This is a genomic window from Croceicoccus hydrothermalis (assembly GCF_022378335.1).
In the GTDB taxonomy this organism is placed as follows: domain Bacteria; phylum Pseudomonadota; class Alphaproteobacteria; order Sphingomonadales; family Sphingomonadaceae; genus Croceicoccus; species Croceicoccus hydrothermalis.
In genome coordinates this window covers 57,672-114,534 of record NZ_JAIQCI010000006.1, presented here as the reverse complement: position 1 = coordinate 114,534, position 56,863 = coordinate 57,672, and the positions used below count along the sequence as shown (strand labels likewise).

Below are 56,863 nucleotides of genomic sequence, written 5' to 3'. Positions count from 1 at the left end.
ATACGCTTCACCAATTCGCACTGGGTCGTGCGGCCCGCGCAGATCGCCGAAGAGCTGAAGGTCGACGACCACGTCATCATTAACGATTTCGAGGCGGTCGGCCATGCCGTCGCCGCGGCGCACGAGGACCATTTCATCCATCTCGCCGGGCCGGAGATTCCGTTGCCGCGCACCGGTGTCACCACGGTGGCCGGGCCGGGCACCGGGCTCGGCGTGGCGCAATTGTTTCAGGGCGCGCGCGAAGAGGACAGCTATCGCGTGCAGCCGACCGAGGGCGGGCATATCGGCTTTGCGCCCGAGGACCGCATCGACGAACGCATCCTGTCCCACGTGCGCGAGGTGCTTCCCCGCGTGTCGGTCGAACGCATGTGTTCGGGCCCCGCGATCGTCCCGCTCGCCGAGGCGATCGCCGCGATCGAGGGATTGCCGATGCCGTCGGGCGACGATCGCGAATTGTGGCTCTCCGCCATGACCGATGCGGATCCCGTCGCGATCGAGGCGTGTCAGCGTTTCTGCATGATCCTGGGCAGCGTGGCGGGCGATCTCGCGCTCGCGCATGGTGCCAACGCGGTGGTGATCGCCGGCGGGCTGGGGCTCAGGCTCAAGGACAAGCTCCTCGACAGCCGGTTCGACGAACGTTTCGTGGCGAAGGGGCGGTTCCGCGCGCTCATGGAAACGATTCCGGTCAAGCTGATCACCCATCCGCAGCCGGGCCTTTTCGGTGCCGCCGCCGCCTTTGCGCAGGCGTACGACTAGGCCCGCAAGGGGTTCAGCGTTTCGCCGGTGTCACCCGGCGTATGTCGACAATTTCCACAGGATCGGCGAACATCTCCCCCTTCATCCATCCTTCCCCGGCCTCGGGATCGAGCGGGCGGGAAAAAATCGCGCGTACCACCTCCATGCCGTCGACCACCCGGCCAAACGCGGCGAACCCTGCGCGCAGGGATGGGTCGTCCGACGCGGGATCGGCATCCATGCTGGACAGCGGGGCAAGCAGAATCGTGAAATCGCCGGTCGCCGTGCCGGGATCGAAGCGCGCCATCGAAATGGTGCCGGTGTCGTGGGTGAGGCCGGTTTCGCTCGTCGGTTCATGCGCGATCGGGTCGAGGATCCGCTCCGGATCGTTGCGCGTCCCGCCCTGTATCAGGCCATTGGGCTGCTCCCCCCAATCGAGCCGCATCGCCCGGTAGAAAACGGTCCCGTCGAAGCGATCCTCATCCACATAGCGTAGGAAATTGCCGGTGGTGACCGGCGCGCGCGCGGTTTCCAGCGTGACGGTGATGTTGCCCATCGTCGTTTCGATGACGACATCCTGCGTTGCGGGCGCGGCCGTATCCTGCGCGGATGCGGACATCGGCGACACCATGGCAAGAGCGAGCGGACCGGCAAGGGCGAATCGTTTGAACATGTCGCGATCATGCCAAATCGCTTCGACGAACGACATACCGGGATCGACGAACGTCATTTCGTGCGCTCAGCCAGCATTTACAGATGTAATCGAATCGCTTACACCTGTAGTCGTATAGCGTGGAGCAAATGATGAGCAGCCCCCAGACCGAACGCATCAGCGAGGCCGAACATGCGGTGATGGAGGTATTGTGGACCAACGCGCCGCTCACCGCCGCGCAGGTGGCCGACCGCATCGGCGAATCGCGCGGGTGGAGCCTCGCCACGGTAAAGACGCTGCTCTCCAGACTCAGCCAGAAAGGCGCGGTCGAAACGGCACCGGACGGGCGCCGGTTTCTCTATTCCCCCGTCGTGGAACGCGCCGACTATGTGGGCACCGAATCGCGGCGGCTCGTCGACCGGTTGTTCGGCGGGCGTGCGTCGTCGCTTTTCGCCCATCTGGCGCAGGCCGAAGCGCTGGATGAAAAGGATCTGTCCGAGATCGAGGCTCTCTTGCAGGAGTTGCGCAAATGACCGGGTTTCTGTTCGATACATGGCTCGCCACGGGCGTGTTGATCGCCGTGGTGCTGTTGATCCGCCGGCCGATGGCGCATCTGTTCGGTGCGCGGCTCGCCTATGCGCTCTGGCTGCTTCCGGCCTTGCGTTTCTTGATGCCGCCGATCGTGCTGCCGGCGTGGCTGGCCCCGGAACGCCAAGTGCCGCTCTTCGCGCAAAAGGCGCCGCCGGTGCATCCATCGATCGTCGATGCCGATACAGGGACCGCATCCTTTGCCGATGCGGCGGTGCAGAGCGGGACGGGCGGCGATATTCTCGGCCTGGTTGCAATGGCCGTCTGGCTCGGCGGGGCAGTTGTGTTTTGCGTGTGGCGCATGCGCAATTATCGCGCGATGCGGGCGCGCCTGCTGGGCGGCGCGGTTCCGGTGGGCGAGGTCGGCGATATCCGCATGGTCGAAAGCCGCGAGGTCGCTGCGCCGCTTGCCTTCGGCATACGTGACAAGGTGATCGCCATGCCTGTGAATTTCATGTCGCAACCAAGCCGCGAGGCCCGCGATTTCGCCATCGCGCATGAAATCGCGCACCACCGCCGCGGCGATCTGCTGGCCAATATACTGGCGCAGCCGGTGCCGGCGCTGCACTGGTTCAATCCGGTCGCGTGGCTGGGCTGGCGCGCGATGCGCCGGGATCAGGAGGCGGCCTGCGACGCGCATGTCATGGCGGGCAAGAGCCGTCCCGAGCGCGCGCGCTATGGCGAGGTGATCGTGCTTTTCGCGCGGGAGCAGCACATGGCGCTCGCCGCACCGATGGCAGGGTTCCGCGAGATCGGCCCGGCGCTCGGTGAAAAGGCGATCGTCCACCGTCTGCGCAGCCTCACGCAGGAGGAAGGCAGCACCCGCCGCCGCCGTGCAGGCCGCATGGCGATCGCGGGCGCGGTGCTGGTCGCTCTGCCCCTGTCTGCGACGATCAGCTTCGCAGAAGGGGAACAGGCCGAATATCCCGCGCCCGCCGCGCCGCCGCTTCCCGCCGCCCCGCCGTCACCCGTGCCGCCCGCGGCGCCGCCGATGCCCGCCAATTTCGTGCAGGAGCCGACAGGTGAGGACATGCCCGACACATGGGACGGGGCCGACCGCCTCGCGCACGAAGCGCGTATCGAGGCCGAAGCGTCGAGAACCGAAGCCGAGGCCGAGGCGTTCGAATCCGAAATGGAAGCGTTCGAAGCCGAGATCGAGCAGCTTGGCCCCATGATCGCAAAAAGCGTGCGCGCCGCGATGAAGGTCGTACCCGACATCGACCACACCGTGTCGAGCGACGGCGATGGCAAGCGTCATGTCACCCGGCTTTTCGGGGTTGATGATGAAGGCCGGCGGCAGGTCGTGCAGACGCAGGTCGTCGATGAACGGGCGATCGAACGCGAGGCCTATGCCAGTGCGATCTCCGCCGTGCGGGCCGCCCGTCGCTCCATCGCGGCGAGCCGTTCGATCCCCGCCGACGTCCGCACGGACACGCTGCGCGAGCTCGATCAGGAATTACACGACATGGAGGAAGAGTTCCGGTCCGCCGATAGGGGCGACTGAAACCCTTTCGCCGGGCCGGAAGTGGGGGAGCGAAGCGGGATGCCGGGTTACGGCGTCTCGCTCACCGCCACCTGTTCCGCGGTGCCGCCATTTGGCGAGGGTTTCATTTCCGCGGTCCGCCGCGCGACCGGATCGAACACGTCGCCTTCGCGGGCCGGGCGCGCGGGCCATTCGCATTCGCGCGCCTCGCCCATGCCTTTCAGGAAACCGCGCCGAATGAGCGCAGCGCCCACGATCCGCTCGAAACGGCGGCGTTCCTCGTTCGCGCCCGTCACTTCGCGAAGGATACCGCGAAAGGGGATAAGCCCGCCCACGAGCGACTTCGCGACATTGCCCGCCATGTTCGTGCCTTTTTGCATGTCGCTCTTTTCAACCGCGGGCTGGTCGATATCGACGCCGAGATAAAGGTTGAGATCGGTCACCGCGCGGGCGATCTGCGCGCAATCGTGCAACCCGCCCGTCGCATAGGGGGCGGCGGCCACATCGATCAGCAGCGGCGGAATATCGTCCCGGTGCAGGTTGAGATCGCGAAGAGGCTGCGTCGCGAGATCCTCCGCCTCGAAATCGGGATCGCGCATGTCCTCCTGCGCCATGGCCGGGGCACAGAAAGCGGCCGCAACAACAATCAGCGGCGCAAATCGGCAAAGGTGTCGCATTGATCCTCGTCTCCAGTCTGAAGCCCACGTTGCAGCCATTCCATACGCTGTGCGCTTGAACCGTGGGTGAAGCTTTCGGGCGATACGCGCCGCCCGGCATTGCGCATCAGCGTATCGTCGCCGATGGCGCTGGCGGCGCGCAGGCCTTCCTGAATATCGCCGGGTTCGATGAGGTCGCGGTTCTTCGCGGCCCACACCCCGGCGTAGCAATCGGCCTGCAGCTCCATGCGCACCTGTAGCGGGTTCGCGCCCGCGGGGTTCGACGATTGCGCGCTGCGCACCTGATCGGCGAGACCGGTCAGGTTCTGAACGTGGTGGCCGTATTCGTGCGCCATGACATAGGCGCGCGCGAAATCGCCGCCGGCGCCCATCTGCCGCTCCATCTGATCATAGAAGCTGGTATCGATATATATGCCTTCGTCCGCAGGGCAGTAGAACGGCCCCATCGCCGATTGCGCGCTGCCGCAACCCGAACGCCCCTGTCCGTCATAGAAGTTGAGCGTCGGCCGCTGAAACGGGATATTCGCCTCGGCAAACAGGGGCGCCCATGTCTCGTCGAGCGAGGACAGCGCGGCGCAGCTTTCGCGGCTGTACGGCCCGACGGAGCAGCTTTCCTCCACGGTCTGGCCGCTTTGCACCTGTCCTTGTGTGCCGCCCGTGGGCGCGGACTGGCTGACCTGGTCGATGGTGCCGAGCGTGGTCATCGGGTCGATCCCGAAGAACACCGCCCCGATCAGCGCGACGACGATTGCCCCGCATCCCAGTTTCTTGCCCCCGCCGATACCGCCGCCGGAACCGCGCTGGTCCCGCACGCGTATATTACGGGAGAAATCGTTCAGCCTCATGTTACCTCGTTTGCGCAGGTGCCGATCGTGCCGAATCGGCCCGGTCATGCTGCCCCCTTCATGCCAGACCGGATAATTCTTTGGAGTATAACATGTTCCTTACCGGAAAAACCGCACTCGTCACAGGATCGACCTCGGGCATCGGGCATTCCATCGCCGACGCGTTCGCGCAGGAGGGGGCGAATATTGTGATGACCGGCATCGGCGACGAGGCGGAGATCGAAAAGACGCGGGCCAAGATGGCGCAGGATCACCGGGTCGAGGTTGCGTTCGTGCCCGCCGACCTGACCGCGCGCGAAGAGACCGAGGCGTTGATCGAGGCGGCGCGGACCCGATTTGGCGCGGTCGACATACTGGTCAACAATGCCGGGATGCAGCATGTCGCCCCGATCGACGAATTCCCGCCCGAAAAATGGGACAGCATCATCGCACTGAACCTCACGGCGGCGTTCGATGCGTGCCGGCTGTGCGTGCCGATGATGAAAACGCGGGGATGGGGGCGCATCATCAATACCGCCTCCGCGCATTCGCTGGCCGCATCGCCGTATAAATCGGCGTATGTGGCGGCGAAACATGCGCTGGCCGGACTGACGAAGACGGTCGCGCTCGAACTCGCGCAGGACAATATCACGGCCAATTGCATTTCGCCCGGCTATGTCTGGACCCCGCTTGTCGAGAATCAGATCCCCGACACGATGAAGGCCCGCAAGCTCAGCCGCGAGGAGGTCATCGAAAACGTGCTCCTGTCCGGACAGCCGACCAAGAAATTCACGCAGCCCGAGGATATCGGCGCGCTTGCGGTGTTCCTGTGCCGGGATGCGGCGCAGAACATGACCGGCGGCAATATCAGCATGGACGGCGGCTGGACCGCGCAATGACGCGATGAAAAACGAGGCGAACGGGGGCAGCAGGCGGATGCGACGGGCCGCGAGATGCGCGTGGGCGGCGGCCTGCACGGCGCTGCTTTCGGCGTGTGCGACGGCGCGTGAGCGTGAGCCGGCGAGCGTGGCGGAGGCGCTGTCCTCCCATGTCGAGGTGTTGTCCTCCAACCGTTTCGCAGGGCGCGCGGCCGGCACGCAGGGCGAAGGGCTGACGCTCGATTATCTTCAGGCGCAGTGGAAGGCGATCGGCCTGAAATCGGGCACCCACGATTCGGCGAGCCCCTGGCGCGCGCCGTTCCGCATGACAGGCGCGAACGGCGAAATGGTTGCAAGCTACAATCTCATCGGGCGGATCGAGGGGACCGATCCGCAATCGGGTGCCGTTCTGCTGCTCGCCCATTGGGATCATCTGGGCGCCCATAACGCCACGTGCGGGCGGCGGTTCATCGACACGATCTGCAACGGGGCGGTCGACAATGCCACCGGGCTTGCCATGATTACCGAAATTGCGCGCAACCTTCGCGGCGGACCGCGGATGAAGCGCGATGTCTATATCCTCGCCACCGGGGCGGAGGAGAACGGCCTTCTGGGGGCGCGCGCCTTTGCCCAGGATCCGCCCGTGCCCTTGGGCAAGTTCGTCGCCGCCTTCAACATCGACAGCGAAGGGCTGGCCCCTGCGGGCGCACCGGCAGTCGTGATCGGCGAAAAAGGCGACCCGCTGGCCCGGCTGGTTCACAGCGTCGCTGACGAAGAGGCGATTGTGCTGATCGATCCCGACGCGGTGAACGCCATGTTCCTGCGCCGGCAGGATGGCTATGCCCTGATGCGGGCCGGGCTGCCCGCGGTGATGGTGAGTGCGAGTTTCGCCGATGCCCCGCGGCTCGCCCGGTACATGGACGGCAATTACCACCGCCCCGGCGACGAGTTCGAGACGGTCGAGCTGGGCGCGGCGGTCGACATGGTGCGCCTCCATACCGCACTCGTTCGGGCGGCGGCGGACCCGGCCCGCTTTCCCGGCCGGTTGCGGTCCGATGGGCGCCCCGTGCGAACAGAAAGCGCGACCACCCCCTAGCGGCGAAGGCGCGGGGCGGTTAGAGGGCGATGCACGACTCTCATTGCCGGGCGGTTTCAGGAGGGTCCGGGCGGAGGCGGTCCCTCGCGTGGGGGGCGCCGCATCATTGCCGCCCGCCCGCAACGAACCGCCCGCTCACCGAACGAAAGCATCCCTTCGCCGTGCCAAACCGCCTTTCTTCCGACATCCCCCTCGGCCTTACCTTCGACGATGTGCTGCTGCAGCCCGCCGCATCCGACATCGTGCCAAGCCTTGCCGACACGCGCACGCGGCTGACGCGGGACATCACGCTCAACATTCCGGTGTTGTCGAGCGCGATGGATACCGTGACCGAGAGTGAGATGGCCATCGTCATGGCGCAGATGGGCGGCATTGGCGTGCTGCACCGCAATCTCACGGTGGAGGAACAATGCGACGCCGTGCGGCAGGTGAAGCGGTTCGAGAGCGGCATGGTCGTCAACCCCATCACCATCGCGCCCGATGCGACGCTGGGCGAGGCGCGCTCCATCATGCAGAGCCACAGGATTTCGGGCATCCCGGTGGTCGAGCAATCGGGCCGGCTGGTCGGGATCCTGACCAATCGCGACGTGCGCTTTGCCGCGAACGACCGGCAACCGGTGCGTGAATTAATGACCGCCGACAATCTCGCCACGGTATCGGCGGATATTCAGCAGGACGAGGCGCGCCGCCTCCTCCACAGCCGCCGGATTGAGAAGCTGCTCGTGGTGGACGATGCGTATCATTGCATCGGCCTCATCACGGTCAAGGACATTGAAAAGGCCGTGACCTTCCCCGATTCGACCAAGGATTCGGCAGGTCGCCTGCGCGTCGCGGCGGCGAGCACCGTCGGCGACAAGGGGTATGAACGCAGCAGCGCGCTCGTCGATGCGGGGGTCGACGTGGTCGTCATCGATACCGCGCACGGGCATAACAAGGATGTCGCCCGCGCCGTCGAACGGGTGAAGGCATTGCAAGGCGACGTGCAGGTCATCGCCGGCAATGTCGCCACGGCGGCGGCGGCGCGCTCGCTCATCGATGCAGGGGCCGACGGAATCAAGGTCGGCATCGGTCCCGGCTCCATCTGCACCACGCGCATCGTGGCGGGCGTCGGCGTGCCGCAATTGACCGCGATCATGGATGCGGCGGAGGAAGCGGACAAGTCGAACGTGCCCGTCATCGCCGATGGCGGCCTGCGCACGAGCGGCGACGCGGCCAAGGCGCTGGCGGCGGGCGCATCCACCATCATGATCGGCTCGATGCTGGCCGGGACCGAGGAAGCACCGGGCGAAACCTTCCTGTATCAGGGCCGCGCGTACAAGGCGTATCGCGGCATGGGCAGCGTCGGCGCCATGGCCCGCGGCAGCGCGGACCGCTATTTTCAGCAGGACATCAAGGACTCCATGAAGCTCGTCCCCGAAGGGATCGAGGGGCAGGTCCCGTATAAGGGCCCGGCCAAGGATGTGGTCCATCAGCTCGTCGGCGGGGTGAAGGCCGCGATGGGTTATACCGGGTGCGGCACGATCGACGCGCTGCGTAAGGATGCGCGTTTCGTGCGCATTACCGGTGCGGGCCTGCGCGAAAGCCATGTCCACGACGTCACCATCACGCGCGAAGCGCCCAACTATCCCACGCGTTAAGGAACAGCCATGACCCCGTCCGCCCGCGTGAAAGCCGCGATCGACATTCTCGACACGGTGATCGCGGGCGCGCGCGGCAATGGCCCGCCCGCCGACCGTATCATCGCCGACTGGGCGCGCGACAATCGCTATGCCGGCTCGAAGGACAGGCGCGCGATTCGCGAGCTGGTCTATGCCGCGATCCGGGCCTGCGGCGAGGTTCCGGTGTCGGGCCGCGCCGCGATGCTGGCCTTGAGCAAGCAGCGGCCGGAATTGCGCGCAATGTTCGACGGGAGCCCGTACGGCCCGGACCAGATCGAGCCGGGCGAACCGGTCGCCAATCTCGACACCGCGCCGCGCTGGCTGCGCGAGGAGATGATGGGCAGCGGTCTCGACCGGGAGGAGCAGGATGCCCTGTCGGCAAGGGCGCCGCTCGATCTGCGCGTGAATACGTTGAAAGCGCGGCGCGATACGTTGTCCCTGCCCGAAACGGCGGAGCCCACCGCGGCGCCGCACGGGCTGCGGCTGGAAACCGGGCTTCGGGTCGAGGATTGGGACGCGTGGAAGAGCGGCGCTGTCGAGGTGCAGGACACCGGCAGCCAGATCGCCTGCCTCGCCGCGGGGGCGGGCGCGGGAATGACCGTCGTGGACCTGTGCGCGGGCGCAGGCGGCAAGACGCTCGCGCTGGCCGCGACGATGGGGAACGAGGGGCGTATCATCGCCGCCGATACCTCGCGCGCGCGGCTTCAGAAATTGCCCGAACGCGCCGAACGCGCCGGGGTGACGATCGTGGAAACCGTGCTCCTCAATCCCGGCCACGAAATGGACGCGTTGACGCAGGTGGAGGGCGAGGCCGATATCGTGTTCGTCGATGCACCGTGCAGCGGGACGGGCACCTGGCGCCGCAATCCCGAGGCGCGCTGGCGCGTGACGCCCGCCAGCCTGAAGGAGCAGGCGGCGCTGCAATCGCGGCTGCTCGATCTTGCCGCGCGGCTGGTGAAACCGGGCGGGCGCGTGGTTTATGTCGTGTGTTCGCTGCTCGATGTCGAAGGGGCGGAGCAGGGCGATGGTTTCCTGTCGCGCAACCCCGGATTCTCGGCGGACACGCCCGATCTGCCGCTTGGCCGGAGGCGGGGAACCGGGATGCGGCTGACGCCGTTGCACGATGCGACCGATGGGTTTTTCATCGCGCGCTATATCGCCGCGTGCTAGGCTTGGCCGGACATGGACCGCCCTCTCGCTTCATCGTTCGATCGCCCGCGCAGGGAGCGTGACCCGGCCTGGAAGGATTTGATGATGCGCTACACCCCGATTGCCGCCGCCCTGTCGCTCTTCGTCGCGATCAGCGCCAGCACCGGTCATGGCAAGGCGCCCGAACCGGCGGATCCGCGGGTGGCAAGCCTGCTGCGATCGGGCGATGCCGCGCTTGCGAGCGGCGACATCGCCGGCGCGACCGACCGGTTCGAGGCCGCGGCCGTTCTTGCCCCCGGCCATGCGCGCATTTTCATGGCACTTGCCGATGTCGCCCGCACGAAAGGGCTGCAGGGCAAGGCGATCCATTATTACCGGCAGGCGTTGATCCTCGATCCCGGCAATCTGTCCGCCATTGCCGGGGAAGGTGCCGCCATGGCGGAGAAGGGCGCGATCGCCAAGGCGGAGCAGAACCTGACCCGGCTCAAATCGCTGTGCGGCAACGATTGTGCCGAGGTCGGCGCGCTGGCCGCCGCGATCGAACGGGGGCCGGTCGAACCGGTTCGTTCGGCGGAGGCATCGGGCGGTGATACGATGGCCGGGATGGACGAACCGGTCGAGGTGAACTGAACGCTCGGCCCGGCGTCAGATCCGGTCGCGAAACTGCGACAGGACCGCCTCGTAAACGGGGCGTTTGAACGGAATGATCATCGCCGGAAGCGTGTCGGCATCGACCCAGCGATATTCGGCAAACTCCGCCTCGCTATGCGCGTTGAGGTCGATATCCGCATCGGTCCCTGTAAACCGGACGAGGAACCAGCGCTGACGCTGTCCGATATATTTTCCGCCCCACAGCTTGCCCTTCAACTCGTCGGGCAGGTCGTAGAACAGCTCTTCCTCGCTCTCCGCCTCGATCCGGGCCTTGTCGGATGGGATGCCGGTTTCCTCGTACATTTCGCGAAAGGCGGCATCGTGCACATCCTCTCCCGGATCGACGCCGCCCTGCGGCATCTGCCACCAGTCGCCCTCCTTGGTATCGAGCCGCTTGCCGACGAAGACGCGGCCGTTCTCGTTCACGATCATCAACCCGGCGCACGGGCGGTAAAGGGCGGGGTCGGGTTTGCTCATGCGGTTCGCTCTTTCGATTCGCGGATGTTGGCGCCATCTGGCCGCCCGGACACGCGTTTTGCAACCGGTTCGGGCCATGGTGTGAACATCGCGCGGCGCGGCGGGCAGGCAGATCGGACAAAGCGCATCGCGGCGGGGCGGAAACTTTTTCTAAATTGAACGCTTGGGTTCAGAAGACTAGTCAGGCAATGACCGCCGCCCGCAATTCGGGCACGCGCCGCCCGCCGCGCTTTTCATTCGGGCCGATACCGAGGATGACAATGGCTTCACAGATCGCAAGCACCGCCGCCCCCGACACCCCGTCGGGTCAGACAGAGGCGGTCGTCGTCCGCTTTGCCGGGGACTCTGGCGATGGCATGCAGCTGACCGGGGGGCAGTTTACGCTGTCCACCGCGCTCGCCGGTAATGATCTTGCCACGTTCCCCGATTTTCCGGCCGAAATCCGCGCGCCGCAGGGCACGCTTTTCGGCGTTTCGGCGTTTCAGATCAATTTCGGCTCTACTGCGATCGAAACCGCGGGCGACGCGCCCGACGTGCTGGTCGCGATGAACCCCGCCGCGCTCAAGGTGAATCTGGCCGCGCTGAAACCCGGCGGGCTGATCATTGCCGACACGGGCGAGTTCACGGCGCGCAATCTCGACAAGGCGAAATACGATCACAACCCGCTCGACGGGGACGAGCTGGCGAAATGGGACGTGCTGGCCTTCGACATCAGCGCGCTCACATTGGAGGCCGTGAAGCCGTTCGGGCTGGGCAACAAGGAGGCGCTGCGCTGCAAGAACATGTGGACGCTCGGCCTCGCGCTGTGGATGTTCGACCGGTCGCGCGAACCGATTCATGACTGGCTGAAGCAGAAGTTCAAGAAGGCACCCGATCTGGCCGAGGCGAATATCGCGGCGCTGGACGCGGGCCATGCCTATGGCGAGACGGCGGAAATTTCCGGCCCGCTCAAGCAATATCACGTCGCGCCGGTCGAAAGCGATCCCGGCCTCTATCGCACGATCACCGGGGCGGAGAGTATTTCGCTCGGCCTCGTGGCGGGGGCGCAGCTTGCCGAACTGCCGCTGTTTTTCGGCGGCTATCCCATCACGCCGGCGTCGGCCATCCTGCACCATCTGGCGAATCTGAAGGAATTCGGCGTCACCACGTTTCAGGCGGAGGACGAGATCGCCGCGATCTGCGCCGCCATCGGCGCAAGCTATGCAGGACAGCTCGGCATCACGAGCTCTTCGGGGCCGGGCATCGCGTTGAAGGGCGAGGCGATGGGCCTTGCCGTGATGACCGAACTCCCGCTCGTCATTGTCAATTCGCAGCGTGGCGGTCCGTCCACCGGCCTTCCCACGAAAACCGAGCAGAGCGACCTTTACCAGGCGGTCTATGGCCGTAACGGCGACGCGCCGCTCCCCGTGATCGCGGCGCGCAGCCCGGCCGACGCCTTCGAATGCGCGATCGAGGCATGCCGCCTTGCCGTGCATTACATGACGCCGGTGATGCTGCTCACCGATGGTTATATCGCCAATGCGGCCGAGCCGTGGAAAGTGCCCGATCCCACCGGTTTCGAGCATTTCCCGGCGAAGTTCCTCTCCGAGAAGAACGCGAAGGATGCCGACGGCAATGAAACGCTGCTTCCCTTCGCGCGCGATGAAAAGGGTGCGCGCCCGTGGATCAAGCCGGGCACACCCGGTCTGATGCACCGCATCGGCGGGATCGAGAAGGCGCAGGGCACCGGCCACATCGATTATTCGCCCGCCAATCATCAGGCAATGACCGACGCGCGCAAGGACAAGATCGAGGGAATCGCGGGCGACATCCCCGATCAGGACGTGTGCATGGGCAGTACCAGCGGCAAGCTCGCCGTGGTCGGCTGGGGCAGCACGTTCGGCCCCATCCATCAGGCCGTCCGCCGCGCCCGCAAGAAAGGCATCGACGTCAGCCACATTCACGTCCGCCACATCTGGCCGCTGCCGAAGAACATGGGCGAATTGCTAGCCGGGTTCGATAACGTGCTGATCCCCGAAATGAACGCCGGACAGTTCAAGACCGTGCTGCGCGATCATTTCCTGATCGATGCGCAGTCTCTGACCAAGACCAGCGGGCAGCCCTTTGCCATCGCCGAGATCGAGGCCGCGATCGCTGCCTATTTCGACGATGTCGATGGCAATGAGGGCGGGCAGGTCGACGTGAACGACACGCAGCTTCCCAGCCCCGAAAAAGCCCAATCCTGAGCCAGTCCAGCCCTAATCAGTCCAAAAGGACACGCGACATGAACGACATGACCCCCGTAACGACCACGCTCAAGGACTGGGAAACCGATCAGGAGGTGCGCTGGTGCCCCGGTTGCGGCGACTATGCGATTCTGAAGGCGGTGCAGCGCACCTTGCCGCAGCTTGGCGCCGACCCGGCCAATACGGTGTTCATTTCCGGCATCGGCTGCTCCAGCCGCTTTCCCTATTACATGGAAAGCTATGGCTTCCACACCATCCACGGGCGCGCGCCCGCGGTTGCGACGGGGGTGAAGCTCGCCAATCCCGACCTCGACGTGTGGCTGGTGACGGGCGATGGCGACGGGCTCTCCATCGGCGGCAATCACATGATGCATGTGCTGCGCCGGAACGTGAACATGCAGATCATGCTGTTCAACAATGAGATCTACGGCCTGACCAAGGGGCAATATTCGCCGACCAGCCGTCCCGGCACGACCAGCCCGTCGACGCCGGCCGGTTCGGTCGAGGCACCGGCCAGCCCGTGCGCCTTCGCCCTTGGATCGGGGGCGCGTTTCGTGGCGCGCGGTTATGACGTGTCGAAGGATCTTCCCGATGTTCTGAAGGCCGCCCATGCGCACAAAGGCGCGGCCTTTATCGAGATTTTCCAGAATTGCATCGTTTATAACAAGGATGTGTTCGACGATTTCACGCAGAAAAAGACCGCGTCCGAAACGCAGATCTGGCTGACCGACGGTGAGCCGATGCTGTTCGCGAAGGGCACGAAGGGGCTTGCGCTCGATACCGATACGCTCACGCTCAAGGTCGTGGATGTCGTCGAGGGCGATTGGCAGGGCGCAGGCGTGATGACGCACAATGCGAAGAGCAAGACGCTGGCCCACATGCTGATCGAGATGCCGTTCGGGCCGTTCCCGATGGCGCTGGGCGTGATCTACGACAATCCCGCGCCGGTTTACGAGGACATGGTCCACGCGCGCAATGCGAAGGACGCAGCCGGCAAGTCCACCGACTTCGCCGCATTGCTGCGCAAGGGGCAGACCTGGACCGTGTCGGGCACGGCGCAGGATCCGATCTGAGCGCCCGGCCGGACTAGGCGCGCGCCGTGTCCCGCCCGATCGGCAACGGGCGAAACGCGGCGGCGCACAGCACGGCCCAGCCTGTCCCGCCGAGCCATCCGGCCAGTGCATCGCTGGGCCAGTGCACGCCGAGCCCTATCCGGCTCATCGCGATGAGCGCGGCCAGAACCATCGCCGCGCCGATCAGCGCATGGCGTGCCGATGCGCGCACGACGCAAGGCGCGAAGGCCAGCGCCAGAGCGACATAGACGACCGCACCGTTGAAGCTGTGCCCGCTGGGAAAGGCGGGGCCGTCTGCCTCCGCCAGATGCGGCACGAGTTCGGGCCGGGGCCGCGCGAACGCATATTTCATCACGCTGTTCACCAGCCAGCCCGATGCCACCGTCACGAACAGCCACACCGCGATCCCCCGCCAGCGCAGGACGAACGCGGCAATACCCACTCCGATCAGCGCGAAGAAATTGCGAAGCAGCACGCCGCCCAGCGCAGTCACATCGCGCATCATTTCATGGCCCCAGCCCGGACCCCGCGCCGCCCCGTCCGCCATCCGCGGCAACCGGAGCAAAACCGTATCGAACTGTGCAGTGTGTCCGGCCAATACCGCCCAGACCACAACCGCAAACCCCGCCCACAGCAACACCGCGAAAGCGAGCATCACGGGTCGGGATGGGCGTGGCGGGGCGGGCGTTGGGGGCGCAGGTGACATCGTCATGGAACATTCGCGCAAGGCCCCCCGTTCCCGTTCCAGACATAACGACCATCAAGGAGACCTGAATGACCGCCCCGCAAATCGTCTGGCTGCGGCGCGACCTGCGTCTTTCGGATCAGCCCGCGCTGTGCGCCGCCGCGTCGCAGGGGCCGGTCATTGCGGTCTATGTGCTGGATGATGATCGGGCGGGGGATCGCGCGCTCGGCGGGGCGTCGCGATGGTGGCTTCACCACAGCCTCGACGCGATGACGCGCAGGCTCGCGCAGCATCGCTCGCGGCTGATCCTTCGGCGCGGTGACGCGGTCGAGGAACTTTGCGCCTTGGTCGAGGACACGGGGGCGGAGGCGGTCCATGCCATCCGCCATTACGAATATTGGTGGGTGAAGGCGCAGGACGCGCTGTGTGAGCGGGTCACGCTCAACCTCTATGACGGGAATTATCTGCTGCCGCCCGGCAGCGTCACGACCGGTTCGGGCGATCCGTACAAGATCTACACCCCCTTCGCAAAGGCGGCGACCCGCCAATTGCCGCAGCGCGATCCGCTCGACGTGCCGAGCCTGACGCTCCCCGACGCATGGCCCGACAGCGACGACTTGGACGACTGGAACCTCCTGCCGACACAGCCCGACTGGGCCGAAGGGTTTCGCAGCGAATGGGCCGTGGGCGAAAGCGCAGGTCAGGACCAGATCGACGAATTCTGCGAACGGGTCGCGTCCTACGAAACCGATCGCAACCTGCCGTCGGTCGACGGATCATCTCGCCTGTCGCCGCACCTCCATTGGGGCGAGATTTCGCCGACGCAGGTATGGAAGGCCCTGGAAGGGCGCAGCGGGGAAGGGCTGCACAGCTTTCGCGGCGAGTTGCTGTGGCATGACTATACGCAGAACATCATCTGCCAGTTTCCCGAATATCCCGAGAGTGGCTATCGCGAACAGTTCGAGCATTTCCCATGGCGCGATCCGGACAGCGACGAAGAGGCCGCCGCCGATCTGAAAGCGTGGCAGCAGGGGCGCACCGGATACCCCATCGTCGATGCGGGGATGCGGCAATTGTGGCATATCGGCTGGATGCACAACCGGGTGCGGATGATCGCGGCAAGCTTCCTCATCAAGCATCTGCTCATCCGCTGGACCCACGGGGAACGGTGGTACTGGGACACGTTGGTCGATGCGGATTACGCGAACAATGGCGTGAATTGGCAATGGATCGCGGGCACGGGGGTCGACAGCAACATGTTCCCGCGCATCATGGCGCCGCTCTCGCAATCGCCGAAATTCGATGCCGCCGAATATATCCGTGACTGGGTGCCCGAACTCGGCCATCTTGGCGATGACACGATTCACGATCCGGACGACGATTGCCGGCCCGACGGCTATCCCGAAAAGCGAATTGCGCACAAGGTCGCCCGGCAACGCGCGCTCGACGCCTATGGCGAAATGAAGGATCGCGCGGGATAGGGCACGGCGTGCTTTCCGCCTGTTGGCAAGCGGCGCATCCCGCGCCATAGGGAGCCGCGATGAATGCACCCGAACCACGCGGCAGGCACCTGACACAGGCGGGCCTCGACTGGCAAAATGGCACAGGCTGGCTCGCGCGGATGATATCCGGCGGGGCCGATCGGCTGGTCGAGCGTATCGACGCCGGGATTGCGACCGGCTCGATCGAGGCGCAATTGCCCGATGGCAGCCACCGCATCGTGGGCGGGCGCGCGCCGGGTTTCGCGGCGCAGATCCGGCTCCACGACTGGCGCGCCTTGTTGCGGCTCGCCACTGGCGGGTCGGTCGGGTGGTATCGCGCATGGCAACTGGGCGAATGGGACAGCCCCGATCCCGTCATGATCTTTGCGCTGTTCATCGCCAATGCCGGAACGCTCGGCTCTGTCGGGCGGGCAAAGGGGCCGTGGCGGCTGGCCAGCCGGATGCTGCACCGCTTGCGACGCAATACGAAGGCCGGGGCGCAGGTGAACATCGCGGCCCATTACGACCTCGGAAATGATTTGTACGCCGCGTGGCTCGATCCAACGATGAGCTATTCCAGCGCGATGTTTACCGACACCACGCGCGATCTGGAGCACGCGCAATTCGCCAAGGTCGATGCGCTGGCGGACCGACTCGCGTTGACGCCCGGCGACAGGGTGCTGGAAATCGGGTGCGGCTGGGGTTTTCTTGCGCGGCGGCTGGCCGATCGGCACGGGGCGGATGTCACCGCGATCAGCCTGTCGGACGAACAGCTGGCCTATGCGCGGGAGAGGGCGGAAGAGGAGGCGCTCTCCATCGATTTCCGGCGGCAGGATTACCGCGATGTCGAAGGGCAGTTCGACGCCATCGCTAGCGTCGAAATGGTCGAGGCGCTCGGCCGCGAATACTGGCCGACATACATGGATTGCATCGCCCGCAACCTGAAGCCGGGCGGGCGCGCGGCGATTCAGTATATCTCGATCCGCGACGACATTTTCGACGCCTACGCCAGCAGCGCCGATTTCATCCAGACCTATGTCTTTCCCGGCGGTCTTCTCATCCGGACAAGCGAGTTTCGCAGACTCGCCGAGGCGCGAGGCCTGTCATGGCAGGATCAGCATGATTTTGGGCGCGATTACGCCGAAACGCTCCGTATCTGGCGCGAAAATTTCGACCGCGCTGTGGAGGATGGTCTGCTCCCGCCCGGTTTCGACCGCGGATTTGTCGAGCTGTGGCGTTATTATCTCATGTATTGCGAGGGCGGTTTTCGCGGCGGCGGGATCGACGTGCATCAGGTCACGCTGATCCGACAATAGCGTCAGAGCCGCGCCGGCATGCGGCAACTCGCGACGATGGATTCGTAGGTGCCGAAATCGAGTAGATCGTGAAAGGCGCAGCCTACCGTGTTGTCGCGCCACCATATCACCTCGCATGCGAGGGGTTCGATGCCCGGCACGTAAAGCCAGCACAAGGTCCCTTCGCGCAATGGTTCAGCCGCCTTGCCGCAAAAGCCGCCGATCGAGAAATCGTGGACCACGGTTGAAAATCCGCGCCCGCCGGACGGCCTGAGTTTGGCCGGAATTGCGAGGCCGGCCGCGGTTGCATAACGGCGGTCCCGGGGCGACGCCGTCTGACGTTTTCGTTGAAGCAAGGCTTGCATCGCAACACTCCCGATGGGGATCATCGTGTTGCGAGGCAATCTCCTCTCGAAATATGAAGGTTTGCCTATCAGGCTTGATTAACGCGAAGTCTATGCCCGGTTACGAACGGCTCCGACATCAATTGCGCGACGGCTTCGCCGACCGTGTCGGGGGATTTCACCGTCTGCGGATCCTCACCTGGATAGGCGCGCGCGCGCATCGTCGTGCGGGTGGCGCCGGGGTCGACGATCGCGGTGCGGATGCACGACACCTTCGCATTTTCCTGCGCATAGCAATCGAGCAGCACGTCGAACGCGCCCTTGGTCGCGCCATACGCGCCCCAATAGGCACGCGGGTTCGCGCCCACGCTGCTGGTGATGCCGACGACGCGGCCATCCTTCGACGACTTGAGCATGGGATGGAACGCGGTCAGCAATGTCTGCGTCGCAAGGACGTTCACGGTCATCGCGCGGCTGAATTCGCGGGGGTCGATATCCTGCACCGCCGACAATTGCGGCAGGATCGCCGCATTGATGACCAGCATGTCGAGCGCGTCCCAGCGGCCCCGGATCGCGGCGGCAAGCCGCGCGACCGCATCGGGTTCGGACAGGTCCATCGGCGCGATGGTGGCGCTTCCGCCGGCGGTGTGGATCGCGTCCTCCACCTGTTCCAGCGCGGTGTCGCTGCGCGCAGTGAGCACGACATGCGCCCCTCGCGCGGCCAGCGATTGCGCGATCGCCGCACCGATCCCGCGCGACGCCCCGGTGACGAGCGCGAGCTGCCCGTCGAGATTCTTCTCGTCGCTCACGCCGCCGTCTCCTGCAGCAGGGACATCTGATCGGGGTCGGTGCGCTCTTCGAGGTCGGTGAGCTTCGTCGGATAATCGCCGGTAAAGCACGCGTCGCAATATTGCGGGCACTTGGACCTGCGCTCTTCCTCACCCACCGCGCGATAGAGACCGTCGATGGAGACGAAGGCCAGGCTGTCGGCCTGGATGAATTCGCGCATGGCCTCGACTTCCATCCGCGCGGCCAGCAATTTGGAGCGCTCTGGCGTGTCCACGCCATAGAAACAGCTGTGCATGGTCGGCGGGCTGGCGATGCGCATGTGCACCTCGGTGGCGCCGGCATCGCGCATCATCTGCACGATCTTGAGGCTGGTGGTGCCGCGCACGATGCTGTCGTCGATGAGCACGATCCGCTTGCCCTCGACCAGCGCGCGGTTGGCGTTGTGCTTGCGGCTGACGCTGCTCGACCTTGCGCCGTCGGACGGTTGAATGAAGGTCCGGCCCACGTAATGCGAGCGGATGATGCCAAGCTCGAACGGCTTGCCCGATTGCTGCGCATAGCCGATCGCCGCCGGCACGCCCGAATCCGGCACCGGGATGACGAGATCGACATCGGCGGGCGATTCGATGGCGAGCTGCTCTCCGATGGCCTTGCGCACGGAATAGACCGAGCGGCCCGCCGAAATCGAATCGGGACGGCTGAAATACACATGCTCGAAGATGCACGGGCGTGATCCGCGATTGCCGAACGGGCGGTGGCTCTTCGTCTTTCCGTCGAAATCCACCTCGATCAGCTCGCCCGGTTCCACCTCGCGTTCGAAATCGGCCCCGATGATGTCGAGCGCGACCGTCTCGCTGGCAAAGACCACCGCATCGCCGACCCGCCCCATGACGAGCGGCCGGATGCCGAGCGGATCGCGGCAGGCCATCATCCCCTTGGGCGTCATGCAGATCAGCGCATAGGCCCCTTCGACAAGGCGCAGCGCATCGACGAACCGGTCGAGCAGGGTGGGATAGCGGCTCGTCGCGACGAGATGGACGATCACCTCGGTGTCCGAAGTGGACTGAAAGATTGCGCCCTTGCGGACCAGATCGGCGCGCAGATGCATCGCGTTCGAGATATTGCCGTTATGCGCGATCGCGAAACCGCCGGTGGCGAGTTCGGCATAGAGCGGCTGAATATTGCGGAGGCCCGATCCGCCGGTGGTGGAATAGCGGACATGGCCCGCCGCCATCGACCCCGGAAGTTCGGCGATGGCGTCGCCCGCGCCGAAATTTTCGGCCACATGGCCGAGCCCGCGCCGGACATAGAATTCCGCCCCGTCATAGCTGACGATGCCGGCCGCTTCCTGCCCGCGGTGCTGCAGCGCGTGCAGGCCAAGCGCGGTCAGCGCGGTCGCGTCGCGCGCGTTGATGGCGCCAAAAACGCCGCATTCCTCGCGCAGCGTATCCCCGTCCTCGTCATGGAAGGGATGGTTCACGTGTGTCTCGATGGTCATGTTCGCGCAATGTCCCGGATCGGCCCGATGGGTGGCCGTTTCGTGCAGGGCGTGATCGCCCCCGTTCGCTGGCGCCGCTTTGCCGAGAAATGCGTTCGATTACAACCTGTGTGTTGCACCGCCCGCGCGTTTGCACCGGAACGCTTGCCACACAGGGCCGCACCGCCTACTTCACCTTGCGTTAAAGCCGCCCTGTTCATGGGGCGCCTGCACCTTCCCATAATGCACGGACCGCCACCCCTCGTGATCCTATCCCCTTTCGAATGGACGATCGCCAAACGTTACATGCTGCCCGGCAAGGGGGAGCGTTTCATCGCGCTCGTCGCGGGCATCAGCCTCGTGGCGGTCATGCTCGGCGTGGCCGCGCTCGTCATCGTGATGAGCGTGATGAACGGGTTTCGCGCCGAATTGATGGACAAGATCGTGGGCCTGAACGGCCATGCCATCGTGCAGGCCTATGGCGGCCGGCTCGACAACTGGCGCGACGTGCTGGAAGACGTGCGGGAAACGGAGGGCGTGACACGTGCCTCCCCGCTGATCGAGCAGCCGCTGCTCGCCACGTTCAACGGGCGGGTGGAGGCCGTGCTGGTCCGCGGGAACGAGCCGGACGATATCGCAAGGCTCGCCGACAAGAACGTCATGGGCGATCTGTCGCGGGTGCGGCCAGGCTCCAACACGGTGGCGATCGGCGCGCGGCTGGCGCAGACGCTCGGAATGCGGCTCGGCGATACGATCACCATCATCAATCCGCAGGGGCGCACGACGCCGTTCGGCACGGTGCCGCGCGAAATCGGCTATGAAATCGGGGCGATCTTCGAAATCGGCATATACGAGTATGACAATTCCTTCGTCGTGATGGCGATGGAGGATGCGCAGACGCTCATGCTTTCCGGCAATTCCATCGGCATGATCGAGGTGCTGACCGAAGACCCGGATACGGTCGAGCAGACGATGGCACCCATCGCGCAAAGGCTTGCCGGGCGGGCGGTGGTGTCCGACTGGAAAACGATCAACGCCTCTCTCTTCGAAGCCTTGGCGGTGGAGCGGGTGGCGATGTTCGTGGTGCTGTCGATCATCGTGCTGGTCGCGGTGTTCAACATCCTGTCCTCGCTCATCATGCTGGTCCGGGCAAAGACGCGCGACATTGCAATTTTGCGCACCATGGGCGCGACGCGGCGGTCCATATTGAAGATTTTCGTGACGGCCGGGTTCCTGATCGGGGCGATGGGCACGATGGCGGGGTTGCTTTTGGGGTTCGTCGCGCTCGAATTCCGGCAATCGGTGGTGCGCGCGATGGAATTGTTCACCGGACAGGAATTGTGGGATCCCTCGATCCGTTTCCTCACCGAACTGCCCGCGCGCACCGACCCGGCCGAGGTGACCGTCATCGTCGTGATGGCGCTCGTGCTGTCGTTCCTCGCCACGCTCTACCCCGCGTTCAAGGCGGCGAGCACCGATCCCGTTCAGGTTCTGCGCTATGAATGATACCGTATCGTCCGCGCCCGTCGTCCGGCTCCACGATCTTCGCCGCAGCTTTACGCAAGGCGGCGTCACGATCGAGGTGCTGCGCGGGGTCGAATTGTCGATCATGCCGGGCGAGATCGTCGCCCTGCTCGGCCCGTCGGGTTCGGGCAAGTCCACCATGCTTCAGGCGGTCGGCCTGCTAGAAGGCGGGTTTCGCGGCAAGATCGAGATTGCCGGCGTCGAGGCCAGCGCGCTCAATGGCGATGCGCGCACGGCGCTGCGGCGCGAACATCTCGGCTTCGTCTACCAGTTTCACCATCTGCTTCCCGATTTCGACGCGCGCGAGAATGTCGTCCTGCCGCAACTCGTCGCCGGGCGGGCGCGGGGCGAGGCGCAGGCACGCGCCGACGAATTGCTCGGTGCGCTCGGCCTGTCACAACGGCTCGACCATCGGCCCAGCCAGCTTTCCGGCGGGGAGCAGCAGCGTGTCGCCGTCGCCCGCGCGCTCGCCAACCGGCCCGAGCTGGTCCTCGCCGACGAACCGACCGGTAATCTCGACGAGGCCACGGCGGACCGCGTGCTAGAGGAATTCCTGCGCCTCGTGCGCGGGCAGGGCAGCTCCGCGCTCATCGCGACGCACAACGAGCGGCTCGCCCGGCGCATGGACCGCGTCGTCCGCCTGCACGAAGGGCGTCTTCGCGCAGGGTAGCCGCGCCAATCCGCCTTGCGAACCGGAACCGGGGTGGACTAAGGGGCGTTGATCGATGGAACCGTCTTAACAAAGGATCTTTCAGGTGAGCCATTCCCCCACTACTTTTCGCGGCGAGTCGCCCAATCTCAACGGGATCGAGTGGGACGATCATGCCGCGATCCACAATCGTCCGAACGGCAATGAAAGCAACATGCTGCGTGGTTTCAACGTGATGCGCGAAGGCACGTTCGCCGAAATGGTCCGCTTCGTCGACCATCTGCCAGAAGAAGAGCGTGAGCATCTCGTGATTCAGAAATCGGGCGACCGGGTGTTCACGCTTCCCGAAATTCTGGCGCTGGCCCGGCATGACGATTTCCCCGAGGCCGACTGACCCGCGCCTGGCGGATCGCGCCGCGGTCCGTTAACGGGTGAAAATATCGCCCGCCCCCTCGCATGGGGGCGGGCGTTTCGCTATCTATCGCGCGATGGCATACGCAGATTTCGTACCCCTTCGCGTCTTTTCCAGCTTTACCATGCTGGAAGGCGCGATCGATCCCAAGGCATTGGCAAAGCTGGCGAAGGCGCGCGGCTTTCCCGCCGTGGCCATTTGCGACCGGAACGGGCTTTACGGCGCGATTCCCTTTGCAGGGGAGTGCAAGGCCCAAGGGGTGCAGCCGGTCATCGGCACCTTCCTCGCGGTGCAGCGCCCGGGGCGGGAGCAGATCGACTGGATCGCGCTCTATGCGCAGGATGAAACCGGGTGGGACAATCTGTGCCATCTGGTTAGCGCGGCGCATCTCGACCGGCCGCTCCACTTCGATCCGCATGTCGGCATGGACATGCTGGAGGGGCGAACGGATGGCCTTTTGTGCCTGACCGGCGCGGGGGAGGGGGCGCTCGCCCGCCTTTTCGCCGAAGGGCAGGAGGACGAGGCGGCGGCCTATTGCGACCGGTTGCAGGCACTGTTCGGCGACCGGCTCTATATCGAAATCGCGCGCAGCGGCGCCCCGAACGAGGCCGAGGCCGAAGACGCGCTGATCGACCTTGCCTATGCGCGCGACTTGCCGTTGGTGGCGAGCAATCCCGCCCTGTTTGACGAGGCGCCGTTCCATCCCGCGCATGATGCGCTGCTGTGTATCGCCAACAGCACGCATATCGACGCGACCGACCGCCCGCGTGCGCCGCGCGATGCGTGGGTCAAACCGGCACCGGTCATGCAAGAATTGTTCGCCGACCTGCCCGAGGCGACCGGCAATACGTTGGTCGTGGCGCAGCGCACCGCGTTCATGCCGCCCTATCGCAAGCCGATTTTGCCCAGCCTCGCCGGCGATCAGGAGGGCGAGGCGAAGGCCCTGGCCGAGGATGCGCGGCGCGGCCTCGATAAACGGCTCGAAATCTATCCCGATCTGTCGGAGGAGGCGCGGGAGAAATATTATGCCCGGCTGAAATTCGAGGTCGAGATCATCACCGGAATGGGCTTTCCGGGATACTTCCTCATCGTGGCCGACTTCATCAAATGGGCGAAGGACAATGGCATCCCGGTCGGGCCGGGGCGCGGCTCCGGCGCGGGCAGTCTCGTCGCGTGGGCGCTGACCATTACCGACCTCGATCCGCTGCGGCTCGGCCTGCTGTTCGAACGGTTCCTCAATCCCGAACGCGTGTCGATGCCCGACTTCGACATCGATTTTTGCGAAACGCGGCGGGGCGAGGTGATCCGCTATGTGCAGAAGAAATACGGGCACGACCATGTCGCGCAGATCATCACCTTCGGCAAGATGAAGGCCCGCGCCGTGCTGCGCGATTGCGGCCGCATCCTGCAGATGAGCTACGGCCATGTCGACCGGCTGTGCAAGATGGTGCCGAACCACCCGACGGACCCCTGGACGCTGGAACGCACGCTCAACGGCGCGTCCGATTTTGCCGGCGAATATCGCCGCGACAAGGATGTGCAGCGGCTCGTCGATCTCGCCCGTCAGCTTGAAGGGTTGCCTCGCAATTCCTCCACCCACGCGGCGGGCGTGGTAATCGGGGATCGCCCGCTGAGCCAGCTCGTGCCGCTCTATCGCGATCCGCGATCCGACATGCCGGTCACCCAATTCGACATGAAGCATGTGGAATCGAGCGGGCTGGTAAAGTTCGACTTTCTCGGCCTCAAGACGCTGTCTGTGCTGCGCAAGGCGATCGACCTGCTGGCGCAGCGGGGCATCGCCATCGATCTCGACACGCTGTCGTGGGAGGATGCGGGCGTGTTCGACCTGTTGAAGCGCGGCGATACGGTCGGCGTGTTTCAGCTCGAATCCGAAGGCATGCGCCGCACGCTGTCGGCCGTGAAACCGACGAAGTTCGAGGATATCATCGCCCTCGTCTCGCTGTATCGTCCCGGCCCGATGGACAATATCCCCCTGTTCGGACAGCGCAAGAACGGGCAGGCGGAGATCGAATATCCGCATGAAAAGCTCGAAGGCATCCTTGCCGAAACCTACGGCATCTTCGTCTATCAGGAACAGGTGATGCAGGCCGCGCAGATCCTCGCCGGATATTCGCTCGGCGATGCGGACCTGCTGCGCCGCGCCATGGGCAAGAAGGTGCAGGCCGAAATGGACGCGCAGCGGCAGCGTTTCGTCGAGGGGTGCAAGCGCGTGTCGGACATCGACAAGGCGAAGGCGAATGAGCTGTTCGACTTGATCGACAAGTTCGCAGGGTACGGCTTCAACAAATCGCACGCCGCCGCCTATGCACTACTGGCGTATCAGACCGCGTGGCTGAAGGCGCATTACCCGCACGAGTTTTACGCGGCGTCGATGTGTTTCGACATGCATCAATCGGAAAAGCTTTCGATCTTCGTCGATGACATGCGGCGGGCAGGCGTTGCACTCGCCGGGCCGGACATCAACCATTCGGAGGCCGAGTTCACCGTCGAGCCGACCGAGGACGGGCATCAGGTCCGCTATGCGCTCGCCGGCATTCGCAATGTCGGGGAAAAGGCGATGGACGCGGTCGTGAACGAGCGCATTGCGCGCGGGCGGTTCGAAAACCTCGCCGACCTGTTCCGCCGCCTTCCGCCCGGCGCGATGAACCGCCGCGGGCTCGAGGGGCTGGCCGCGGCGGGCGCGCTCGATACGCTGGAGCCGAACCGGGCGAAGATCATCGCCAATGCGGACATGCTGCTGGCCGTGGCGGACGCCGCCGCGCGCGAGAAGACGAGCGGGCAGGCCGGGCTTTTCGGGGCGGAGGAAGAAGACGCGCAGGATCTGCGCATGGTCGACGCCGAACGCTGGCCCCGGACCGAACAGATGGCGAAGGAGCGCGAGAATTTCGGGTTCTACTTTGCCGCGCACCCGGTCGAACAATGGCGCGCGGTCGCCGGCGCCAATGGCGCGCGCACCCATGCCAGCCTGACCGTCGGCGATGTCGGCGGACAGGGCGCCGGCGGGCAGGGCCGCACCAATGCGGTGATGGCCGTGCTGGTCGAAAGCGTGAACAAGCGCAAGACGCGCAAGGGCCGCGATTTCGTCATGGCCGATTTCTCGGACCAGTCGGGGCAGTTTTCGGCAAGCTGTTTCGAGGAAGCCCTGGTCGACAGCTTCGTCAAATGGGCGGCGAGCGGGGAATGCGTCCTGCTCAACGTCGAACTCGACCGGCCCAGCATCGATGAACCCCCGCGCGTCACCGTGCGCGGCGCCCGACCGCTGGCCGAGGTGAAGGGCACGGCGCGCATGGTTCTGCGCCTTTCGGTATCGCGGGTGGATGCCATGGCACAGCTGGCGGCGATGCTGCCCACCGGCCCCGATGCCACCGGCGAGGTCATCGCGCGGCTGCAACTGGACGAAGGGCGCGAGGCGGTAATGAGCCTCGGCCGGCGTTTCATGCTCGATGGCGAACTGGTCGACCGGATTGCCGAGATCGATGGCATCGCGGCGACAACGCTGGAGGCGAAACGGGTGCAGGATCTGAAGCTGGTGGCGTGAATTCCGGCGTTCGCGGGCACGGGCGTCGGATCGGGCAGATCCAAGCTATATCCCGAGTGTCGTGCAATCGAGACGACCGCGAAGGCCCGCTCGAAACGCGCTTCCTCCGGTCCGGCATCCGCGCAGCCTATGAATGGTACGCGGCCCTTCGTGCAGCGCAAAGGGCGGGGAATGACGGCGCGCGTTTGCGAAAAAACAGCGAAGGGGCGCGTTCGCTTGCACGGTTGCGTGTGCAGTTTTGCCCTTCGCCCGTTCGGATTTTCGCCTATAGCGCGTCACCGGGGCGTTGCACCCCTTGCGGATCGGCAGCTGGAGACACGCATTGGCACCAAGATATGTTTTGAACCTGACCTGCGACGATCGTGCCGGTCTTGTCGCCAAGGTTGCCGGTTTCCTTGCCGCAAAGGGCGGAAACATTACCGAGGCGCAGCATTACAACGATGCCGCGACGGGGCGGTTCTTCATGCGGGTACAATTCGATCCCGGCCCGGCGACGCTGAACGCGTATCGGGACGATTTCGCGTCCGAGGCCCAATCGATGTCGGCGCGCTGGACGCTTCGCGACACGGCGGTGCGGCGCAAGGTCGTGTTGATGGTGTCGAAATTCGACCACTGCCTGGCCGATCTTCTTTACCGGCACAGAATTGGTGAGCTTTCGATGGATGTGGTCGCGATCGTGTCCAATCATCCGCGCAACGCGCTCACCCTGTCGCTGATCGGCGATATTCCTTACTACCATTTTCCGATCACGGCGGAGACCAAGCCGCGGCAGGAAGCGCAGGTCAAGCAGGTGATCGCGGATACGGGCGCCGAGCTGGTGGTGCTGGCGCGTTACATGCAGATTCTCTCGGACGATTTCGCGCGCTTTCTCTCCGGCCGGTGCATCAATATCCATCACAGCTTCCTGCCGGGATTCAAGGGCGCCAAACCCTATCATCAGGCGCATGATCGCGGCGTGAAGATGATCGGCGCGACGGCCCATTACGTGACCGCCGATCTGGACGAAGGGCCGATCATCCATCAGGATGTCGAAGCCGTCACCCATTCCGATACGCCCGACATGCTGGTGGCCAAGGGGCGCGATGTCGAACGGCGCGTACTCGCCCGCGCGGTTCGCGCCCATCTTGAGGATCGTGTCTTCCTCAATGGCTTCAGGACCGTGGTTTTTTAAACGCTTTTGCGGGCGCGGCAACGCGGCGCCTGCCCTTATCTCAAAATAACGTAATAGCAGGCCGAAAATAAAACTGCCGAAACGAGAAAGATGATAATTTCCGAATGCTTGCGCCGAAACCGACGCAACGCGCGTTTTTTGAATGATTTTTCAAGACTGCCCCCCGACAACCGTTGAATTTGGTCAACAACCTGACCGGTACGCCCCCATTTCGCGGAACTTCGCCAAAAGCCATTGGACTAATCATGCTCTGGTCAGGTAATGTCTTAACATCCCAAGATCGACGGGGTGATGTCAAACGGTGTTACAGCCGGGCGCGGTCCCGTTTTGGGACAGCGAAACCGAAAATCCGTCGTTAACCGATATTTATGAGCGAGCGTACCGGAATGTTTTCTTCGCGCAAACGGTCCGCGCCGCCGAGATCGGCGAGATCGATCGCGAATAGTGCCTGCTCGACTCGCGCGCCCGCATCGCGGAGGAGGCGCGCCGCCGCCAGCGCGGTTCCCCCGGTGGCCAACAGATCGTCCACCAGCACGACCGGTGTATCGGGGACGCATGCATCATCATGCATTTCGAGCGTATCGCTCCCGTATTCGAGCTCGTATTCGATCGACAGACGCGTACCCGGCAGCTTTCCCGGCTTGCGAAGCATGATCATGCCCCACCCCATGCGATAGGCGAGGGCGGAGGCAAAGATGAAACCGCGCGCCTCGATCCCGGCCAGCATGCACGGTTGGGTGTCGTCCAAAAGCTCCGCCATGCGGTCGATCGCGGTTTGAAACGCCGCACCGTCGAGCAGAAGCGTGCTGATATCGCGAAAGGCGATACCCGGTTTGGGATGGTCGGCGATTTCGCGGACGAGCGCGAGAAGATCGGCATTGTCGGTCATCGCGCGACGCTAGACGCTCTTGCACAATTGCAAAAGAGCGATCAAGGCGCGGCAAGCCGAAGCGTGCCCGTCCCCGCACGCCGATCGACGTGACCGCCCGACCGGAACGGCGGACGCCCTGCTCCATTGTAGAAAAGCCATGCTGCGACATTTCCCCCTACACGCTTATCTTCGTTCCTTGCCCAGGGCCGCCGCCATGATCGCGGCGGCGTCGGTCGGCGTTCCCGCGCTTGCGCAGGATATCGAGGCTCCCGACGGTGACGAGCGTCCGCCCGAAGCCGTGCCGCCCGGCGATGCGACGCCAAATGCGCAGGATCCGGATCGCGTCACCTGGTCCGTCGGGGCGACGGCGGTAGGCCAATATATTTCGCGCGGGGTGGCCTTTTCGCAAGAGCCGAGCCTGCAACCGTTCGTGTCGGCTCGGATCGCTCTGCCGGAGCTGGAGGGCGGGGCGCTCACCGGGGTGACGGCCTTCGTCGGCACCTGGAACAGCATTCAGAGCGGTGGCCCGGGTCTGGGCCAGGCGAATGACGGTCCGGTGCCGGGATGGTACGAAGCGGATATCTATTCCGGGATCGCACTGACCTTCCGGGAACGGTTCACGGTGTCGGTCGCATGGTATCGGTATATCTCGCCTGCCGATTCCTTTACCGATTACGACGATTTTGAAATGATCCTGCGGTTCGACGACACGCAATTCTGGAAAGGGCGCGTCCCTCTCGATAATTTCAGCCTGTCGCCTTCGCTACGCATGGTGCAGGAGGAGGGGCAGCCGCTGCGCGACGACGCGCTTTATGTGCAGCCTTCGCTCACGCCGAGCTTTACCGTGGGCACGGAAACGCCGGTCACCGTGTCGGTGCCGCTGATGGTCGGATTGTCGGACAGTTTTTACAGGGGTGTCGATGGCGGCAATCCCGATTTCGGCTTTTTCCGCACCGGCCTGACCCTCGCGATCAGCCCGATCGAAACGGCGTCCGCGCTGTCGTTCAATGGCGGGATCGATGTGTGGATGCTCAACGACGATGTCGCCAACGGGCTGGACGACAATGAATTCGTGGGCCGGATCGGGGCGCGTTACAGCTTTTGAAAGGCGGGCCGGGCTTTCGCCTATCGCCATTGTTGCGTGCGCGGCCTATTCATGGCGATCACATGCGATGGATCGAGCGGGACATGACACCAACCGGCGCGAAGCGGACGTGGACAATGGGGCGGCGCGGTTTCATGCAGGCGGCCTGCGCGGCGCCATGCCTCTCCGCACTGTCTCTTGTGGGGCGCGAGGGAGTGGGGCGTGATGGGGCCATGCGAATCGGTGTGAACCTGGTCGAGGATGCCGCCGCGCCCTTTGGCAACGCGGCCGCGCTCCGCAGTTTTCGCGATCTTGCAAGGGCAGGCGCATCGGTCGTCGCGCTGATCCCCTTCTTCTGGCAGCCGGGGGAGAACGATCCACGGCTCGTGCCGGGCAGCGCGCTTTCCCCCGACGGTTTGCGGCGCGGTATGGCGCAGGCGCGCGAATGCGGTCTCGATATCGTGGTAAAGCCGCATGTCTGGGTGCCGGAACGGTGGGCCGGGGCCATTTTCTTCACCGCCGAAGAGGACTGGACCGCATGGTTCGCCGCCTATGAAAATGCGCTGCTTCCCCATGCCAAGGCGGCGGCGGAGGGCGGCGCCACGACGTTTTGCATCGGTACGGAGCTGCGCCATACGACCGGTCGCCCGGAATGGGGCGGGATCATCGAACGGCTGCGCGATGCGTTTCCGGGGCGGCTGACCTATGTCGCGCATAATGCCGCGGGGGCGGCGGCGGTCGCGTTCTGGGACCGGCTCGATATGATCGCCATGACGTCCTACCCCGTTCTGGGACCGGGTTCCGACCCCGCGGCATGGCGAAAGGCAATGCGCGTGGAGTTGAGCGTGTTGCGGGGGTTGGGCGTGCGTCATGCGAAACCGGCGTGGCTGGGCGAGATCGGCTTGCGCTCGGTCGGGGGCGCCACGCTGCGCCCGTGGGAAAGCGCGGAGGAGCGCGCCGGAACCCCGAACCTCGCCGTGCAGCGTGACGTTTTGTCGGCATGGCTCGACGAAGCGCGCGCCCTTGGTATCGATACGGCGCTGATCTGGCGCTGGTTGAGCGATCCGGACGGTGGCGGGTCTGGCGACACCGATTTCACCATTCAGAACAAGCCGGCGTCCCGGCTGCTCCGCCACGGGCGCTAGAACGCGAACCATATTCCTGTGAAGAAGCCGCGTTCGCGCAGGGCGTTCGTGCCGCCGATGGTGCCCATCAAACCGGCCTGGAGCGCGATTGCGGGCGACACCTGCTGCACCGCGCCCAGTTGCACGTTGTAATAACGATATTCGTCGAAAATGCCCCGGCCCGCGCCATCGCTGATCGTGTTGAAGCTTTGCGCCATGATGAGCAGGTCGGCGCTTGGCCGGTAGCCAAGGGTCACGTCGGCGTGAAATTCGTTCGGCGGGTCGCCTTCGCGCAGGCGGTAGCTGCCCTGCGCATCGACGAAAGCGCCATGCGCACCCGCCGCGATATTGTGAAATCCGCGCAGGCGAAGATCATATTCGGTGCCGGTGTTGCCCACCTGCGCGAGCCGGTCATCGCGAGTGAAACCGGGAATGCGCAGCGCACCTTCGGCCGCAAGCCAGGCGCCGTCGTCGCCAAGCAGCCGGTAACGCGCCCCCAGATCGGTATAGCCAAGCCCGCTGTCGTCGTCCTCACCCTCGACCGAGATGTTGCGAAAGCTTGGCTTCACCACGAGCGTGAGGTCCGGCGTCACGCGATATTCGGCGAGCAGGAAAAGCTCCATCTTCTCGTAATCGGGGATGTCGATCGTGTCGCCATCGGGGCCGAACCCGCGCGTGCTGTTCGAATAGTAGAACGTGGCGATGATCTGTCCGTCCCTTTGCGCAGGCGGCGCGGCGTCGGCCCCGATATCCTGCGCAAGGGCGGGAAGGGCAGGGAACAGGGCGGCGCATGCCAGAGCGAGGATACAGGTTCGGGGGGTCATTGGCGCTCCACTAGCATGGTCTTGGTTTCGTGAATGATGCGATCGGCCGCGGGGCCAAGATCGCCCGGTTTCGCCCACGCCGTCCGGATCATCAGGGCGACGTGCTGCGACTGTATCGAATTGCCGTGATGGATGCGCCGCGCCGCGATCGCGCGTGCGGCCTGCTCCCCCCAATGGTCCAGCGCGCCGGGCGACGATGCGCCAGGCTCGATCCCCATGAACATGCCGGGGCCATAGGCGGTGAGCATGACGCCGACAGGCGCCGGTATCGAGCGCAGCAGGCCCGCGACGTCGCGCACCATGGCCTCGGCGCTATCCTGTCCATGCAATTCGACGAAGCCGGGAAAATCGACGATCCGGACCAGAGCGATAGCAGCGGGCCTGTCGCGCCGGCGGCAATCGGACACCACGAGATCGAACGCACGTTCGCGCAAAAGGTCGGTATCGGGGTCGATCAGGCTGAAACTGATCTGCCCCTGCTTGAGCGCGGCGTTCTGCAATTGCAGCTCTTCTTCGCGCAAGGCACGCCGCTCACGCTCGCGCTGCATCCGCAACAGCGTGCGTATGCGGGCCAGCAGCCGGACATCGTTGATCGGCTTGGTCAGGAAATCGTCCGCGCCTGCCATGAACGCCTGATTCAGCGTTTCGGCATCGTTTGTTGCCGTCAGCATCAGGATCGGCAGTCGGCGCGTATGGCGCGACAATCGCAAACGGGCGCATACCTCCAGCCCGTCGATATCGGGCATGCGTATATCGAGCACGACGAGCGCATAGGAAGGGGCGAAGGCCGCCGTGCCGCCATCGTCGCCGATCCCGCACATGTGCAACGCTTCGCGCCCGCCGCGTGCGATGTCGACATGGTCGAAGCCGCCTTTCATCAGCATCGCCTTCGTGATCAGCGCGCTTTCGGGGACGTCGTCGACCACGAGGATTTTCGTCTGTTCGCCTGCGCCCATTATTTCGCCTCGCCGCTTGTTTCGTAAACACGCCATCGAGGGCCGTCATATACAAGATCGTAACCGGGATGGCCGTCGTCATAAAGATCGGGAAAAATACGGCCCACCCGGTCGCTCCCGTAAACCGACCCGCTGTCGCGCACGACCAACATGTGCGCGTCGGTCTGCCCGCGCAGCGAGGCGAGCGTGAAGGGCCTGTCCTCGCTCGTCCATATTCCGTCCGGATCGCCGCGAAGTGCGATGACCGCCGGTGCCGCCTCCGCATCGAAGAGGATTCCCGCCCGCCCGCGAAGCACGCGGGCCACACCGGCGAGTTCCGGGTCGGCGACGGGAACGGGGCGATGTAGCGCCGCGGCCTTCCATCGCTCCGTCTCCGGCGAACCATCCGCGAGGATCAGCACCCCGCCACCCACCGCGCCGGCGACGAGCAGAAGCAGCTCCACCCGGCGCAACCGGTTGAGCGGCCAGCGCGCGACGCAGCATGCCGCCGCCGTGACGCCCAGGCTTGCCGCCACCGCAGGGGAGGGGAACAGGCCGAATGCAAAGGCCAGGATCATCGCGCCGAGCAGCGAGAGAAGCAGCGCCATCACGGCATAGCGCAGCGGGGCCATCCCTTTCGCCGCATAAAACATCGACACCGCCGCAGGGCACACGGCGAACAGGCCGGCCGCGCCAAGGGCGACGGCCTGCCATGGTGCCGGAACGCTGCGGCCCGACGGGTTTGCGCCCAGACCGGCGGCCTCCCGGCTGATCGCGTCAACGAAGGACAGCGGATCGAACGCGAATACCCAATTGATATAAAGAAACGAAAGCAGGGCGAAAATGACCGGGAAAAGGAGGATGAGATAGAGCGCGACCGGGGCCGCGCGCAAACGATCCGCCGGCATGACGAGCGCGAGGAAAGGCACGCTGGCGAAAACGAGGATCAGACCGTAGGGATGCGCGAACGCCATGATGCACAGCCCGACCGAGATCAGCATCAGATCATTGACCCGTTCCCCCCGCCGCAAACCGAAAGCGCCCAGCGCGGTGAGCCAGAAGCCCCAGTGCAGGACCACGAAACCGATCCCTTCGCCCGCCGCGCGCAGGAACACCGGATTGAACAGCAATGCGCCGCTCGCCGCCGCGGCCTCCCAGCGGGACAGGCCATTGATGGTAAAGGCGCGATACCAGGCCAGCGCCAGCAGCGCCGAAAGCCCCGCGCTCAACAGCGACAGGCCGGATGTTCCCCCATCGGGAAAGACATAGCCGAACATCACCGCAGCAATGTAGGGCACGGGGGGAAACGCCGTCACGATCGAAGCGAAGGACAGCGATCCCGAAAGACCGAGCAAGGCGCGGCCATGGAGATCGAGATCGCTCGCCGATACGAAACCGCGCAAATGGAACGCGAAGACCGCCGCAACGAACAGGCACACGAGCACCGACAGGACCGTGGGGAGGGTGAGGCGCGACAGGTTCATGCGGCCGACTGTCCCGCACGCGCCTTGCTCACTTCCTCGGCCGTGTGTTTCGACAGGCCATGCTCCGTCTTTTCCCAGTAGAACGGCTTTGTCACAAGCTGCCACGCGCCCTTCCATGCGGCGACGGACATCAGCACCCAGTACCAGATTACGGTCAGGCTGAAGGGAACGAGCGAAAGCCAGTTCCGCCGAAACGGGGCAAGCATCATGATGAACACGAAAAGCCCATTGCCCGCCAGCAGGTTGAACAGCGAAAGATACAGGAGCGCCGGGGGAAAGAACACGTCGAACGCGCCGATCTCGGTCACCAGCCAGACCACGAATATCGCCCAGAAAACGGGGTTGAGCAGGCCCGACAGCATCGTCCCGCCGATGAAGAACACGAAGCCCAGAATGCCCAGCGTGCCGATGGTGCGATAGAGGTGCAGCGGCCGGCGTGTATGCACCAGGAACGTCTGCATATACCCCTTGATCCAGCGGGAGCGTTGCCGGATCCAGTTGGATTGCGAGACATTCGCCTCCTCGAACGTGGTGGAGGCGGCGAGCCGGACCTCATATCCCTTCTGCGTAAGGCGAATGCCGAGATCGGCATCCTCGGTCACGTTGAAAGGATCCCACGCCCGCAATTCGCGCAGCACATCCATGCGGAAATGGTTCGACGTGCCGCCAAGCGGGATGGGGATCTTCAGCTTTTCCAGACCCGGCAGCATGAGATCGAACCACAAGGAGTAGTCGAGCGTGAACAGCCGCGTCAGCCAGTTTTCCTCCCGGTTGAAGTAGTTGAGCCGGCATTGCACGCAGGCGACATGGGCCGGCGAACGCTGAAACGTGACGACGACTTTCTTGAGCTGGTCGGGCTCGGGCTTGTCCTCCGCATCGTAGATCACGAGATATTCGCCCCGCGCGAACTTGAGTGCGTAATTGCACGCCTTGGGCTTCGTCTGCGGCTGTGAGGGGGGGACGAGCACGATCTCGAATATGCTTTCGAGACCGAGGGCGGTCGCGGCGTCGATCGTGACCTGGTCGCCTTCCTCCAGCACGATTTTAATGTCGAGCCGGCTGGTCGGATAATCGAGTTCGCGCAGCGCATTGGCGACGATCGGCAGTACATCGGGTTCGCGGAACATCGGCACGAGCACGGTATAGACCGGCAGATCCTCGTCGCGCAGCATGGCGACCGCGGCGTCGAGCTGTCGCTCGCTCGCATGCTGACGCCGCCCGCCGGACCAGACCAGCACGCTCTTGAACGCAAAATTGCCGAGATAGAACACCGTCATCATCACGTTGACGGCGATCAGCGTTGCCACCGGCGCCAGTGCGAGGCCGATCGCGATGGCCGTGATGGCGAGCCAGGCGCACATGATCTGTGCCGGGGTAAAGACCGTTTGCGCCGACATGACGGGATCGTGTTCGGCAAGGTCGTAGACCGCGGCATGGCTGAAACGCTTTGAAAAAACGTCTTGAACGGCCTGTAATATCTGCTGTTTCGAGGCGATGGCGATGCGCACGTTATCGCCCCATCCAGCGCGCGCATACAGAATGACCTCCGGCCCCGGAAGCGCGGTTACGACGGTCGTGATGCCGCCGTCCTCGCGCCAGGGAATGACGAGTGTGCGCATGTAACGGGCAACCTCCCCCTCGTCGAGGAGGTGGGGCGAGGGGGGATCGCGTTCGAGATCGACCAGCGCGACGCCGAACCGGTCGGCGAGCGCAGCGTAATAATCGTCCGCCGCGATCCAGTTCTTCGTCAGCATGACATCGACGAGGCTGGAGCCCCATCGCGCGGCGAGCTCGCTCGCCTCGTTCAGCTGTCGCGCGGTTACCAGCCCGCGTTCGGCGAGAAAATCGCCGGTCCAGCTATCAATGGAAGGGGAGCTTGCCACCCTTAATCATCCGAACGTGACGAGGACAGGACGCGCCGCAACAGATAGACGAAGCCCAGCGTGAGAAGAAGCCAGCCCAGCCCGATGATCCAGAGCCGATAGCGTTCGAAGAACTGCCACACCGAAAACTGATCCGGATAGCGAATGTCGATCAACCTCTCACGCTCGCTGTTGAAGGCGAAATCGATGCGGTTCCCGTCGAGGAACGCGACATTGCCATAGCCCAGCACCGCCGGGCCCGCAGCTTGCGCGATATCGTCAAAGCCGCTGCCCGGTCTGATCCAGAGGAGGGTCCGGCCGCCCATGTCGCCGAACTGCACCGTTGTATGCCGGGCGATCGCGGCGGAATCGAGGATCGTCTGACCCGCTGGGCTGTCGAGCCGGATCGCCCCCTGATCGAAACGGACCACCGGGTCGAACCCCTCCGGCGCGGCGGTCCCGACAAGGACGACGGGGCCATCGTCCGGCACATCGCCATAGGTCACCGCAATATCGGCGCCCGCATTGACGAGCGGGCCGAGCAGCGCCGCCACCGGGGCGAGATCGCGCGGACCGCGCAGAACCGCGGTGAACCCGGCGTTGAACGCGGAAGGAAGATCGGAAAAATCCACCGGCTCACCCGTCGGGCCGGTGACGATGCGGCTGGAGGGGAGGAGCTGTGCCGGGTAACCCTGCGGCGCGAACCTGCAATCGCCGCCGGCGGTCTGCCGGGTGACGCGCACTTCCAGCCGGTTCCGCGAGGCGGCGATGCCTTCGGGAAAGGTGACGGGAATGCGCGTCGGCTCGTCCATTGCCGCCGTCATGCTGGCGAGGAGCACTCCGTTCATCGTTACGGTGATGACCGGCGCCGTGGCGCCGCCATCGTTCGCCACCGCCACGTCGAGTTCCGCGCCCGTCATGCGCTCCCCCGCCGGGATGGCGGAGGCGGGAATCGACACGCCCCATTCCGCGCTGTCGGCGAAACTCCTGACCGTGGTATCCGCGCCGAGATCCGCGATGGTCAGCGTTTGCGCAGCCCCCGTTGCCCGGCGCGCGGCGATCGTGGCCGCGGGCGTGGCGGCCAGCGTGCGTCCCTCAGCTCGCAGGAACCGGACCGCCGCCACAGGATCGTCTCCGCCGATCTGCAATGCCGGACCGTCCGACCCATCCACGACGGCCAGCGCAGGGCCATTGCCGCGCGCGATCCGCACCGTGCCATTTGACCAGCCCGCATTGCCCGTGGCCACCGCATCAGGTCCGCCCGCCAGCCTTGCATCGGGTAGGCCGAGCAGCAGCGAAAGCGCCGCTGCCGCCTCCGCCGGGCGGGGATCGGGGGGCAGGACGATATTGACGGCGCGCGGCATCGCGGCGGCGAGCACGCCAATATCGGATAAACCGCCCCTGCCGAAACTGGCGGACAGACCGCCGGTCCCGTCGAAGGCGAGATAGGCGCCCGAAACGCGCTGATCGACGCAGCGGTCTTCGGTTATGGCGCCGGAATAAACGATCCGCGCCGCCAGAAAGCCGCCCTCTATCATGTCGGGTGTGAGCGGAATGTCGATCACGCCTTCGGAATACCCGTCGGACAGCGCGGTGACAAAGCGCGTCCGCCCGCCGATTTCGATGGCGACGGCACGGCGGCTGTCGAAGGCCGCATTGGACCGGTAGGGCAGGCGAAGCCGCATGTCGCCGACGTCCAGTCCGGCGGGGATCGGGAAATAGAGTTCGCGCGTGCCGGAAAGCCCGTCCATCTCGAACCCCTCGCCCAGGCCGAGTTCGCTCAGCGCGATGAAACGCGATACCGAACCCTCCATCTGCGAAGGGGACGATGCCGCCATCGCGCGTTGCGGCGAAGGCGCGGAAGCTTGCTCCGCCGCCCCCTGCGCAAGGACGGTCGATGTCAGAACGGCGACCGCGGACGCGGTCCAGAAATACGGGGTAATTTTCATTGCGAACCCTTGGGAGTCGCCGAGTTTACGGTCGGTAAACTGCAATCGGAACCCGAAATTTATTGCTATCGTCCATCGGACCAAATAGGTAATATTTCTCTCTTATTTGCTCCGTTCCGGTTCTAATCGAACGCGCGCTTCGATAGAAGTCCGTTTAAGACCAAAGCCGGATTTTGCACAGATGAAGGAGACGCACGCCGATGGATGACGCTGTCATGGCTGCTTTTGCCGGCGTCGCGATCGGGTTGGCGATCGTGTGCGTGTGGCTGCTGCTGAGCCGGGGGCGGGCCGCGTCGACGGGGTCTGAGGAGGCGGTGGGCGGGACCGATGCACCGCCAATCGCCGAGACGGGCGACGATCGGCACGATATGCCCGCACCAATCCCCGTTCGCGAGGAGCAGCCGGAGCATACCGGCGAAATACCGGGCCTGACCGAGGTGGAGGCGAAGGTCGCGGCGAACGCGCCGGACGATCGCGCCGCCCCCGACGTTCGCGATGTGTCGGGCGCACGCATATTGCTGGCCGAAGATTGCGACATCAGCCGCGAAGTCCTTCTCGGCATGCTACGCGATCTTGGCGTGGAGGGCGAGGCGGTTGCCGACGGGCAAGAGGCAATCGATGCGGTGGAACGCGCGCATCGCGAAGGGCGGCAATTTCGCTGTCTATTGATGGATATGGAAATGCCGGTCATGGGCGGGTTGGCCGCCGCGCGTGCGATCCGTGCCAAGGGTTTCGCCGCGCCGGACCTGCCCATCCTGGCCATCACCGCCAATGGCGAGGCGGAGGATACAGCACGCTGTCTCTCCGCCGGAATGCAGGATCATCTGACCAAGCCGTTGAGCAGCGAACGCCTGCACGATGCGCTTTGCAAGTGGGTCGATGCGCCGCTGACGACGCCGGATGAGGCGGCGCGCCGCGACGATCCGGTCACCTCGCTGGAGGCGCTTTATGCGCGGCGCAAGCAGGAACTGCTGATCGAGATCGAGGATTATCTGGCGCTCGAAATCCCGGATGCCGACAGGACCGAGAAACTGCGCGATGAAATGCACATCATGGCCGGAATCGCGGCGCATTTCGGCGATGAGGAGATCGGCGAGCGTGCGCGGCACCTTCAACACGAGCTGGGCGAGGGCGGGGGCCGCGCCGATCTCGTCAAGCTTTCACGCCGGCTGAAGCAGGGGTAGCGGTACGCCGCCCGCGTGCCCCCGCGCGCGGGTTCAGCCGTCGTCGGTGACCATGGTGACCACGCGATTGACGACATCCTCGGCCGGGCGCGGCTTGGCGATGACCGGGGCGCCGATCTCGCGCAGATATTCGCCCACCCGGTTGAGGTCGCCCGTGTGCAGCACGAAGGGTATCTTGCGATCAAGCAGCGCCGAGGCCGTTTCCGCGCAGGTGACCCCGCGGCCTAGGCTAACGTCGAGCACGGCACCCGCGATGGGCCGCTGTTCAATACAGCGTAGCGCCTCATCGTTATCGGATGCGGTCACCGCCTCGTGGCCTGCATCCTCGAACGCGAATTTCAGGTCCATGGCGATAAATGGCTCGTCCTCGAGCACAAGGAAAGTTTTCATGTAGAGGTCTGTCTATCCGTTCTGAATGGGTATGGAGATCCGAGCGAACAATCCGCCGGCCCGCCATTCGAGGTCGAGCAATCCGCGCGCATGTTCGAGCAGGACGCGCGCAATATTGAAGCCGGTCCCGCTCGCCGCCTCGGACATGTCTGGCTCCCTTTCTATGGAAGGGCCGCCCTGTTCCTCCCATTCGATTTCCAGCGCGGAATTACCGAACCGGTCGCGCACATGGCCCCAGGATACGGTGACCGTGCCCGCGCCATTCGAAAGCGCGCCATATTTCGTGGCATTCGTGGCAAGCTCGTGCAGCGTCAGGCCGATGGCCGACACCGCATTGGGTTCGGTGCGCGTACCATTGCCCGAAAAACGGATACGGTCGCCTTCGGGATCATAGGGGGCGAGCACCGAGCGTATGGCCTGTCCGATATGGATCGTGCCCATCGCCGCATCGTCCAGCGTCGGTTCGTAGGATCGGCCGAGCGCCTGCACCCGTTCGTTGATCTTGCGGGCGACGGGGCGTGCGTCCATCGACCGTCCGGTCACGTTCACGATGCCGCCGATCACCGAAAAAACATTCTTCAAACGGTGCGATATTTCGCGGGCGATGGCCTTGGCATGACGTTCCTCGGCACGGGATTCGTGAATGTCGGTGACGTCCCACTGGCTGCCGAAAAAATATTTCAGCTTCCCGTCGTCGCCGTAAATCGGCCCGAGGTGGAGCGCGTTCCAGAAAGTCGAACCGTCCTTGCGATAATTCAGCAGTTCAACGACGATCACCTTTTCTTCGGTGATGGCGTCACGGATCTTTGCGACCTGCTCCTGATCCGTACCGGGGCCTTGGAGAAAGCGGCAGTTTTCACCGACGATATCAATCTCGTCATAGCCGGTCAGACGCTGAAACGCTTCGTTGCAGAAGACGATCGGCGTATCCGGGGCGTGAGGATCGGACAGGCACACGGCCATGCGCGTTTGTGCCATAGCCTGCTCGAACAGGAGGCCCGATGCGCCGGAAAATCGATTATTGCCGCCCGGCCTGCCATCGATCGTTCGCAGGGCCTGTCGCGAGGATACCGGTTTTTCGTCCTTGATCATTCTTCTCCCCGCGATGCAGCGGCACCGTTTCCTGGCGTTTGGTCAAGGACAGATGCACGCGAGACGGACCGCATGTTTCCGGCGGACACGCCGCGTTTAGTTTCGTGAACCCCGGTTTAGGCGTTATGTTCCGTGCTGCCAAGGTCCGCATCTCTTGGCGTGGACTGAGGTCCGATGATAGGCACCCAGCAATTCGCGACGATCCGCCCGCCCCGGACGACGGGTGGAACCCGCGGCCCGGACCCAAAGCGCGGCATGGCCGTTATTCATGCATGAGGCAGACGACGCTTCGTCTGCGATGACGCAAAGGATTGAAAAATGGGCGAACTGACCGACAAGATCAAAGGCAATGCGAATGAAGCAGCCGGCAAGGTGAAGCAGCAGAGCAACGATCCCGAAACCCGCGCCGATGGCCGCGCGCAGGAAGCCGAAGGCAAGGGCCAGCAGCTCAAGGGCGAGGTCAAGGGCAAGATGGGCGACGATATCTGATCCCATCGGACCCGACGACGTAAAAAGCGCACCGTTCCCCGATGGGGCGGTGCGCTTTTTAATTATGCGGCGGCTTCATTGTGCGGCGACGCGGTTTGGCCGTGAAGGCGAAGTTACTGCCCGGAAAAATCGGGCGTCCGCTTTTCGAGGAACGCATCCACGGCCTCGTGGTGGTCGTCGGTGTCGTGGGCGATCGCCTGCATCGCCGCCGAAAGTTCCAGAATATCGGAGAGCGATTGCTGTCGCGCGCGGCGGAGCAGGCGCTTTGTCATGCGTGTCGCGCGCACCGGATTGGCCGCGATGCCGTCCGCCATATCCATCGCCTCGGGCATGAGCCGTTCGGCCGGATGCACCGCGTTCACCAGGCCGAGAGCGAGCGCCTGCGCCGCGTCATAGCCGCGCGAGGTCAGCATCATTTCCGCCGCCCGCGCATAGCCGATCGCCTGTTGCAGCGCCCACGCCCCGCCATCGCCGGGGATCAGCCCGATCTTCGTAAACGAGGCGGCAAATGTCGCATCCTCGCTCGCAATCCGAATGTCGCACAGACATGCGATGTCGCAGCCAAGTCCCACCGCCGGCCCGTTCACCGCCGCGATGAGCGGAACCTCGCAGGCCTCCATTGTGCGGGAAATTTCCTGCACCCCCCGGCGGTAGACGCGGCGCGTATCGTCCGCATTGTCGCGGGGGCCGATGCCGGTCTTCGCCTTCATCGCCGAAAGATTGCCGCCCGCACTGAAACCCCGGCCATTTCCGGTCAGGATCGCGGCTGCGACCGTGATGTCGGCGTTCACCGTGCCGATGGCGGTGACCAGATCCTCGCAATCGGAAAAATCGGCAATGGCATTCAACCGGTCGGGACGGTTCATGCGCAGGATCGCAACCGGACCCTTGCGCTCGATCGTTACGAAATCACCCATCGTTGCGCTCTCCTTTTCGCACCCGGTCATAGGGGCTCTCGGCGGCGACTGCCACCCGCGATCGGTTCGGCGCAAAAATCGCGGCATTCCAACGAGTCGGTGCTTGCAACCCATGCGGTTTTGTGATTCTGTCGCGCGATGCCCGCAAAGCGTTCCAGACCCCACGACATTCGCGTGACGCGCCCGCGTGTGCGGCGTCGCAACATGGGTCGCGTCACCGCCGCGATCGCGGTCGGCGTGCTGTGTGCGACTGCGCTCGTGGGGCCGACGGGCGTACGAGCGTGGAGCGATTCGACGCAGCTTCTGGAGCAGAGAGAGGCGGAGCTTGCGCAGCTTCGCGCCGAACGTGATCGCGTCGCGAACCGTGTGCAACTGCTCGATCCCAACAATGCCGATCCGGATCTCGTCGGCGAATTGCTGCGCCGCAATCTGAACGTGGCGCATCCCGACGAGGTCGTCATTCCCCGCGATTGAGGATGAACCCGCGTCGCATTGTAATCATGCATTGCGCGGTGCGCAGCGTCTTGCGCAATGGCGCTCCCCGTCTCTATAGGATGGTGAAACGCGGTCCGCCCTTTTGACGGACCCTTTGGCTGATCGAACCCGAGGATTTCTATCTTGTCAGACAAGCCCGCCGCGAAAGCGGACAGCGTGACCGCACCGGTCGAAGATCCCGATTTCAAGCTCGCGACGCTTCAGGATCGTTTCGAGGAAACGGGCCGGTTCGAAGCATCGGACGAGCAGCTTCTCGACCTATACAAGCAGATGCTGCTCATCCGCCGGTTCGAGGAGAAGGCCGGCCAGCTTTACGGTCTCGGCCTGATCGGCGGGTTCTGCCACCTCTATATCGGACAGGAAGCCGTCGCCGTCGGCCTGCAATCCGCATTGGCGGAGGGCAAGGACAGCGTCATCACCGGCTATCGCGATCATGGCCACATGCTCGCCTACGGCATCGATCCCAAGGTGATCATGGCGGAACTGACCGGGCGCCAGGCCGGCATCTCCAAGGGCAAGGGCGGCTCGATGCACATGTTCAGCACCGAGCACGCCTTTTACGGCGGACACGGCATCGTCGGCGCGCAGGTGCCATTGGGCGCAGGGCTCGCCTTCGCGCACAAATATCGCGAGGATGGCGGCGTCTGCCTCGCCTATTTCGGCGACGGCGCGGCCAATCAGGGGCAGGTTTACGAAACCTTCAACATGGCCAGCCTGTGGCAATTGCCGATCATCTTCGTGATCGAGAACAATCAGTATGCGATGGGCACCAGCACCGTCCGGTCCAGCGCGGAAACCGAATTTCACCGCCGCGGTGCCGCGTTCCGCATTCCCGGCATGGACGTGGACGGCATGGACGTGCTCGCCGTGCGCAGCGCCGCCGAAATCGCGCTCGAACATGTGCGTGGCGGGGGCGGGCCGGTGTTGATGGAACTCAACACCTATCGCTATCGCGGTCATTCGATGTCCGACCCGGCGAAATACCGCACCCGCGACGAGGTGAAGGACATGCGCGAAAACCACGATCCGATCGAGGCTGCGAAGGCCGAACTGATCAAGCGCGGCATGGACGAGGCCAAGTTGAAGGATCTGGAAAAAGACATTCGCGCCCAGATCAGCGAAGCCGCCGATTTCGCCGAAAGCTCGCCCGAACCCGACGCATCCGAACTTTACACCGACGTTCTGGTGGAGAAATACTGATGGCCACCGCAATCAAGATGCCCGCCCTTTCGCCGACGATGGAGGAGGGCACGCTGGCCAAATGGCTGGTCAAGGAAGGCGATCAGGTCGGACCCGGCGACATCCTCGCCGAGATCGAGACCGACAAGGCGACCATGGAATTCGAGGCCATCGACGAAGGCACGGTCGGCAAGCTGACCGTGGCCGAGGGTACCGAGGGCGTGAAGGTCGGCACGGTGATCGCCGTGCTCGACGGCGATGAAAGCGACATCGAGGACGGCGCCCCTGCCAAGAGCGAAGCGCCCAAGGACGTCGGGGGCGAGGGCAAGGACACCGGCCGCGAACCGAGCGAGGCCGAAGTGACCAAGTCCGAGGCGCAGGCCGAACCCGTCCGCGATCCCGAAGTGCCCGAGGGCACGAAAATGGTTTCGCTCTCCGTCCGCGAAGCCTTGCGCGACGCCATGGCGGAGGAAATGCGCGCCGACGACCGCGTGTTCGTCATGGGTGAGGAAGTCGCCGAATATCAGGGCGCGTACAAGGTTACCCAAGGACTGCTGGACGAGTTCGGCGCCAAGCGCGTGATCGACACGCCGATCACCGAATATGGCTTTGCCGGTGTTGGCACCGGTGCGGCGATGGGCGGCCTTCGTCCCATCGTGGAGTTCATGACGTTCAACTTCGCGATGCAGGCGATCGATCACCTCGTGAACTCGGCGGCAAAGACGAATTACATGTCGGGCGGACAGATGCGGTGCCCGGTCGTGTTCCGCGGCCCCAACGGCGCGGCATCGCGCGTCGCGGCGCAGCACAGCCAGAATTACGGCCCGTGGTATGCCAGCGTGCCGGGTCTCGTGGTCATCGCCCCCTATGACGCCGCCGATGCGAAAGGCTTGTTGAAGGCCGCGATCCGCACCGAGGATCCGGTCGTCTTCCTCGAAAACGAATTGCTGTATGGCAAGAGCTTCGACCTGCCGGACCTCGACGACTGGGTCCTGCCCATCGGCAAGGCGCGCATCGTTCGGGCCGGCTCGGACGTGACCATCGTATCCTACTCCATCGGGGTGGGCCTCGCTTTGGAAGCGGCGGAGGAACTGGCCTCGCAAGGGATCGACGCTGAGGTGATCGACCTGCGCACGCTTCGCCCGCTCGACACGAAGACCGTGCTGGACAGCCTGGCCAAGACGAACCGTCTGATCGTTGCCGAGGAAGGCTGGCCGACCTGCTCCATCGCGAGCGAGATCATCGCCGTGTGCATGACCGAAGGGTTCGACCATCTCGACGCGCCGGTGCTGCGCGTGTGCAACGAAGATGTGCCGCTGCCCTATGCCGCCAATCTGGAGAAGGACGCATTGCTCAAATCGTCGAGCATCGTCGCTGCGGCAAAGAAGGTCTGCTACAAGGATTGAGGGCGCAGGGAACGCGACCGTTAAAGACCCCGGTGCGAATTTCGCGCCGGGGTTTTTTCTTGCACCTGACCCATGCCGCGACGATGGGGTGCCCATGAGTTTCGACGAAAACGGACCCACCACCGCGCAGATCGACGCGCTCATCCCGCCGCCGGTGCGTCTGGCGTTGGCCTATGCGCCGCGGCACGCGCGGGCCGCATGGCGCGCGTTCATGGCGCTGGACCGGCGGCTGGCGCAATTGATCGATCCCTCGCGCGAACCGATGCTGGCGCAGATGCGGCTGGCGTGGTGGCGGGAGACATTCGCGCGCCCGGCCGCGGAATGGCCGGCGGGGGAGCCATTGCTGGCCGCGCTGCGCCCGTGGGGAGAAGCGCGCGGCGCGCTTACCGAACTCGTCGACGGGTGGGAGGCGATGATCGGAGATGCGCCGCTCGCGACCGTGGACATCGCCGCGGCGGCGCAAGGCAGGGCCGCGGCGTTGGCCGGACTTTCGCAGGTGCTGAACGGCGGGGCGGTTTCGGCGCTTGCCTATCGCTGGGCATTGGCGGATTTCGTGGTGCATATGGGGGATGAGACGGAGCGTTCGCGCGCGATGACACTGCTCCGCGCGGCACCGGCGCCCGAACGAAGGGCGGGGCGGGCGATGCGTCCACTCAATGTGTTGGCGGCGATGACCGAACGCGCGGCGCATGAAAACCGACCCATCGGCGGGGCCGGAGACTTCGCGCGGGCGGTACGCGCCGGGTGGCTGGGCGCTTAATCATTTTGTATTTCGGGGCGCGCCTCTATACTCTGACGATATCACTTGTCAGGGGTCGCAAACCATGAACAGGACACTTTTGGGCGCATTGGGTGCGCTCGTGCTGGTCGCCATCGGGCTTTTCTGGTGGCAGGGGCGCGCGATCGAGGCGCCCGGCCCGCCGCCGCCCGAACCCGCGCCCACCGCCGAACCGAAGCAGCCCGACGCCCTGCCATCCGCCGACGTCGCGGATATGCGCGGGCCCGCCCTTCCCGAAGCGATCGAAATGACAAAGGAGCAGAAACGCTTCGCCCGTTACGACCGCAACAACGACAGCATCATTACCCGCAATGAGATGCTGTCCACCCGCGTCAATGCGTTTCGCAAGCTCGACAAGGACGGCAACAATCTTCTCACCTTCGAGGAATGGGCCGTCACCACCGTCGACAAGTTCGAAAAGGCCGACGCGAATGGCAACGGGCAGCTTACCGCCGCCGAATTCGCCACCACGCGCAGCCCGACGAAACCGCGAAAGCCGCGCTGCAATTGCTGATCACGCGGGCGCGGGGCTGCGCAGCGTGTTCTGCCATTCGGGGAAATCCTGTTTTGCGCGGGCGGTGTAGAACAGCTTGCGCTCCTTCTTCTTCACCTTGTCCTCCGGCGGCGGGAACAGGCCAAAATTGACGTTCATCGGCTGATAGCTTTCCGCCTCGGCATCGCCGGTGATGTGCGACAGCAACGCGCCCATCGCCGTCGTTCGCGGCGGCGCTGTCCACGGCGTTCCCGAAAGCTCCGCCGCCGCCATCAAGCCGGCCATCAGCCCGACCGCGCTGCTTTCGACATAGCCTTCGCAGCCGGTGATCTGGCCGGCAAAGCGCACATGGTCCGCCCCGCGCAAACGGAGTTGCCGGTCGAGCAGTTCGGGCGAATTGAGAAACGTGTTGCGATGCAATCCGCCCAATCGCGCGAACTCCGCATTCTCAAGACCCGGAATGGTGCGGAACAATTCCTTTTGTGCGCCCCATTTCAGCTTCGTCTGAAAACCGACCATGTTCCACAGCGTGCCGAGCCGGTTGTCCTGGCGCAATTGCACCACGGCATAGGGCCAGCGCCCCTGCGGAAATTCGGGCGTGGTGTCGCGCGGATTGTCGAGGCCCACGGGCTTCATCGGGCCATAGCGCAACGTGTCCACGCCGCGCGCCGCCATCACCTCGATCGGCATGCAGCCCTCGAAATAGGGGGTGTCCTTCTCCCACTCCTTGAACTCGGTCTTTTCCCCGTCGAGCAGGCCTTGATGAAAGGCGAGATATTGCTCCTTCGTCATCGGGCAATTGATGTAATCGCCCTCCTGCCCCTCACTTTCCGGACCGGATACCTTGTTCCAGCGCGACTGGATCCAGCAGATGTCCATGTCGATGCTGTCGCGGTAGACGATGGGCGCGATCGCATCGAAAAAGGCGAGGCTGTCGCGGCCCGTCGCCTGTCCGATGCTGTCGGCAAGGGCTGCCGCGGTCAGCGGGCCGGTCGCGACGATGGTCGGGCCGTCCGACGGAAGCCGGTCGATCTTTTCGCGCACGATGGTGATGTTGGGATGGTCGGTAAGCGTGCGTTCCACGTTCGCGCTGAACACGTCGCGGTCCACGGCCAGCGCCGAACCGGCGGGGACTCGCGCCTTTTCCGCCGCGGCCATGATGACCGAATTCAATTGCCGCATTTCATGGTGGAGCAGGCCGACCGCGTTCGACGTATCGTCGTCCGACCGGAACGAGTTGGAGCATACCAGCTCCGCCAGCGAATCGGAATGATGCGCCGGGGTCGTGCCGCCGCCGCCGCCGCGCATTTCGGACAGGCGCACGCGAAATCCGCGCTGTGCCAGTTGCCATGCCGCCTCGCTCCCGGCGAGACCGCCGCCGATAATATGGATATCGTGTTTCATACCGGCGGGTTAGCGATTGCGCAGGCGGCTTGGCAAATGCAATCAGGGCCATTGTACCGAATTGCTAAGGGAACCCATGGTAAAGCGCGCTTTGATCGAACGACGGCCCTGGCTGCTGCTCAGCCTGTTTTTCGGGGTTAGCTGGTGGTTCGTTGCGGGCGGCGCCGTGCCCGGCCTTTACCAGATCGCATGGAAGGGCGCGGCCGTCGGCGCTTTGGCGATTTATGCGTTTCAACGCCATCTGGGCCGTGATGGCGCGCTTATTGCCGGAGTGATGACACTCTACGCACTGGCCGACATGGCGCAGGAATTGTGGCTGGCGGCGGGCGGCGTGCTGCACGCCATCGGCCATTTGCTCGCCATCTGGCTGTTCGCGCGCAACCGGCGGGTCAATCCGGCCCGGTCGCAAAGGCTGGTCGGGATCGCCTTGGCCATCGGTGTGCCGCTCGATGCGTATCTGCTCGCATTCGGGGGTGAGGGGCGCTGGATGGTGGCGGGCTATGCGCTGATTCTCGGTGCGATGGCGGCGATGGCGTGGCAAAGCCGGTTTTCACGCTACCGCATCGGGGCGGGGGCGGTTCTGTTCGTGCTGTCGGACCTGCTGTTGATCGCGGTCAACGGTCCGCTGCGCAGCGTTGCCGTGGCGGGATCGCTGGTCTGGCCGCTTTATTATACGGGCGTGCTGATGATCTGCACCGGGGTGGTCGTCCGCCTCAGGCGCGAGCGCGGCTGAGGCGGACGGCACCTTTACACATCCGTCGGCGTCGGGTCGTCGCGGTCCTGCGTGGTTTCGGGTGTGGTCACGGGCGTATCGCGGGCGACCATTTCCTCCACGATCGCCTCTTCGGCCGCGTTTTCGGGCGTTTCATCGTCGTCAATCAACGCGACCGATACGACATGCTCGTTCTTGCCGACATTGAACAGGCGAACACCCGCGCTGCTCCGTCCAATCACGCGCAGGCTGTCCAGCCCGATGCGGATCAGTTTCGCCTGATCGGTGACGAGCATGAGCTGATCGGTCTTTTCCGCCTTGAAGCTCGCCACGACGAGCCCGTTGCGGGCGATATTGTCGATATTGGTGATACCCTGACCGCCGCGCCCGGTGCGCCGGTATTCGTAAGCCGAGGACAGCTTGCCATAGCCGTTCTGACAGATGGTGAGGATGAACTCCTCCGCTTCCGCCATGGCGGCGTGATCGTCGGACAGGCCGGTCGCATCGTCGCCATTCTTCCACGGGGCGATGCGCAGATAGGCGTCGCGTTCCTCCGGCGTCGCGGTTCCGCCGGCGAGGATGGAGAGCGAGACGACCTCGTCATCGTCCTTCAATCGCATGCCGCGCACGCCGGTGGAGGTACGGCTCTGAAACTCGCGTACGTCTTCTCCGTCGAAACGTATCGCCTTGCCCTGCCGCGTGGCGAGCAGAACGTCGTCCCCGCTTTCCAGCAAGGCCACGCCGATGAGGCGGTCATCGCTGTCGTCGTCGAACCGCATCGCGAATTTGCCATTGGACGGGATATTGGCGAACGCATCCATCGAATTGCGGCGCACGTTGCCCTTCGCCGTCGCAAACACGACATTCAACGCGCCCCAGCCTTCCTCATCCTCCGGCAAGGGCAGCACGGTCGCGATGCTTTCATCCTTGTCGAGTGAGGGGAGCAGGTTGACGATCGGTCGGCCCCGCGTCGCCGGACCGCCTTCGGGCAGTTTCCAGACCTTGAGGCGATAGACCTTGCCCGAGCTGGCGAAGAACAGCACCGGGTTGTGCGTGCTCGTCACGAACATCTCGGAAATGGCGTCCTCGTCCTTCGTCGCCATGCCGGCGCGGCCCTTGCCGCCGCGGTTCTGCGCGCGGAAGGTCGAAAGCGGGGTCCGCTTGATATAACCGTCCATCGTCACGGTCACGACCATCTCGTCCCGTTCGATCAGGTCCTCGTCCTCGAGCCCGTCCCAGGCCGGTGCGATTTCGGACAGGCGCGGCGTCGCATAGGTGTCGCGCACCTGCGTCAGCTCCTCGCGCATGACGGCATAGAGCTTTGCCCGGTCGGACAGGATTTCGAGATATTCGGCAATCGCCCTGGCGAGCTTTTCCAGCTCCTCGCCGATTTCGTCGCGGCCGAGCGCGGTAAGCCGGTGCAGCCGCAGATCGAGGATGGCGCGTACCTGCGTTTCGGACAGACGATAGGTCGCGTCCTTGTCCTCGTGCTCGTCGCTCTCGATCGCTTCGACCAGGCGCAGATATTGCGCGATATCGCCGATCGGCCATTCGCGTTTCAGCAGGGTTTCGCGGGCGAGGGCAGGGGTCGCCGACCCGCGGATGATGCGCACCACCTCGTCGAGATTGGTCACCGCGATCACGAGGCCGAGCAAGATATGCGCCCGTTCGCGCGCCTTGTTCAGCTCGAACTTGGTGCGCCGGGTGATGACCTCTTCGCGGAAGCGGATGAACAGGGAAAGGAAATCGCGCAGCGTCAGCGTCATTGGACGCCCGCCGCTGATCGCCAGCATATTGGCGGGGAAGCTCGATTGTGCAGGCGTGTGGCGCCAGATCTGGTTCAGCACCACCTCCGGCGTGGCGTCGCGTTTCAGATCGACGACGACGCGCATGCCCTCCCGGTTGGATTCGTCGCGAATGTCGGACACGCCCTCGATCCGCTTGTCCTTTGCGGCCTCGGCGATCTTCTCGACCAGGTTGTTCTTCCCCACCTGATAGGGGATGGAGGTCAGCACGATGGAACGCTTGTCGCCGCGCGCCGTCTCGATCTCGTGGCGGCAGCGCATCAGGACGGAGCCGCGCCCTTCGCGATAGGCGGCACGCGCGCCGGTCTGCCCCAAGATGAGCGGCGCGGTGGGGAAATCGGGACCGGGAATGATCTCGAACAGTTCATCGACGGTGATGGCGGGATTGTCCATCATCGCCAGCGTGCCGTTGATCACCTCGCCCAGATTGTGCGGGGGAATGTTCGTCGCCATGCCGACCGCGATGCCGCCCGCGCCGTTCACCAGAAGGTTGGGGTAGCGTGCGGGGAGGACCGAAGGCTCGCTCTCGCTGCCGTCGTAATTGTCGATGAAATCGACGGTGTTCTTGTCGATGTCGGAAAGCAGCGATTCCGAAACCTTCGCCAGCCGCGCCTCGGTATAGCGCATGGCGGCGGGCGGATCGGGATCCATCGAGCCGAAATTGCCCTGCCCGTCGATGAGCGGAAGGCGCATCGACCAATCCTGCGTCATGCGGGCCAGCGCGTCGTAGATCGCGCTGTCGCCATGGGGGTGATACTTACCCATGACGTCGCCGACGATGCGGCTCGACTTGCGATAGGGGCGTCCCGCGACGTATCCCGCTTCCTGACAGCTGTAGAGGATGCGGCGGTGCACCGGTTTCAGCCCGTCGCGCACGTCGGGAAGCGCACGCGATACGATCACGCTCATCGCGTAATCGAGATAGCTGGACTTCATCTCATCGACGATGTCGATCGGTTCGATGTCGGGCCCGCGCTGAGGGAGGGTATCGGTCAGGTCGTTCACGCCGGTTGGCTCTCTTTTATCAACTGTCATTGTCCGGACATTCGCCGGTGCGCCGCGACCCTAGGGCACGGGGCGCGCGAATGCCAGTCGAACGACCCTTCGCCCGGGCCGCGACCCCATGCTTTTCCACAGGGTCAGGCGGATCGTTCGCGCAGCCCATTCAATCGCTATTCAGCGTATCCCCCGCATAAGGCGGGCAAGAGAGATGACGCGGGGCACGGTTGCGTTCGCGGATTTTTGGCGGCATTTGACGCCATGTGTGTTTCGTTCGGTCAGTGGCGAAAGCCCGCTGGCTGTCAAGTTTTGGTGGAGAAAGATGAATATGAAACGTTCCATTTCCCGCATTGCGCTCGCGCTCGCGCTTTCGACCGGCGCCGTTGGTGCGGGTGCAGCGCCCGCGATGGCGCAGGATATCAAGATTTCGAAGGAATTCCGTCCCACCGCCGCCGAACTGCAGACGGCCGTTCAGGGCGCGAAGGAAAACGCCGCCGTCACCACCGCCTCGCAGCAGGCGCAGCAGGCGCGTCAGGCTTTCGTCAGCGCGCGCGAACCCGCCGCAAAGCAGCAGGCGCAGGCGCAGTTGACCGCGGCGCAGAACAGCGTGGATCAGGCACTCGGCGGTATTCGCGCGAAGATCGACGCCGCCGCCGCCGCCGCGACGAAGCCGGACGACCGGTATTTCGTCGGTCAGATCGCGCTGAACGCAGGGCAGCTGATGTTCGACCCGACGCTTCAGAAGCGCGGCATCGATATGATGCTCGCCAGCGGGTTGGCCCCGGCGGAGAACGTGCCCACCTATCAGTATTTCTCGGGCGCTCTCGCCTATGATTCGGGCGATTATGCCGGTGCGCGCGAGGCGCTGCCCAAGGCGATCGCCGCCGGTTATACCGAGAACGACGTCCGCATGCTGCTCGCCGAGAGCTATCTGGCCGACAACATGCACGAAGAAGGCCTGGTGAAGCTGAATGACGCGATCGAGGCGCGCCGCACCGCCACCGGTCAGCCGCAGACCGATCTCGTCTTCCGCGGTCTCGCCGTGGCGGCGAACAACGGTCTCAACGATCAGGCTTTCGAATGGGCCCTGCGCACGCTCGAGGCATCGCCCAGCACGGATCAGCGCAAGCAGGCCTATAGCGTGGTCGCTTCGCTCTCCCCCTATACCGAGGAGGAAGAGCTCGACCTCCTGCGGCTGATGCTGCGTGAGAATGCGATTTCGGACGAGCGTCAGTTTCTCGCCTATCTGTACCAGACCGACCCCCGCCTGCGTCCGGGCGAGGCACGCGCCGTCGCCAATGCCGGTATCGAAGCGGGCGTTCTCGACCGCAATGCGCAGGCCGTGACCGAGACGCTCTCGACCGCCAATGCGCGCTATGACTCGGTGTTGGCGGAAATCAATACCGACGCCGCCGGCGCCCGCAACGCCGCGACTGGCAAGGACGCGATGACGCTGGCCGACATCTACCTCGGCTATGAAAAGTCGAGCGAGGCGGCCGCGCTGTATCGCGTGGCGCTCGAAAAGGGCGGCGTGGACAAGGAAAAGGCGCTGACCGGGCTCGGCATCGCGCTGGCCGACATGGGTCAGTTCGCCGAAGCCAAGAGCACGTTCGAGCAGATCCAGACCGGCAACCGCACCAGCCTTGCGCGGGCGTGGGTGGCCTATGTCGATACGCAGATGGCCAGCTGACGGCCTGATGCATCGAAACGAGAAGGGCGGCCTCGCGGGGCCGCCCTTTTTCGTTCCGCCGTTTGAGAATGAGGGGGTCAGCGCATGCGTTTGATGAACGGCTGCCCATTGCGCATGACAACATCGAACTGGTCCAGTTCCCGCATCAGGTCGATGAGCCGCTTGTATCCATAATTGCGCACGTCGAAGCTGGAACGGTTGCCGGCGATCTGGCCGACCTCCCCCATGCGGGCATAGCCTTCGTCGTCGCGATTGGCCGCGCGGAATGCCTTGCCCAGCAACTGAACCAGTTCCTCGTCCACGGCGGCGCGCTTGGGCTTGCGCGGCTTACCCTCCTCGTCGGAACGGCGGCCGGCGGTGCCGGTATCCTCCGCATCGCCGGCGATGAGCGCGTCGATGTTGATGAAGCGGGTGCAGGCGGTCTTGAACGCGTCGGGCGCACGGTCCGCGCTGCCGAAGCCGTAAACGACGAGCCCGTCCTGCCGGAGCCGGGTGGCGAGGGGGGTAAAATCGCTATCCGACGACATGATACCGAAACCGTCGACCTTCCCGCGATAGAGCAGGTCGATCGCATCGATCGTCATCGCCATGTCGGTGGCGTTCTTCCCCTTCGTCAGGTCGAATTGCTGTTGCGGGTGGATGCCGAACTGGTTCGTGATGTCGCGCCATTTCGCCAGTTGAGGCTTGGCCCAATTGCCGTAGGCGCGGCGGATATTCACCTGCCCAAGTTCGGCAAGAACGGTCAGGACCGGATCGATCCCGGCGGGCGTGACATTGTCGGCATCGATAAGAAGCGCAATGTTGGAAAGAAGAGCATCAGACATATCGCCCCTGTGCGACGGCGCGCCCGCCAATGCAAGGCCGATCGCCGGCGCATGACCGCATCATCCGCGCGGACGAATGCGCGCCCTGGGTCTCATCTGCGACAACATTTCGGCAAAGCGGTCGGGCGGGATCACGCGTTCGAGTTGGCACCCGGCGCGCCTGTCCGCGGACCAGATGACATGTGCCTCGATCCGGCCGATTTCGGGCAGCCGCACGGTAAGCCTCTCCCCGCGATCGAGCACGACATCGCTTTGCGCCATGAAGCCGTTTGCGGAGATATTGCAAAGGCGCATCGGCAGATCGCCGTGGATGCGGTGGTCCGCCACCACCGGGTAGTCGACCGGGTGGCGTGTCGCCCTGCGAAGATCCGTGACCGATAGCCGTGCGCCGCCCTGCACCTGCGCCCCCATATGTTGATCCAGATCATCGGCTTACGATCCACTGGATAACATTTGGTAAACAGACGCCTACGCGTCGGGCGCAGGTCGGCGCTCAGCCGCGCAGGATGCCGTGGCGCTTCTTTCCGGCCGAAATGCGCATGTCTTCGGCAGGGGCCGCGATATGCAGGGTTTCGTCCGCGACCTGTTCGCCGTTCAACCGGGCGCCGCCGCCCGCGATCAGGCGGCGTGCCTCGCCCTTCGACTTGGCAAAGCCCACACCGATAAGCGCATCGACGATGCCGACGCCCTCCGCCGGCACCGCGAACACGGGAAGATCGCCGCCAACGCCGCCCGCCGCAAAGGTGGCCTGCGCCGTGGCTTCGGCCTTTTGTGCGGCATCCTCGCCCCGGCAAAGGGCGGTGACCTCGTTGGCAAGCCGGATCTTGGCCGCATTGATCCCGGCGCCCTCCGCCGCCTCCAGCTCCGCAATTTCGGCGAGCGGCAGATCGGTAAAAAGCCGCAGGAACCGGCCCACGTCCCGGTCGTCGCAATTGCGCCAGTATTGCCAGAAATCATACGCCGGCAGCATGTCTTCGTTAAGCCATACCGCCCCGTTCACCGACTTGCCCATCTTCGCGCCGTCCGCCGTCGTCAACAACGGCGTCGTCAGCCCGTACACCTCGCGCGCATCGACGCGGCGCGTGAGTTCGATCCCGTTGACGATATTGCCCCACTGATCCGATCCGCCCATCTGCAACCGGCAATCGTAGCGGCGCGACAATTCGCGGAAATCATACGCCTGCAAGATCATGTAATTGAATTCGAGGAAGCTCAAGGATTGTTCGCGATCGAGCCGCAGCTTCACCGAATCGAAGCTCAGCATGCGATTGACCGAAAAATGCTGCCCAATGTCGCGCAGGAACGGGATGTATTCGAGCTTATCGAGCCATTCCGCATTGTCGACCATGACCGCATCGGTCGGCCCGTCGCCGAAGGTCAGCAAGCGCGAAAACACCTTGCGGATGGAGGCGACATTGGCCGCGATGACGTCGTCCGTCATCATCGAACGGGCCTCGTCCTTGAAGCTGGGGTCGCCGATCTTGCCCGTGCCGCCGCCCATGACGACGATCGGCTTGTGCCCGGCCTGCTGCAACCGGCGCAGCATCATGATCTGTACCAGCGACCCGACATGCAGCGATGGCGCCGTGGGATCGAACCCGATATAGCCGGGCACGATCTGCCTTGCCGCGAGCGTGTCGAGCGCGTCGGCATCGGTCGCCTGATGGATATAGCCGCGTTCGTCCAGCGTGCGAAGCAATTGGGATTTGTAGGTCATCGTGGCTGTCCGTCCGGCAAGAATGGTTTGCGCGGCGCCCGTAACACGGGTTCCGCCGCGCGGGTAGGGGGAAGGCGAAGCGCATGGCGATGAATGACGACGAATGGATCGCACTGATCCCGCATCCGGCGGGCGATGCGGCGCCCTATGTGGTGTCGGCGAGGGTTCACTTCGCATCCGACGGGCGCTGGCTCATCGACTATCGCGTCAAAGGCGATATTGGCGGCATCGTCTGGCCGCCGCGCCGCACGCCCGAACGCACCGATGGGTTATGGCAGCATACATGCTTCGAATTGTTCGCAATGGGCGAGGGCGGCGGTTACCACGAATGGAACTTCGCGCCGGACGGATGCTGGGCCGCGTATGAATTTGCCGGTTATCGCACGCCGATCAGCCCGCCGCCCGCGACCTTTCCGCCGGTGATCGATTTGCGGATGGGCGATGTCGCGGCGGCGCGCGTCGCCGTCGATGTCTGGCCGGTCACGGGCGCGCAGCCATTGGCGGTCGGTCTTTGCGCGGTGATCGAACGGACCAGCGGGGATCGCGATTTCTGGGCTTTGGCCCATGGGGAGGGGCGACCCGATTTTCACGCACCGGCTTGCTTTGCCATGCAGATTTCGCCACCGGTGAACCCATGAAATTCGGTATTGATCGCCTCATCGCCGATGCGGAACTGCGCGGCCCGCTCATCGGGCGCCGCGTTGCGCTGGTGGCTCATCCTGCATCCGTCACGGCGGATCTGACCCATTCGCTCGACGCGCTCGCCGCGTGCGAGGGGATCACCCTATCCGCCGCCTTCGGCCCGCAGCATGGGCTGAAGGGGGACAAGCAGGACAACATGGTCGAAACCGCGGATGAGACGGATCCCGATTACCACATCCCGGTCTTCAGCCTTTATGGCGAGGTGCGCCGCCCGACCGACGCGATGATGGACAGCGCCGATGTGTTCCTCTTCGATCTTCAGGATCTGGGCTGCCGGATCTACACCTTCGTGACGACGCTGCTCTACATGCTGGAGGCTGCGGCGAAGAGCGGGAAGGCGGTCTGGGTGCTCGACCGGCCCAACCCCGCCGGGCGCCCGGTGGAGGGCACGATTTTACGCGCAGGGCAGGAAAGCTTCGTCGGTGCAGGGCCGATGCCGATGCGTCACGGGCTGACCCTGGGCGAGATGGGGCACTGGTTCGTGGCGCATTTCGGGCTCGACGTGGAATATCGCGTGATCGGGATGGAAGGCTGGCAGCCCGATGGCCCGGGCGATGGCTGGCCGCAGGACCGGGTGTGGATCAACCCCAGCCCGAATGCCGCCAATGTGAACATGGCGCGCGCCTATGCCGGGACCGTCATGATCGAAGGCGCGACCGTGTCCGAAGGGCGCGGCACGACCCGCCCGCTCGAAATATTGTTCGGCGCACCCGACATCGATGCGAAGGCGGTGCTCACCGAAATGCGCGGGTTTGCGCCCGAATGGCTGGCGGGATGCGCAATCCGCGAATGCTGGTTCGAGCCGACGTTTCACAAACATGCCGGCACGCTTTGTCACGGACTGATGATCCATGCGGAGGGGCCGTTCTACGACCATGCGGCGTTCCGCCCCTGGCGGTTGC

At 64.5% G+C, this 56,863-nt stretch carries 52 protein-coding genes (2 of these 52 only partly in view); 30 read left to right on the top strand and 22 right to left on the bottom strand.

Annotated features, from left to right (window positions below; genetic code table 11):
- A protein-coding gene (locus K4G67_RS05990) for a glucokinase (protein ID WP_239805475.1) crosses the window boundary here: on the top strand, positions 1-756 show its 3' portion. 255 nt of this gene lie to the left of the window's left edge; 756 of the gene's 1,011 nt are visible here — the last part of the coding sequence; its start codon lies off the left edge, out of view; it ends in the stop codon at positions 754-756.
- Between the two features lie 13 nt (positions 757-769).
- On the opposite strand, the gene K4G67_RS05985 is transcribed toward K4G67_RS05990, so the two are convergent.
- The gene (locus K4G67_RS05985; protein WP_239805474.1) at positions 770-1,408 is read right to left on the bottom strand and encodes a peptidylprolyl isomerase; all 639 of its coding nucleotides are present in this window, start codon (positions 1,406-1,408) and stop codon (positions 770-772) included.
- 128 nt (positions 1,409-1,536) lie between these two features.
- On the opposite strand from K4G67_RS05985, the gene K4G67_RS05980 reads away from it, so the two are divergent.
- Both K4G67_RS05980 and K4G67_RS05975 read left to right on the top strand, forming a co-directional pair.
- Entirely contained in the window at positions 1,537-1,920 is a 384-nt protein-coding gene (locus K4G67_RS05980; protein WP_239805473.1) for a BlaI/MecI/CopY family transcriptional regulator, read from the top strand.
- On the top strand, positions 1,917-3,479 hold the full coding sequence (locus K4G67_RS05975; RefSeq protein ID WP_239805472.1) for a M56 family metallopeptidase: 1,563 nt from the start codon (positions 1,917-1,919) through the stop codon (positions 3,477-3,479). The genes K4G67_RS05980 and K4G67_RS05975 overlap by 4 nt, the downstream gene beginning before the upstream one ends.
- A gap of 47 nt (positions 3,480-3,526) precedes the next feature.
- Here K4G67_RS05975 and K4G67_RS05970 read toward each other — a convergent pair whose 3' ends face one another.
- Complete coding sequence (locus K4G67_RS05970; protein WP_239805471.1) at positions 3,527-4,057, bottom strand: hypothetical protein; 531 nt, start codon at positions 4,055-4,057, stop codon at positions 3,527-3,529.
- A gap of 47 nt (positions 4,058-4,104) precedes the next feature.
- Positions 4,105-4,980: a KPN_02809 family neutral zinc metallopeptidase gene (ypfJ, locus tag K4G67_RS05965; protein ID WP_239805470.1), complete on the bottom strand. Its 876-nt coding sequence runs from the start codon at positions 4,978-4,980 to the stop codon at positions 4,105-4,107.
- Between the two features lie 92 nt (positions 4,981-5,072).
- Here ypfJ and K4G67_RS05960 point away from each other — a divergent pair, with 92 nt between their 5' ends.
- The 5 genes from K4G67_RS05960 to K4G67_RS05940 all read left to right on the top strand — a co-directional run bounded on the left by K4G67_RS05960 (position 5,073) and on the right by K4G67_RS05940 (position 10,370).
- Positions 5,073-5,858: a 3-hydroxybutyrate dehydrogenase gene (locus K4G67_RS05960; protein WP_239805469.1), complete on the top strand. Its 786-nt coding sequence runs from the start codon at positions 5,073-5,075 to the stop codon at positions 5,856-5,858.
- A gap of 4 nt (positions 5,859-5,862) precedes the next feature.
- Positions 5,863-6,933: a M20/M25/M40 family metallo-hydrolase gene (locus K4G67_RS05955; protein ID WP_239805468.1), complete on the top strand. Its 1,071-nt coding sequence runs from the start codon at positions 5,863-5,865 to the stop codon at positions 6,931-6,933.
- 161 nt (positions 6,934-7,094) lie between these two features.
- Positions 7,095-8,570, top strand: a complete 1,476-nt coding sequence (gene guaB, locus K4G67_RS05950; protein WP_239805467.1) for an IMP dehydrogenase — start codon at positions 7,095-7,097, stop codon at positions 8,568-8,570.
- Between the two features lie 9 nt (positions 8,571-8,579).
- Positions 8,580-9,761, top strand: coding sequence for an RsmB/NOP family class I SAM-dependent RNA methyltransferase (locus tag K4G67_RS05945; protein WP_239805466.1), 1,182 nt, complete (start codon positions 8,580-8,582; stop codon positions 9,759-9,761).
- Positions 9,762-9,842: 81 nt separating this feature from the next.
- On the top strand, positions 9,843-10,370 hold the full coding sequence (locus K4G67_RS05940; RefSeq protein WP_338026397.1) for a tetratricopeptide repeat protein: 528 nt from the start codon (positions 9,843-9,845) through the stop codon (positions 10,368-10,370).
- A 15-nt stretch (positions 10,371-10,385) separates the two neighbouring features.
- On the opposite strand, the gene K4G67_RS05935 is transcribed toward K4G67_RS05940, so the two are convergent.
- Complete coding sequence (locus K4G67_RS05935) at positions 10,386-10,868, bottom strand: RNA pyrophosphohydrolase (protein WP_239805465.1); 483 nt, start codon at positions 10,866-10,868, stop codon at positions 10,386-10,388.
- 260 nt (positions 10,869-11,128) lie between these two features.
- Here K4G67_RS05935 and K4G67_RS05930 point away from each other — a divergent pair, with 260 nt between their 5' ends.
- Positions 11,129-13,093 (top strand): 2-oxoacid:acceptor oxidoreductase subunit alpha, encoded by a 1,965-nt coding sequence (locus K4G67_RS05930; protein ID WP_239805464.1) that lies wholly within the window; start codon positions 11,129-11,131, stop codon positions 13,091-13,093.
- Positions 13,094-13,131: 38 nt separating this feature from the next.
- A complete protein-coding gene (locus K4G67_RS05925; protein ID WP_239805463.1) occupies positions 13,132-14,166 on the top strand; it encodes a 2-oxoacid:ferredoxin oxidoreductase subunit beta in 1,035 nt (344 codons plus the stop codon).
- Positions 14,167-14,179: 13 nt separating this feature from the next.
- Here the strand turns inward: K4G67_RS05925 and K4G67_RS05920 are convergent, their stop codons facing one another.
- Positions 14,180-14,821, bottom strand: coding sequence for a phosphatase PAP2 family protein (locus K4G67_RS05920; RefSeq protein ID WP_239805692.1), 642 nt, complete (start codon positions 14,819-14,821; stop codon positions 14,180-14,182).
- A 119-nt stretch (positions 14,822-14,940) separates the two neighbouring features.
- Between K4G67_RS05920 and K4G67_RS05915 the strand changes: the two genes are divergently transcribed.
- Positions 14,941-16,332: a cryptochrome/photolyase family protein gene (locus K4G67_RS05915; RefSeq protein WP_239805462.1), complete on the top strand. Its 1,392-nt coding sequence runs from the start codon at positions 14,941-14,943 to the stop codon at positions 16,330-16,332.
- A 59-nt stretch (positions 16,333-16,391) separates the two neighbouring features.
- Positions 16,392-17,648 carry an SAM-dependent methyltransferase gene (locus tag K4G67_RS05910; protein WP_239805461.1) on the top strand — a complete coding sequence of 419 codons (1,257 nt, stop codon included), beginning with the start codon at positions 16,392-16,394 and terminating at the stop codon, positions 17,646-17,648.
- A gap of 2 nt (positions 17,649-17,650) precedes the next feature.
- Here the strand turns inward: K4G67_RS05910 and K4G67_RS05905 are convergent, their stop codons facing one another.
- The 3 genes from K4G67_RS05905 to purF all read right to left on the bottom strand — a co-directional run bounded on the left by K4G67_RS05905 (position 17,651) and on the right by purF (position 20,258).
- On the bottom strand, positions 17,651-17,992 hold the full coding sequence (locus K4G67_RS05905) for a PilZ domain-containing protein (protein WP_239805460.1): 342 nt from the start codon (positions 17,990-17,992) through the stop codon (positions 17,651-17,653).
- A gap of 68 nt (positions 17,993-18,060) precedes the next feature.
- Positions 18,061-18,780, bottom strand: coding sequence for an SDR family NAD(P)-dependent oxidoreductase (locus tag K4G67_RS05900; RefSeq protein WP_239805459.1), 720 nt, complete (start codon positions 18,778-18,780; stop codon positions 18,061-18,063).
- On the bottom strand, positions 18,777-20,258 hold the full coding sequence (gene purF, locus K4G67_RS05895; protein ID WP_239805458.1) for an amidophosphoribosyltransferase: 1,482 nt from the start codon (positions 20,256-20,258) through the stop codon (positions 18,777-18,779). The genes K4G67_RS05900 and purF overlap by 4 nt, the downstream gene beginning before the upstream one ends.
- Before the next feature lie 243 nt (positions 20,259-20,501).
- Between purF and K4G67_RS05890 the strand changes: the two genes are divergently transcribed.
- From K4G67_RS05890 to purU, 5 genes are all read left to right on the top strand, one after another.
- A complete protein-coding gene (locus K4G67_RS05890) occupies positions 20,502-21,743 on the top strand; it encodes a lipoprotein-releasing ABC transporter permease subunit (RefSeq protein ID WP_239805457.1) in 1,242 nt (413 codons plus the stop codon).
- The gene (locus K4G67_RS05885) at positions 21,736-22,431 is read left to right on the top strand and encodes an ABC transporter ATP-binding protein (protein WP_239805456.1); all 696 of its coding nucleotides are present in this window, start codon (positions 21,736-21,738) and stop codon (positions 22,429-22,431) included. Before K4G67_RS05890 ends, K4G67_RS05885 begins: the two co-directional genes overlap by 8 nt.
- Positions 22,432-22,516: 85 nt before the next feature.
- A complete protein-coding gene (locus K4G67_RS05880; RefSeq protein WP_239805455.1) occupies positions 22,517-22,804 on the top strand; it encodes a hypothetical protein in 288 nt (95 codons plus the stop codon).
- 94 nt (positions 22,805-22,898) lie between these two features.
- Positions 22,899-26,381 (top strand): DNA polymerase III subunit alpha, encoded by a 3,483-nt coding sequence (gene dnaE / locus K4G67_RS05875; RefSeq protein WP_239805454.1) that lies wholly within the window; start codon positions 22,899-22,901, stop codon positions 26,379-26,381.
- 322 nt (positions 26,382-26,703) lie between these two features.
- Entirely contained in the window at positions 26,704-27,552 is an 849-nt protein-coding gene (gene purU, locus K4G67_RS05870) for a formyltetrahydrofolate deformylase (RefSeq protein ID WP_239805453.1), read from the top strand.
- A gap of 355 nt (positions 27,553-27,907) precedes the next feature.
- On the opposite strand, the gene K4G67_RS05865 is transcribed toward purU, so the two are convergent.
- The gene (locus tag K4G67_RS05865; RefSeq protein WP_239805452.1) at positions 27,908-28,441 is read right to left on the bottom strand and encodes an adenine phosphoribosyltransferase; all 534 of its coding nucleotides are present in this window, start codon (positions 28,439-28,441) and stop codon (positions 27,908-27,910) included.
- Positions 28,442-28,637: 196 nt separating this feature from the next.
- Here K4G67_RS05865 and K4G67_RS05860 point away from each other — a divergent pair, with 196 nt between their 5' ends.
- Positions 28,638-29,528, top strand: a complete 891-nt coding sequence (locus K4G67_RS05860) for a hypothetical protein (RefSeq protein WP_239805451.1) — start codon at positions 28,638-28,640, stop codon at positions 29,526-29,528.
- 83 nt (positions 29,529-29,611) lie between these two features.
- Positions 29,612-30,652: a glycoside hydrolase family 113 gene (locus K4G67_RS05855; protein WP_239805450.1), complete on the top strand. Its 1,041-nt coding sequence runs from the start codon at positions 29,612-29,614 to the stop codon at positions 30,650-30,652.
- Here the strand turns inward: K4G67_RS05855 and K4G67_RS05850 are convergent.
- The 5 genes from K4G67_RS05850 to K4G67_RS05830 are packed head-to-tail and all read right to left on the bottom strand — an operon-like array spanning position 30,649 to position 37,685.
- The gene (locus K4G67_RS05850; RefSeq protein WP_239805449.1) at positions 30,649-31,455 is read right to left on the bottom strand and encodes a transporter; all 807 of its coding nucleotides are present in this window, start codon (positions 31,453-31,455) and stop codon (positions 30,649-30,651) included. The genes K4G67_RS05855 and K4G67_RS05850 overlap by 4 nt on opposite strands.
- Positions 31,452-32,411, bottom strand: coding sequence for a response regulator (locus tag K4G67_RS05845; RefSeq protein WP_239805448.1), 960 nt, complete (start codon positions 32,409-32,411; stop codon positions 31,452-31,454). Before K4G67_RS05845 ends, K4G67_RS05850 begins: the two co-directional genes overlap by 4 nt.
- Entirely contained in the window at positions 32,411-33,874 is a 1,464-nt protein-coding gene (locus K4G67_RS05840; protein ID WP_239805447.1) for a hypothetical protein, read from the bottom strand. Before K4G67_RS05840 ends, K4G67_RS05845 begins: the two co-directional genes overlap by 1 nt.
- The gene (locus K4G67_RS05835) at positions 33,871-35,757 is read right to left on the bottom strand and encodes a glycosyltransferase family 2 protein (RefSeq protein WP_239805446.1); all 1,887 of its coding nucleotides are present in this window, start codon (positions 35,755-35,757) and stop codon (positions 33,871-33,873) included. The genes K4G67_RS05840 and K4G67_RS05835 overlap by 4 nt, the downstream gene beginning before the upstream one ends.
- A gap of 2 nt (positions 35,758-35,759) precedes the next feature.
- Entirely contained in the window at positions 35,760-37,685 is a 1,926-nt protein-coding gene (locus K4G67_RS05830) for a hypothetical protein (protein WP_239805445.1), read from the bottom strand.
- 200 nt (positions 37,686-37,885) lie between these two features.
- On the opposite strand from K4G67_RS05830, the gene K4G67_RS05825 reads away from it, so the two are divergent.
- A complete protein-coding gene (locus K4G67_RS05825; protein WP_239805444.1) occupies positions 37,886-38,869 on the top strand; it encodes a response regulator in 984 nt (327 codons plus the stop codon).
- 33 nt (positions 38,870-38,902) lie between these two features.
- On the opposite strand, the gene K4G67_RS05820 is transcribed toward K4G67_RS05825, so the two are convergent.
- Together K4G67_RS05820 and K4G67_RS05815 are read right to left on the bottom strand one after the other, a co-directional pair.
- Positions 38,903-39,259: a response regulator gene (locus K4G67_RS05820; protein WP_239805443.1), complete on the bottom strand. Its 357-nt coding sequence runs from the start codon at positions 39,257-39,259 to the stop codon at positions 38,903-38,905.
- A gap of 12 nt (positions 39,260-39,271) precedes the next feature.
- The gene (locus K4G67_RS05815; protein ID WP_239805442.1) at positions 39,272-40,351 is read right to left on the bottom strand and encodes a PAS domain-containing protein; all 1,080 of its coding nucleotides are present in this window, start codon (positions 40,349-40,351) and stop codon (positions 39,272-39,274) included.
- Positions 40,352-40,669: 318 nt separating this feature from the next.
- Between K4G67_RS05815 and K4G67_RS05810 the strand changes: the two genes are divergently transcribed.
- Positions 40,670-40,840, top strand: a complete 171-nt coding sequence (locus K4G67_RS05810; RefSeq protein ID WP_239805441.1) for a CsbD family protein — start codon at positions 40,670-40,672, stop codon at positions 40,838-40,840.
- Positions 40,841-40,953: 113 nt separating this feature from the next.
- Here K4G67_RS05810 and K4G67_RS05805 read toward each other — a convergent pair whose 3' ends face one another.
- Positions 40,954-41,757 carry an enoyl-CoA hydratase-related protein gene (locus tag K4G67_RS05805; protein ID WP_239805440.1) on the bottom strand — a complete coding sequence of 268 codons (804 nt, stop codon included), beginning with the start codon at positions 41,755-41,757 and terminating at the stop codon, positions 40,954-40,956.
- A 204-nt stretch (positions 41,758-41,961) separates the two neighbouring features.
- Here K4G67_RS05805 and K4G67_RS05800 point away from each other — a divergent pair, with 204 nt between their 5' ends.
- The 5 genes from K4G67_RS05800 (at position 41,962) to K4G67_RS05780 (ending at position 46,129) form a co-directional block, all read left to right on the top strand.
- Positions 41,962-42,231 carry an FtsB family cell division protein gene (locus tag K4G67_RS05800; protein WP_239805439.1) on the top strand — a complete coding sequence of 90 codons (270 nt, stop codon included), beginning with the start codon at positions 41,962-41,964 and terminating at the stop codon, positions 42,229-42,231.
- 144 nt (positions 42,232-42,375) lie between these two features.
- Positions 42,376-43,452 (top strand): pyruvate dehydrogenase (acetyl-transferring) E1 component subunit alpha, encoded by a 1,077-nt coding sequence (pdhA, locus tag K4G67_RS05795; RefSeq protein WP_239805438.1) that lies wholly within the window; start codon positions 42,376-42,378, stop codon positions 43,450-43,452.
- Positions 43,452-44,837, top strand: coding sequence for a pyruvate dehydrogenase complex E1 component subunit beta (locus K4G67_RS05790; protein WP_239805437.1), 1,386 nt, complete (start codon positions 43,452-43,454; stop codon positions 44,835-44,837). Before pdhA ends, K4G67_RS05790 begins: the two co-directional genes overlap by 1 nt.
- A gap of 94 nt (positions 44,838-44,931) precedes the next feature.
- Positions 44,932-45,597 (top strand): squalene/phytoene synthase family protein, encoded by a 666-nt coding sequence (locus K4G67_RS05785; RefSeq protein ID WP_239805436.1) that lies wholly within the window; start codon positions 44,932-44,934, stop codon positions 45,595-45,597.
- Positions 45,598-45,661: 64 nt separating this feature from the next.
- Positions 45,662-46,129: an EF-hand domain-containing protein gene (locus K4G67_RS05780; protein ID WP_239805435.1), complete on the top strand. Its 468-nt coding sequence runs from the start codon at positions 45,662-45,664 to the stop codon at positions 46,127-46,129.
- Here K4G67_RS05780 and trmFO read toward each other — a convergent pair whose 3' ends face one another.
- Positions 46,130-47,512: a methylenetetrahydrofolate--tRNA-(uracil(54)-C(5))-methyltransferase (FADH(2)-oxidizing) TrmFO gene (gene trmFO / locus K4G67_RS05775; RefSeq protein WP_239805434.1), complete on the bottom strand. Its 1,383-nt coding sequence runs from the start codon at positions 47,510-47,512 to the stop codon at positions 46,130-46,132.
- Positions 47,513-47,588: 76 nt separating this feature from the next.
- Here trmFO and K4G67_RS05770 point away from each other — a divergent pair, with 76 nt between their 5' ends.
- The gene (locus K4G67_RS05770; protein WP_239805433.1) at positions 47,589-48,245 is read left to right on the top strand and encodes a lysoplasmalogenase family protein; all 657 of its coding nucleotides are present in this window, start codon (positions 47,589-47,591) and stop codon (positions 48,243-48,245) included.
- A gap of 14 nt (positions 48,246-48,259) precedes the next feature.
- On the opposite strand, the gene gyrA is transcribed toward K4G67_RS05770, so the two are convergent.
- Positions 48,260-50,965 carry a DNA gyrase subunit A gene (gene gyrA, locus K4G67_RS05765; protein ID WP_420830003.1) on the bottom strand — a complete coding sequence of 902 codons (2,706 nt, stop codon included), beginning with the start codon at positions 50,963-50,965 and terminating at the stop codon, positions 48,260-48,262.
- A 391-nt stretch (positions 50,966-51,356) separates the two neighbouring features.
- On the opposite strand from gyrA, the gene K4G67_RS05760 reads away from it, so the two are divergent.
- Entirely contained in the window at positions 51,357-52,718 is a 1,362-nt protein-coding gene (locus K4G67_RS05760) for a hypothetical protein (RefSeq protein WP_239805431.1), read from the top strand.
- A 77-nt stretch (positions 52,719-52,795) separates the two neighbouring features.
- Here the strand turns inward: K4G67_RS05760 and K4G67_RS05755 are convergent, their stop codons facing one another.
- The 3 genes from K4G67_RS05755 to tyrS all read right to left on the bottom strand — a co-directional run bounded on the left by K4G67_RS05755 (position 52,796) and on the right by tyrS (position 55,259).
- Complete coding sequence (locus K4G67_RS05755; RefSeq protein WP_239805430.1) at positions 52,796-53,542, bottom strand: NYN domain-containing protein; 747 nt, start codon at positions 53,540-53,542, stop codon at positions 52,796-52,798.
- A gap of 60 nt (positions 53,543-53,602) precedes the next feature.
- A complete protein-coding gene (locus K4G67_RS05750) occupies positions 53,603-53,953 on the bottom strand; it encodes a PilZ domain-containing protein (protein WP_239805429.1) in 351 nt (116 codons plus the stop codon).
- 82 nt (positions 53,954-54,035) lie between these two features.
- Positions 54,036-55,259 carry a tyrosine--tRNA ligase gene (gene tyrS / locus K4G67_RS05745; protein WP_239805428.1) on the bottom strand — a complete coding sequence of 408 codons (1,224 nt, stop codon included), beginning with the start codon at positions 55,257-55,259 and terminating at the stop codon, positions 54,036-54,038.
- 83 nt (positions 55,260-55,342) lie between these two features.
- On the opposite strand from tyrS, the gene K4G67_RS05740 reads away from it, so the two are divergent.
- Complete coding sequence (locus K4G67_RS05740) at positions 55,343-55,897, top strand: DOMON-like domain-containing protein (protein WP_239805427.1); 555 nt, start codon at positions 55,343-55,345, stop codon at positions 55,895-55,897.
- Positions 55,894-56,863, top strand: partial view of an exo-beta-N-acetylmuramidase NamZ family protein gene (locus K4G67_RS05735; protein ID WP_239805426.1) — the 5' portion only. Its footprint extends 230 nt past the window's final position; 970 of the gene's 1,200 nt are visible here — the first part of the coding sequence; the start codon lies at positions 55,894-55,896; its stop codon lies beyond the right edge, outside the window. Before K4G67_RS05740 ends, K4G67_RS05735 begins: the two co-directional genes overlap by 4 nt.

Excerpts from the sequence above, each read along its gene's own strand:
- K4G67_RS05985 (WP_239805474.1), bottom strand. The coding sequence starts at position 1,408 with ATGTTCAAACGATTCGCCCTTGCCGGTCCGCTCGCTCTTGCCATGGTG.
- K4G67_RS05980 (WP_239805473.1), top strand. The coding sequence starts at position 1,537 with ATGATGAGCAGCCCCCAGACCGAACGCATCAGCGAGGCCGAACATGCG.
- K4G67_RS05975 (WP_239805472.1), top strand. The coding sequence starts at position 1,917 with ATGACCGGGTTTCTGTTCGATACATGGCTCGCCACGGGCGTGTTGATC.
- K4G67_RS05970 (WP_239805471.1), bottom strand. The coding sequence starts at position 4,057 with ATGCGCGATCCCGATTTCGAGGCGGAGGATCTCGCGACGCAGCCTCTT.
- ypfJ (WP_239805470.1), bottom strand. The coding sequence starts at position 4,980 with ATGAGGCTGAACGATTTCTCCCGTAATATACGCGTGCGGGACCAGCGC.
- K4G67_RS05960 (WP_239805469.1), top strand. The coding sequence starts at position 5,073 with ATGTTCCTTACCGGAAAAACCGCACTCGTCACAGGATCGACCTCGGGC.
- K4G67_RS05955 (WP_239805468.1), top strand. The coding sequence starts at position 5,863 with ATGAAAAACGAGGCGAACGGGGGCAGCAGGCGGATGCGACGGGCCGCG.
- K4G67_RS05945 (WP_239805466.1), top strand. The coding sequence starts at position 8,580 with ATGACCCCGTCCGCCCGCGTGAAAGCCGCGATCGACATTCTCGACACG.
- K4G67_RS05940 (WP_338026397.1), top strand. The coding sequence starts at position 9,843 with ATGATGCGCTACACCCCGATTGCCGCCGCCCTGTCGCTCTTCGTCGCG.
- K4G67_RS05935 (WP_239805465.1), bottom strand. The coding sequence starts at position 10,868 with ATGAGCAAACCCGACCCCGCCCTTTACCGCCCGTGCGCCGGGTTGATG.
- K4G67_RS05930 (WP_239805464.1), top strand. The coding sequence starts at position 11,129 with ATGGCTTCACAGATCGCAAGCACCGCCGCCCCCGACACCCCGTCGGGT.
- K4G67_RS05925 (WP_239805463.1), top strand. The coding sequence starts at position 13,132 with ATGAACGACATGACCCCCGTAACGACCACGCTCAAGGACTGGGAAACC.
- K4G67_RS05920 (WP_239805692.1), bottom strand. The coding sequence starts at position 14,821 with ATGCTCGCTTTCGCGGTGTTGCTGTGGGCGGGGTTTGCGGTTGTGGTC.
- K4G67_RS05915 (WP_239805462.1), top strand. The coding sequence starts at position 14,941 with ATGACCGCCCCGCAAATCGTCTGGCTGCGGCGCGACCTGCGTCTTTCG.
- K4G67_RS05910 (WP_239805461.1), top strand. The coding sequence starts at position 16,392 with ATGAATGCACCCGAACCACGCGGCAGGCACCTGACACAGGCGGGCCTC.
- K4G67_RS05905 (WP_239805460.1), bottom strand. The coding sequence starts at position 17,992 with ATGCAAGCCTTGCTTCAACGAAAACGTCAGACGGCGTCGCCCCGGGAC.
- purF (WP_239805458.1), bottom strand. The coding sequence starts at position 20,258 with ATGACCATCGAGACACACGTGAACCATCCCTTCCATGACGAGGACGGG.
- K4G67_RS05885 (WP_239805456.1), top strand. The coding sequence starts at position 21,736 with ATGAATGATACCGTATCGTCCGCGCCCGTCGTCCGGCTCCACGATCTT.
- dnaE (WP_239805454.1), top strand. The coding sequence starts at position 22,899 with ATGGCATACGCAGATTTCGTACCCCTTCGCGTCTTTTCCAGCTTTACC.
- K4G67_RS05865 (WP_239805452.1), bottom strand. The coding sequence starts at position 28,441 with ATGACCGACAATGCCGATCTTCTCGCGCTCGTCCGCGAAATCGCCGAC.
- K4G67_RS05860 (WP_239805451.1), top strand. The coding sequence starts at position 28,638 with ATGATCGCGGCGGCGTCGGTCGGCGTTCCCGCGCTTGCGCAGGATATC.
- K4G67_RS05855 (WP_239805450.1), top strand. The coding sequence starts at position 29,612 with ATGACACCAACCGGCGCGAAGCGGACGTGGACAATGGGGCGGCGCGGT.
- K4G67_RS05850 (WP_239805449.1), bottom strand. The coding sequence starts at position 31,455 with ATGACCCCCCGAACCTGTATCCTCGCTCTGGCATGCGCCGCCCTGTTC.
- K4G67_RS05845 (WP_239805448.1), bottom strand. The coding sequence starts at position 32,411 with ATGGGCGCAGGCGAACAGACGAAAATCCTCGTGGTCGACGACGTCCCC.
- K4G67_RS05840 (WP_239805447.1), bottom strand. The coding sequence starts at position 33,874 with ATGAACCTGTCGCGCCTCACCCTCCCCACGGTCCTGTCGGTGCTCGTG.
- K4G67_RS05830 (WP_239805445.1), bottom strand. The coding sequence starts at position 37,685 with ATGAAAATTACCCCGTATTTCTGGACCGCGTCCGCGGTCGCCGTTCTG.
- K4G67_RS05825 (WP_239805444.1), top strand. The coding sequence starts at position 37,886 with ATGGATGACGCTGTCATGGCTGCTTTTGCCGGCGTCGCGATCGGGTTG.
- K4G67_RS05820 (WP_239805443.1), bottom strand. The coding sequence starts at position 39,259 with ATGAAAACTTTCCTTGTGCTCGAGGACGAGCCATTTATCGCCATGGAC.
- K4G67_RS05815 (WP_239805442.1), bottom strand. The coding sequence starts at position 40,351 with ATGATCAAGGACGAAAAACCGGTATCCTCGCGACAGGCCCTGCGAACG.
- K4G67_RS05810 (WP_239805441.1), top strand. The coding sequence starts at position 40,670 with ATGGGCGAACTGACCGACAAGATCAAAGGCAATGCGAATGAAGCAGCC.
- K4G67_RS05805 (WP_239805440.1), bottom strand. The coding sequence starts at position 41,757 with ATGGGTGATTTCGTAACGATCGAGCGCAAGGGTCCGGTTGCGATCCTG.
- K4G67_RS05800 (WP_239805439.1), top strand. The coding sequence starts at position 41,962 with ATGGGTCGCGTCACCGCCGCGATCGCGGTCGGCGTGCTGTGTGCGACT.
- K4G67_RS05790 (WP_239805437.1), top strand. The coding sequence starts at position 43,452 with ATGGCCACCGCAATCAAGATGCCCGCCCTTTCGCCGACGATGGAGGAG.
- K4G67_RS05785 (WP_239805436.1), top strand. The coding sequence starts at position 44,932 with ATGAGTTTCGACGAAAACGGACCCACCACCGCGCAGATCGACGCGCTC.
- K4G67_RS05780 (WP_239805435.1), top strand. The coding sequence starts at position 45,662 with ATGAACAGGACACTTTTGGGCGCATTGGGTGCGCTCGTGCTGGTCGCC.
- trmFO (WP_239805434.1), bottom strand. The coding sequence starts at position 47,512 with ATGAAACACGATATCCATATTATCGGCGGCGGTCTCGCCGGGAGCGAG.
- K4G67_RS05770 (WP_239805433.1), top strand. The coding sequence starts at position 47,589 with ATGGTAAAGCGCGCTTTGATCGAACGACGGCCCTGGCTGCTGCTCAGC.
- gyrA (WP_420830003.1), bottom strand. The coding sequence starts at position 50,965 with ATGAAGTCCAGCTATCTCGATTACGCGATGAGCGTGATCGTATCGCGT.
- K4G67_RS05760 (WP_239805431.1), top strand. The coding sequence starts at position 51,357 with ATGAAACGTTCCATTTCCCGCATTGCGCTCGCGCTCGCGCTTTCGACC.
- K4G67_RS05755 (WP_239805430.1), bottom strand. The coding sequence starts at position 53,542 with ATGTCTGATGCTCTTCTTTCCAACATTGCGCTTCTTATCGATGCCGAC.
- K4G67_RS05750 (WP_239805429.1), bottom strand. The coding sequence starts at position 53,953 with ATGGGGGCGCAGGTGCAGGGCGGCGCACGGCTATCGGTCACGGATCTT.
- tyrS (WP_239805428.1), bottom strand. The coding sequence starts at position 55,259 with ATGACCTACAAATCCCAATTGCTTCGCACGCTGGACGAACGCGGCTAT.
- K4G67_RS05740 (WP_239805427.1), top strand. The coding sequence starts at position 55,343 with ATGGCGATGAATGACGACGAATGGATCGCACTGATCCCGCATCCGGCG.